41 protein-coding genes and 1 pseudogene are annotated in these 50,671 nt (G+C 44.5%); 24 read left to right on the top strand and 18 right to left on the bottom strand.

Annotation, left to right across the window (positions count from 1 at the left end; all coding sequences use genetic code 11):
• The 3 genes and pseudogenes from QT998_RS18300 to QT998_RS18290 form a co-directional block, all read left to right on the top strand.
• Nucleotides 1–458, top strand: a pseudogene (locus tag QT998_RS18300) (chromosome partitioning protein ParA); the annotation flags it as partial.
• Nucleotides 459–630: 172 nt separating this feature from the next.
• A complete protein-coding gene (locus QT998_RS18295) occupies nucleotides 631–1,044 on the top strand; it encodes a hypothetical protein (protein WP_333116776.1) in 414 nt (137 codons plus the stop codon).
• A gap of 93 nt (nucleotides 1,045–1,137) precedes the next feature.
• Nucleotides 1,138–2,418, top strand: a complete 1,281-nt coding sequence (locus tag QT998_RS18290) for a glycosyltransferase (protein WP_333116774.1) — start codon at nucleotides 1,138–1,140, stop codon at nucleotides 2,416–2,418.
• A 438-nt stretch (nucleotides 2,419–2,856) separates the two neighbouring features.
• Here QT998_RS18290 and QT998_RS18285 read toward each other — a convergent pair whose 3' ends face one another.
• From QT998_RS18285 to QT998_RS18275, 3 genes are all read right to left on the bottom strand, one after another.
• On the bottom strand, nucleotides 2,857–5,250 hold the full coding sequence (locus QT998_RS18285) for a glycosyltransferase family 4 protein (RefSeq protein WP_333116772.1): 2,394 nt from the start codon (nucleotides 5,248–5,250) through the stop codon (nucleotides 2,857–2,859).
• 21 nt (nucleotides 5,251–5,271) lie between these two features.
• A complete protein-coding gene (locus QT998_RS18280; RefSeq protein WP_333116770.1) occupies nucleotides 5,272–7,041 on the bottom strand; it encodes a DUF4214 domain-containing protein in 1,770 nt (589 codons plus the stop codon).
• 132 nt (nucleotides 7,042–7,173) lie between these two features.
• Nucleotides 7,174–9,957 carry a tetratricopeptide repeat protein gene (locus tag QT998_RS18275; RefSeq protein WP_333116768.1) on the bottom strand — a complete coding sequence of 928 codons (2,784 nt, stop codon included), beginning with the start codon at nucleotides 9,955–9,957 and terminating at the stop codon, nucleotides 7,174–7,176.
• 220 nt (nucleotides 9,958–10,177) lie between these two features.
• Here QT998_RS18275 and QT998_RS18270 point away from each other — a divergent pair, with 220 nt between their 5' ends.
• Nucleotides 10,178–11,014 carry a Uma2 family endonuclease gene (locus QT998_RS18270; protein ID WP_333116765.1) on the top strand — a complete coding sequence of 279 codons (837 nt, stop codon included), beginning with the start codon at nucleotides 10,178–10,180 and terminating at the stop codon, nucleotides 11,012–11,014.
• 219 nt (nucleotides 11,015–11,233) lie between these two features.
• On the opposite strand, the gene QT998_RS18265 is transcribed toward QT998_RS18270, so the two are convergent.
• Complete coding sequence (locus QT998_RS18265; protein WP_333091663.1) at nucleotides 11,234–11,845, bottom strand: 50S ribosomal protein L25/general stress protein Ctc; 612 nt, start codon at nucleotides 11,843–11,845, stop codon at nucleotides 11,234–11,236.
• 502 nt (nucleotides 11,846–12,347) lie between these two features.
• A complete protein-coding gene (locus QT998_RS18260; protein WP_333116762.1) occupies nucleotides 12,348–13,688 on the bottom strand; it encodes an adenylosuccinate synthase in 1,341 nt (446 codons plus the stop codon).
• Nucleotides 13,689–14,141: 453 nt separating this feature from the next.
• On the opposite strand from QT998_RS18260, the gene QT998_RS18255 reads away from it, so the two are divergent.
• The 5 genes from QT998_RS18255 (at nucleotide 14,142) to QT998_RS18235 (ending at nucleotide 20,413) form a co-directional block, all read left to right on the top strand.
• Nucleotides 14,142–15,155, top strand: a complete 1,014-nt coding sequence (locus tag QT998_RS18255; RefSeq protein WP_333116759.1) for an adenosine deaminase — start codon at nucleotides 14,142–14,144, stop codon at nucleotides 15,153–15,155.
• A 274-nt stretch (nucleotides 15,156–15,429) separates the two neighbouring features.
• Nucleotides 15,430–16,734: an aspartate aminotransferase family protein gene (locus QT998_RS18250; protein WP_333116757.1), complete on the top strand. Its 1,305-nt coding sequence runs from the start codon at nucleotides 15,430–15,432 to the stop codon at nucleotides 16,732–16,734.
• 167 nt (nucleotides 16,735–16,901) lie between these two features.
• On the top strand, nucleotides 16,902–18,389 hold the full coding sequence (locus QT998_RS18245) for a TldD/PmbA family protein (protein WP_333116754.1): 1,488 nt from the start codon (nucleotides 16,902–16,904) through the stop codon (nucleotides 18,387–18,389).
• 95 nt (nucleotides 18,390–18,484) lie between these two features.
• A complete protein-coding gene (locus QT998_RS18240; RefSeq protein ID WP_333116752.1) occupies nucleotides 18,485–19,831 on the top strand; it encodes a TldD/PmbA family protein in 1,347 nt (448 codons plus the stop codon).
• A gap of 147 nt (nucleotides 19,832–19,978) precedes the next feature.
• A complete protein-coding gene (locus QT998_RS18235; RefSeq protein ID WP_333116749.1) occupies nucleotides 19,979–20,413 on the top strand; it encodes a GNAT family N-acetyltransferase in 435 nt (144 codons plus the stop codon).
• Here the strand turns inward: QT998_RS18235 and QT998_RS18230 are convergent, their stop codons facing one another.
• The 3 genes from QT998_RS18230 to QT998_RS18220 all read right to left on the bottom strand — a co-directional run bounded on the left by QT998_RS18230 (nucleotide 20,414) and on the right by QT998_RS18220 (nucleotide 23,137).
• Complete coding sequence (locus tag QT998_RS18230) at nucleotides 20,414–21,487, bottom strand: sucrase ferredoxin (RefSeq protein WP_333116747.1); 1,074 nt, start codon at nucleotides 21,485–21,487, stop codon at nucleotides 20,414–20,416.
• 152 nt (nucleotides 21,488–21,639) lie between these two features.
• Nucleotides 21,640–22,788 carry a cupin domain-containing protein gene (locus QT998_RS18225; RefSeq protein WP_333116744.1) on the bottom strand — a complete coding sequence of 383 codons (1,149 nt, stop codon included), beginning with the start codon at nucleotides 22,786–22,788 and terminating at the stop codon, nucleotides 21,640–21,642.
• Between the two features lie 166 nt (nucleotides 22,789–22,954).
• A complete protein-coding gene (locus tag QT998_RS18220; protein WP_194010158.1) occupies nucleotides 22,955–23,137 on the bottom strand; it encodes a hypothetical protein in 183 nt (60 codons plus the stop codon).
• Between the two features lie 421 nt (nucleotides 23,138–23,558).
• Between QT998_RS18220 and QT998_RS18215 the strand changes: the two genes are divergently transcribed.
• Together QT998_RS18215 and yhdJ are read left to right on the top strand one after the other, a co-directional pair.
• The gene (locus QT998_RS18215; protein ID WP_333116738.1) at nucleotides 23,559–24,683 is read left to right on the top strand and encodes a THUMP domain-containing class I SAM-dependent RNA methyltransferase; all 1,125 of its coding nucleotides are present in this window, start codon (nucleotides 23,559–23,561) and stop codon (nucleotides 24,681–24,683) included.
• A gap of 66 nt (nucleotides 24,684–24,749) precedes the next feature.
• Nucleotides 24,750–25,601, top strand: a complete 852-nt coding sequence (yhdJ, locus tag QT998_RS18210; protein ID WP_333116735.1) for an adenine-specific DNA-methyltransferase — start codon at nucleotides 24,750–24,752, stop codon at nucleotides 25,599–25,601.
• 433 nt (nucleotides 25,602–26,034) lie between these two features.
• On the opposite strand, the gene QT998_RS18205 is transcribed toward yhdJ, so the two are convergent.
• Nucleotides 26,035–26,454, bottom strand: coding sequence for a peptidylprolyl isomerase (locus QT998_RS18205; protein WP_333091684.1), 420 nt, complete (start codon nucleotides 26,452–26,454; stop codon nucleotides 26,035–26,037).
• Nucleotides 26,455–26,639: 185 nt separating this feature from the next.
• Nucleotides 26,640–27,509 carry a prohibitin family protein gene (locus tag QT998_RS18200; RefSeq protein ID WP_333091685.1) on the bottom strand — a complete coding sequence of 290 codons (870 nt, stop codon included), beginning with the start codon at nucleotides 27,507–27,509 and terminating at the stop codon, nucleotides 26,640–26,642.
• A 144-nt stretch (nucleotides 27,510–27,653) separates the two neighbouring features.
• Here QT998_RS18200 and QT998_RS18195 point away from each other — a divergent pair, with 144 nt between their 5' ends.
• Together QT998_RS18195 and QT998_RS18190 are read left to right on the top strand one after the other, a co-directional pair.
• Complete coding sequence (locus tag QT998_RS18195) at nucleotides 27,654–28,442, top strand: RNA ligase family protein (protein WP_333116733.1); 789 nt, start codon at nucleotides 27,654–27,656, stop codon at nucleotides 28,440–28,442.
• A gap of 15 nt (nucleotides 28,443–28,457) precedes the next feature.
• Nucleotides 28,458–29,618, top strand: a complete 1,161-nt coding sequence (locus QT998_RS18190) for an AAA family ATPase (RefSeq protein WP_333116730.1) — start codon at nucleotides 28,458–28,460, stop codon at nucleotides 29,616–29,618.
• Nucleotides 29,619–29,649: 31 nt separating this feature from the next.
• On the opposite strand, the gene QT998_RS18185 is transcribed toward QT998_RS18190, so the two are convergent.
• From QT998_RS18185 to QT998_RS18175, 3 genes are all read right to left on the bottom strand, one after another.
• Nucleotides 29,650–30,330 carry an HAD family hydrolase gene (locus QT998_RS18185; RefSeq protein ID WP_333116727.1) on the bottom strand — a complete coding sequence of 227 codons (681 nt, stop codon included), beginning with the start codon at nucleotides 30,328–30,330 and terminating at the stop codon, nucleotides 29,650–29,652.
• Nucleotides 30,331–30,540: 210 nt separating this feature from the next.
• Nucleotides 30,541–30,756, bottom strand: coding sequence for an acetyltransferase (locus tag QT998_RS18180; RefSeq protein WP_333116725.1), 216 nt, complete (start codon nucleotides 30,754–30,756; stop codon nucleotides 30,541–30,543).
• Between the two features lie 27 nt (nucleotides 30,757–30,783).
• Entirely contained in the window at nucleotides 30,784–31,950 is a 1,167-nt protein-coding gene (locus QT998_RS18175; RefSeq protein WP_333116723.1) for a zinc-dependent alcohol dehydrogenase, read from the bottom strand.
• Nucleotides 31,951–32,444: 494 nt separating this feature from the next.
• On the opposite strand from QT998_RS18175, the gene mutS reads away from it, so the two are divergent.
• Nucleotides 32,445–35,072, top strand: a complete 2,628-nt coding sequence (gene mutS / locus QT998_RS18170; RefSeq protein ID WP_333116852.1) for a DNA mismatch repair protein MutS — start codon at nucleotides 32,445–32,447, stop codon at nucleotides 35,070–35,072.
• A 238-nt stretch (nucleotides 35,073–35,310) separates the two neighbouring features.
• Here mutS and QT998_RS18165 read toward each other — a convergent pair whose 3' ends face one another.
• Nucleotides 35,311–35,607, bottom strand: coding sequence for a hypothetical protein (locus QT998_RS18165; protein ID WP_333218109.1), 297 nt, complete (start codon nucleotides 35,605–35,607; stop codon nucleotides 35,311–35,313).
• A gap of 82 nt (nucleotides 35,608–35,689) precedes the next feature.
• Here QT998_RS18165 and QT998_RS18160 point away from each other — a divergent pair, with 82 nt between their 5' ends.
• The 7 genes from QT998_RS18160 (at nucleotide 35,690) to QT998_RS18130 (ending at nucleotide 43,669) form a co-directional block, all read left to right on the top strand.
• The gene (locus tag QT998_RS18160) at nucleotides 35,690–36,250 is read left to right on the top strand and encodes a Uma2 family endonuclease (protein WP_333116719.1); all 561 of its coding nucleotides are present in this window, start codon (nucleotides 35,690–35,692) and stop codon (nucleotides 36,248–36,250) included.
• Between the two features lie 236 nt (nucleotides 36,251–36,486).
• Entirely contained in the window at nucleotides 36,487–37,509 is a 1,023-nt protein-coding gene (locus QT998_RS18155) for a hypothetical protein (protein ID WP_333116715.1), read from the top strand.
• A gap of 184 nt (nucleotides 37,510–37,693) precedes the next feature.
• Nucleotides 37,694–39,646 carry a hypothetical protein gene (locus QT998_RS18150; protein WP_333116713.1) on the top strand — a complete coding sequence of 651 codons (1,953 nt, stop codon included), beginning with the start codon at nucleotides 37,694–37,696 and terminating at the stop codon, nucleotides 39,644–39,646.
• 129 nt (nucleotides 39,647–39,775) lie between these two features.
• Nucleotides 39,776–40,879, top strand: coding sequence for a CHAT domain-containing protein (locus tag QT998_RS18145; RefSeq protein ID WP_333116711.1), 1,104 nt, complete (start codon nucleotides 39,776–39,778; stop codon nucleotides 40,877–40,879).
• Between the two features lie 25 nt (nucleotides 40,880–40,904).
• The gene (locus QT998_RS18140) at nucleotides 40,905–41,741 is read left to right on the top strand and encodes an Rpn family recombination-promoting nuclease/putative transposase (RefSeq protein ID WP_333116708.1); all 837 of its coding nucleotides are present in this window, start codon (nucleotides 40,905–40,907) and stop codon (nucleotides 41,739–41,741) included.
• A gap of 148 nt (nucleotides 41,742–41,889) precedes the next feature.
• Nucleotides 41,890–42,225 (top strand): hypothetical protein, encoded by a 336-nt coding sequence (locus tag QT998_RS18135; RefSeq protein WP_333116705.1) that lies wholly within the window; start codon nucleotides 41,890–41,892, stop codon nucleotides 42,223–42,225.
• A complete protein-coding gene (locus QT998_RS18130; RefSeq protein WP_333116702.1) occupies nucleotides 42,212–43,669 on the top strand; it encodes a hypothetical protein in 1,458 nt (485 codons plus the stop codon). The genes QT998_RS18135 and QT998_RS18130 overlap by 14 nt, the downstream gene beginning before the upstream one ends.
• 125 nt (nucleotides 43,670–43,794) lie before the next feature.
• On the opposite strand, the gene thiL is transcribed toward QT998_RS18130, so the two are convergent.
• The 3 genes from thiL to QT998_RS18115 form a co-directional block, all read right to left on the bottom strand.
• Nucleotides 43,795–44,790, bottom strand: a complete 996-nt coding sequence (gene thiL / locus QT998_RS18125) for a thiamine-phosphate kinase (protein ID WP_333116700.1) — start codon at nucleotides 44,788–44,790, stop codon at nucleotides 43,795–43,797.
• 177 nt (nucleotides 44,791–44,967) lie between these two features.
• Nucleotides 44,968–45,282 (bottom strand): hypothetical protein, encoded by a 315-nt coding sequence (locus QT998_RS18120; protein WP_333091710.1) that lies wholly within the window; start codon nucleotides 45,280–45,282, stop codon nucleotides 44,968–44,970.
• Between the two features lie 234 nt (nucleotides 45,283–45,516).
• Nucleotides 45,517–46,638, bottom strand: coding sequence for a peptidylprolyl isomerase (locus QT998_RS18115; protein WP_333091712.1), 1,122 nt, complete (start codon nucleotides 46,636–46,638; stop codon nucleotides 45,517–45,519).
• A gap of 381 nt (nucleotides 46,639–47,019) precedes the next feature.
• Here QT998_RS18115 and efp point away from each other — a divergent pair, with 381 nt between their 5' ends.
• The 3 genes from efp to QT998_RS18100 all read left to right on the top strand — a co-directional run bounded on the left by efp (nucleotide 47,020) and on the right by QT998_RS18100 (nucleotide 48,730).
• Nucleotides 47,020–47,577, top strand: a complete 558-nt coding sequence (gene efp, locus QT998_RS18110; RefSeq protein ID WP_333091714.1) for an elongation factor P — start codon at nucleotides 47,020–47,022, stop codon at nucleotides 47,575–47,577.
• Nucleotides 47,578–47,762: 185 nt separating this feature from the next.
• Nucleotides 47,763–48,305 carry an acetyl-CoA carboxylase biotin carboxyl carrier protein gene (gene accB / locus QT998_RS18105; RefSeq protein ID WP_333091715.1) on the top strand — a complete coding sequence of 181 codons (543 nt, stop codon included), beginning with the start codon at nucleotides 47,763–47,765 and terminating at the stop codon, nucleotides 48,303–48,305.
• 65 nt (nucleotides 48,306–48,370) lie between these two features.
• Nucleotides 48,371–48,730 (top strand): ArsR/SmtB family transcription factor, encoded by a 360-nt coding sequence (locus QT998_RS18100; protein WP_194011574.1) that lies wholly within the window; start codon nucleotides 48,371–48,373, stop codon nucleotides 48,728–48,730.
• A gap of 447 nt (nucleotides 48,731–49,177) precedes the next feature.
• Here QT998_RS18100 and QT998_RS18095 read toward each other — a convergent pair whose 3' ends face one another.
• Entirely contained in the window at nucleotides 49,178–49,918 is a 741-nt protein-coding gene (locus QT998_RS18095) for a GerMN domain-containing protein (RefSeq protein ID WP_194069054.1), read from the bottom strand.
• Nucleotides 49,919–50,671 lie beyond the last annotated feature (753 nt).

Below are 50,671 nucleotides of genomic sequence, written 5' to 3'. Positions count from 1 at the left end.
AAACTCAGGGGGAATTGGAACAGTCTCAGACTCAACTGCACCAAACTCAGGGGGAATTGGAACAGTCTCAGACTCAACTGCACCAAACTCAGGGGGAATTGGAACAGTCTCAGACTCAAGGAGAGCGGGTTCACTGGGAATTGCAGCGAGCAGAATATCAACAAGCTGTTGCTAATCAGGTAAATGGAAACGGTCAAATGCATTACAGACTATTAGTGTGGGAGGGATGGTATGCATATCGCAGCGGCGATTTGAAAAAAATGCGGGAGTGCTTGCAGGAATCTTTGAAATTTACGTCTTTATCGCGAACTGAAACAGTAAGTAATTGGTTAGAGGGTTTTAGCACTTTTTCCTCGGAGAAAGGTGGGCAGCTTGACAGCCATGCCTTGACGAATTCAGAAGAGTGGAAACAATTAATGCGCCGCCTTATTACCAAGGTAAACTTATTTAAAATTTGAATGTTGTGCAAGCCTCTGGGAAGTTTGATTCTAAGTCAATCGCTTTGTCGCTCTGGTATGAAGATAAATTTGATTGGCAGGTTCTAGTATCCGGTTCACACATTGCTGAAATCTTTTTGATAAGTTGAGGCAAAAATTAAAATATCTATTTGGCGCAAGCGAGAAACTAAAAATGACAGAGTGGAAGAATACGTTCGATTTTCAATTAAACTTAAATGCAGAGCCTATCCCTCTGTTTGCAGGAGAATTAGAGACATCTCAGCCAAAACTCCAAACAGGAGAAGAATTAGAACAGTCCCCTGACTTTATTTTCCTGGTATCAACGGTTGCTGCTCAACTTCACACTTCTGAGGAAGAGTTAGAGGAATCTCACGCTTTTGTACAATTGATGCAAGGGAAAATTGAGCAATTGCAGGGAGTGCAAGAGCAACTAAGCCAAACTCAGGAGGAATTGAAGCGGATTCAAACTTTGATGCAGGAAGTTCAGGCAGAAAAAGATTGGCTGCAATCCAAATATCTGGCTGTGAGACAGATGGCACACCAGCTTCAAAAGGAGCTGGAGCAAGCTCTGGCTCGGCAAAGATAGAATTGTAAGCAACCGCTGCGGCTGTTGACTTGCATACCGCAAGACCGCACTTGATCGTGAGTGAGTTAAATTATGAATAACGGGAGATGTGCTATGAACAAGGAAACATTAAACTCTAATTTTGGAGTTAATATAGGCGGTTTTGTCAAAGGTGAGTTTGGGCTTGGGGAAGGTGTCAGAGCGAATATTAGATCCATCAAAGCTGCGGGCATTCCCTACACAGTTAATAGCCTGAATGTCCAGTGGCACCGGAACTTAGATACCAGCCACAAAGAGGAAGATTTTGCGGCTGAAAACCCCTATGCAATTAATTTGGTCAACGTGAATGCCGAGTCCCTGGGTACATTTATTGATGCTTTTGGTAAAAGTTATTTTCAAAATCACTACAATATTGGATGTTGGGCTTGGGAACTGCCGACATTTCCTCCAGAGTGGCGGTTTGCTTTCGATTTCTTTGACGAGATATGGACTTACAGCAATCACTCAGCAGAAGCGATCGCAGCGGTGTCGCCTATCCCCGTGATTAAGATCATGCCTAGCCTCGATCTGCCCCAGCCTTCTTTGGGAAAAGAAGCTTTAGGTTTGCCTACAGATAAGTTTATTTTTCTTTTTATGTTTGACTCTCTGAGCACCTTTGAAAGAAAAAATCCCGAAGGAGTAGTTCAGGCATTTATCCAAGCTTTCGGCGAGTCAAATAACGATGTTTTGCTGGTCATAAAGTTTTCTAACTCGGAGCACTATCCTCACCAGCGAGATAAATTTAAGGAGTTAGTGGCAAACTATCCGTCAGTTCACCTGATAGAGGGGCATTTGATGAAGGAAGAGGTGAATGCCTTAATTTACAATTCTGACTGCTATGTATCGCTGCATCGGGCTGAAGGTTTCGGGCTGACAATGGCTGAAGCTATGTTTTACGGCAAGCCAGTAATCGCCACGGCTTACTCGTCTAATATGGAATTTATGAATGTCGGCAATAGTTTTTTAGTTAAATACGATTTGGTGACGCTTGTAGAAGAGCAGGGGCCTTACAAAAAAGGGAACACTTGGGCGGAAGCTGATATCGAACACGCTGCTGCTCTCATGTATTACGTCTTTCACAATTATCCGCAAGCCCAGGAAGTAGGTGCAAGAGCAGCTAGCGAGTTGAAGTCTTTATTGAGTCCGCAGACGATCGGCAAAAAAGTTAGAAGCCGCCTAGAACATATTATGAATATGTGGACAACAAACAACTTTTATAGCTCCAAAGATTACTTTAAAGCTCAAGCAAATTACTTTGAATCCCAAGCTCAAGCTTGGAAGAATACAGCACATCAAGTGCAGATGGAACTAGATCGCTACCAGAAACTTGCTTCCCCCCAGTCCAAGATCAAATAATTAACATCAATCTTGCTTGAGTTTTCAAGAAGTAGATAACTGCCTCTCCCCCTTTTTTCGTAACTGTTTTAGGATTTTCATGGCTTCCTGACCAGCGACTTTCCAACCACAATGATAGTTGCGATTAGGTGCATGAGAGGTACTCGTCTCATCATCAACAATATACTCCAAAGACATGAAGAATGGCGGCACAATAGACCTCTTGCAAAAATAATTAGGACAGGCAAGATGCCCATCTCACAAGATTTATTTTTTCTTGTGGAATGGGCATCCTGCCCGTCCCATGAATTGATGAAAAAATTTTTGCAAGAGGTCTAATGTTTTATCGACTCTCTCTCCAATATCTTTGAGCATTGCTAACATCAGCCTCCCTATTTCCATGTATCACCCCAGGTTTGTTAGCAATCCATGATGTAAAGGTAAGCCCCGATCCTCGATTTAATTTCCTATCCGCAGGTGTTTGAGGTATTCGAGAAAATTATTAGCTATCACTGCCCAGTCAAACTTTTGTTCAACATATTGTCTAGCATTCTCAATTCTGCTGCTTGTGGCGGAAATATCTTCCTCTTTTAGACTGGAGATCGCCTCATAAAAATGATCGATTCCGGCTATGATGCAGTGCTTTTCATGCTCAAGATCTAAACCCCTCGCTCCGAAAGGAGTAGTAATAATCGGAATCCCGGCTGCCAAGTAATCCAGCATCTTCAAGTTAGTCCCCGACCCGGACATCACTGGATTCAATGCCGCGTCAGCTACTCCCAAAACAACATTTTTGATCTCATCATTCACCAATCCCATAAAGCTAACATTCAAGGGAAGCTGTTCTCCAGAAAAAGCCCAACAAACATTCCCAACAATTAAGAAATTAACCTCCGGCATTCTCGCGGCGGCATTTAATATATAGCGGACAGCCTCTACATTCGGAGCGTGCCAACTGCCAATAAATAATGCTGTAAAACTCCCCTGCAAGCCGAGCTGTTTTTTATGAAAAATCCGCTGGGCTGGCGAAACATAGCTAACCGCATCTAAGTCTACTCCGTTAGGAACTTCAACAAACTTATTTAAGTCAGTGCCGTAGATTTCTTTCAGCCGCACAGCATCATTGTAGCAACATACCACAATTAAATCGCTGACTTGGCAGCATTCACTTTCAACTTTGCGAGCGGCTTCTAAAAGTTCACCTCCTTTTTCATAAGCTGCAAAAATATTTTTCTTGACATCCACTTGCACGTCATGGGCTTCATACCAAATAGGGCGATCGCATACTTCTTGAATTGCAGGCAAAAGATAGGAATTGCAAGCCACAATCAAATCTGAATCACTTGCTGCTTTCCTGAGAGCTTCCACATAAGCAGGTGTCAAACGGTATAGCTGAGGCATAACTACATCTGTAATTTGCAGTACCCCTGTCCTCGACCTGATAGATGCTTCTGCTTCTAAATGCTGCGGTGATTGGGGGATTCTGGTTTCCCAAACTCCGGGAGCAATTTCGCCTTGAAATGCCTCTCCACTATCAGTAAATGTGACTAATTCAACGTCAAATTTCTTAGCCAAATGCCGATAAAGGTGAAATACTCGACTTTGACCACCACCGCTTGGAGGGAAAATTGGATAAGTCAAAGCTACAGTAATTTTCTTGCGTTTTTGTACTGCTGTATTCGCGGTGTAGCGAACAGTTTCGCCCAGCAAGCGGGCAACAGCATTTTCCCAGGTAATGTCCCCAACCAATTTTTTGCCGACCGTTCCCATCCGCTGTGCTTCATCGGGATATTCGCACAGATAATCAATACGTTCAGCAATTATTTTGGGATCTAGCGGCACGGAATATCCCGTTTCTCCATTGCGAACAAACTCGTTCGGTCCACCTGAATCTGTAGCAGTAATCACAGGCTTTCCACTCATCATTGCCTCTACAGTAATTAATCCGTAATCTTCATCATAGGGAATATAAAGTACAGCAAAAGCATCAGCATATAGTTCTTCAAGTTCGCGATCGTTAACAAAACCCAGAAAAATAATTCTTCGATCGTCTCCTGCCATTTCTTTAAGATAATTCAGTTCATCGCCAGTGCCTGCAATTTTAAATTTAATATCGGTTTTGACATATTTCATTGCTTCTATTAATACACCGATTCGCTTGCTGCCGTACTCCAAGCGACTCGCTGTAAATAAATAATCAGTTTTGCCGGAACGCAGATTTTTAAGGATGGGAGGCGGGTAAATAGTTTCAACTCGACAGCCTGGGGGGAAATAATCTTTGCGATTGGCAACGTTGTGAGCGATCGCAGCATATTTCTTGACAGCACTCGGTGCCAATCCGATACTATCTAAGTAATGAACTATCTCGCGGATTAGCGGGCCTGGAAACTGGAAAGCATCGGCTGGCAAATACTCCCGACAAGAACGAAGCTGATTAATTTTTTGATAAAACTCGCTCAGCGAATCCCTGGAACCAGTGTTTTTTTGCATAAATTTCTGCAAGCCAGAAATTTCCCGATTATCTGTCGCGTATGTTTCTGGCCAGCTTGCTGGATAAGTGTCGTACAAGCCCCGCAACTTGTGCAGCATATAGCAGATATGGTTGGGATGCTGAACCATCCAAGACGGGTATTTACCAGAAATAACTAAATCAAAGTGGCTCAGATCCAACTGCGAAAAATGCCAGTAATTATCGATAAGTTCATCGAAATTACTCTCAGGGCTGGGCAATTTGATTAGATCAGCTTGGTGTGCAGTGTGCTGGTTTATGTGGTGCAGAAGTCCCCACCAGAGGTTTTCAGCACCTCCAATCCGAAACGGAACAGCACTAGGAGCAAGGATAGCAATCTTCATAATTATTAACTTATTTGTACTTCAACCGACTTTTTCAGCAGTAACGTCAAACAACCAACCATCTTTCAGCTTAAACTCTATATTTGCAAAACCCGCCACTTCTAAATAGTTAGTCAATAAAATTTTTGTAAACCCAGTAAAATGCCAATCTCCATCATAGGCTTGGGTTCCAAATAAACATTGAACTAATTTTTCTTGAAGCTCCACTGTTTGATATACTTCTTCTTTGAATAGTTCAAGTAAATCGATGAGGCTCGGAACCCTAAGTTGCAATATACCTCCGATTTTCAACAAGCGCGCCCATTCTTTAATCGTTAATTGTGTCTCGGCCCTGGGAAGATGTTCTAAGCAATCCTGAGCTATTATTTCTTCATAAAAACCTGAAGGTAGCATATTTAGACATCGGATGTCTGCTACTAAGTCTGGATTGTGACCGGAGTGAAGGTCTACATTTAAGTAACCAAGTTTGATATCGAATCCACAGCCGAGATTTAAACGCTGGGGATATTTAGAATAGTCAAATTCCTTCAATAATTTAAATTCTGATGATTGCCGGAATGCGTCAATAATATGCTGGCGTTTATTTTGGTCACCACCTAGATACTGACAATATGACTGTTTGCCCAACTCATCTGGTTCGCGGTTCAAATAGGTGCGGTAAGCTGCTTGCAAAAAAGCTTCGTCGCTGAGGCTGTTAGTTGATTGCAAAAAAGTTTCGTCGCTAAGTTGAATAGTCATCGAATTGTCTCCATCGACTTCATAAGGTTTAAAATCCATTTCTTCTTGCTCGGCTATTTTAACTATAGCTGCTACAACTTCTGGCGAAGTATTGTCGATTCCTGAAGCTACTACTTTATATCCGCTTTTTTTGATGTCTTCCACGTTCTCAGGAAAACTTTTATCAGCAACACCTGGTTGGTATAAATACTGTTCTTGTTCCTCTTGCGTCCTTACATTTTTTTTTGTTTCTAACTCTACTTCCTGAGTTTTTAATGTCTCTTTTTGAGGAGCGATTCCTGACAAAGTAAGGGCTAGTTTAAATTGGTCTGTATTCGCTGTTAACTTCGCAGGTTGAATTGTTCCTTTGTTTGATGGTGTCGGTTCAAGGGTAGTTATGTTCTGGCTAACTATTTCCTCAATGTCGGTATTATCTACTGCATCAATTGCTTGATTGTGATTTGGTAGGTGAGAAGAGAACTCATAATTTACGGGTTGTTGTATAGCCGAAACTAACTGTTGACGTTGACTTGATTTCCTGATTTTACTGCAAACTAATTTTACTGTAGCGCTGCCGAGTAATTCCGCTTCTGAAATTCCTGTAACTTTTCCTCTACTGTTCATTGTCGTGATCGAAAAACCGCTTTTAAAAAGCTCATAAATAAAGTTTTTTGAATAACTTCCGCTGCGGTCGAAATCCGTAGAGTTAAAAACTATGTACATAGTTATTTGAGGATTTTGTTTGAGAATATTTTGCATCTCATGGAAAATTAAAGGTGCAGCACCTTTCGCGTCTAAGTTAATCGCATCGATTTTGGGAATCCCTACCAGTACAGACTCTAAAGCAGAAGTTTCTACTTCAAAAAAAGTCTCATCTACTGTGGGAGGAAATAAACTGTTGGGTTCATGCGCCTCCTTGATTGCTATTTTTACCGTTCCTTCGGCGTCAGAAAGAACAACATTTAAAGTTGTTAATTTATGTTGCTGAGGACTGTCTGTTTTCAACTCATGTTTGAGGGAAGCGTATTGAAGAATGCGGGATTGAATGGTTCCAGCAGTAAGATCGTTAGGCATATTTTTTCACTTGCTCCGGCTCAACAATTCAAATATTTTCGTCATAACAAGGTACAAAGCAGTGTTTCTCCTTCAAGCTACATTTAGAGGTGTTTGTTCTCAAAGGAACTAAATTTTTGAACCTCAGAAAATTTAGGTTTCAAGCTCAACAGCTCGACGGTAAGCAGCACTAGCTTCATCTACTTTACCCTGTTTAGCCAAAGCATCGCCTAAATTATTGTAGGTCGCAGGGCAGTTTGGGTTCAATTCAATGGCTCGCCGGAACATCTCGATCGCCTCATCCAGAAAACCTTGTACTATTAGGCTTTCCCCTATACAATGAGAAGACCAACTGTAGTTTGGATTCAATTCAATAGCGCGGCGGTAAAGAGCGATCGCTTCTTCCCGCTGACCCTGCCTTGCCAGAACATCGCCCAATAGGTGATAAGCCTCATACTTCTCAGGATTGCCCTCTATAGCGCGGCGGTAACAAGCGATCGCCCGATTTGTGTCATTCTTCTGCGCGAAGATCAGCCCCAACTGCAAATGTGCCTTACCGCATTGGGGATTTACCTGCAACGCCATCTGATAAAAGACGATCGCCCCATCCGGCCAACTCTGCCGCACCAAAGCATTCGCCAACTCAACATAAAGGTCAGCATCATTCGGCGCAATCTCCAGCGCCTTGTGATACAACTGCACATCCTCGGGATTCTCCAGAATCGCCTTTCGGTACAAACCCATTGACTGCTGCAAATCCCACTGCGATCGCATCCTCAAAGCATCAGCCAGCTTTTGCGAAATCCACGGCAAATCTGGCTGAATTTCCACAGCACGGCGGTAAGAAGCGATCGCCTCATCCCACCGTTCCAGCTTCTCCAGAGCCGTCCCCATGTTGTAATAAGTCCACGGAAAATCAGGATTTAACTCGGCCGCGCGACGGTAAACTGCGATCGCCTCCTCCCACCTTTCCATTTCTAGCAGCGCGTCGCCCAACTTGCTCTGCGACCAGAAGAAATTCGGATTAACTTCGTTAGCCCGCCGGTACGCAACAACCGCCTCATCCCAGCGTTCCAAATTCACCAGCGTTTCTGCTAGATTGTTGTGCGCCCAAAAATGGTCGGGATTCAGTTCGATCGACCTTTGGTAAGCCGAAATTGCCTCTTCCCACCGTTCCAATTTAATCAGCGCATCTGCTAAATAGTTGTGCGACCAACTGAAATCTGGATTTAATTCTGTTGCTTTGCGGTAAGCATTTACAGCTTCTTCCCACCGTTCCAACTTCAGCAAAACATCAGCTAAATTGTTGTGAGACCAGCTAAAATCAGGATTTAATTCGATCGCCTTGCGGTAAGCATTTACAGCTTCCTCCCACCGTTCCAACTTAACCAGCGACTCAGCTAAATTGTTGTGCGACCAAGAAAGTTCGGGATTATTTCTAATAGCGTTGCTGTAAGCATCTACCGCCGCTTCCCACTGTTCTTGACTTCTGAGAATTTCGCCCAATTCATGATAAGCTGCACCAGCATTTGGGTTCAACTCAACCGCGCGCCGGTAACAGTCAATACCTTGATTTACCTTACCTTGCTCGATCAAAGTTTTGGCTAAATTCTCGTGTTCCTCGGCGGTGCCAGACTTGGGGTCGATCGCATAGGCCCGGTACAAAGCCTCAGCAGCCGCCTCAGACTTCCCTAATTGAGTTAAAAGTTTTGCAAAATTGCGGAAAGCGCCGGCGAAATCCGGCTTCAGGGCGATCGCCTTTTCGTAAGCAGAAACCGCTTGCTGCCACTGTTCCTGCTGCGCGCAAATGCTGCCGTAATTAGCATAAGCTTCAGCAAAATTCGGATTAATTTCTATTGCTTTGACATAGCAACTTTTAGCTTCATCAATTTTTCCAACCGCTTGCAGGGCGTTGCCGAGCATTTTGTAAAGCGGCGCTTCCGGCTTAATTTGTAGAGCTTTCTTGCAAGCAGAAATTGCCTGTTCCCATTTACCCTGAGCAAAATAACCTTCTGCGAGTATTTTGTATGCTTCTGGATCTTCTGTAGTAATTCCAGCATTAACAGGTTGCTGAACTTGTTGACGCCCAAGCTGTTGTTGAAGTTGTTGCGGTATTTGTTTCAGTATTTCTTGCGGTATTTTCCGCAATATTTGCTCAGGTATTTGTTGTTGAACTTGTGGTGGTTGAACCTGTTGCGGTATTTGTTGTTGAACTTGTGGCGGCTTAGCAGCACCATTTGTCGCGGTTGCACCAGCCAAAGTTTGCTCTCCATCGCTGCCATTTCTAGCATTAGCTGCGTTCAGTTCAATAGCTTTGCGATAATATACTGTGGCTTCTTCTAACTTGCCTTGTTTTTTGAGGGCTTCGCCGATATTTTGGTAGGCTTGCGCCAGATTAGGATTTAATTTTATGGCGCGATCGTAACAAGAAATAGCTTCGGGCAACCTTTCCTGGCGGAAAAAAGCATCGCCCATACTCAAATGTTCCGAGGGCTTGGCTGTTTCCGGTTCCAAAGAAAATGCGCGATACCAGCATTCCTGAGATTCTGCCCCTTTGCCAATTTGTCCGAATACTTTTGCTAAATTGCGGTATACTCCGGCGAAATTCGGTTTCAGGGCGATCGCCTTTTGATAAAATCCGATCGCCTCCTGCCATTTTTCCTGCTGCGCGCTAAGGCTGCCCAAATTCGCGTATACTTCCGCAAAATTCGGTTCTATTTCCACAGCTTTAGCGTACCAGTGCCGCGCCTCTTCCATCCTGCCTTGAGCTTGCAGCGCCTTACCCAAAGTCTTGTAAGCGGGTGCAAAATTGGGGTGCATTTTCAAAGCTTGCTCGCAGGAGGCGATCGCTTCTTCTAATTTTCCTTGGGATAAATATATTTCTCCCTGTTGGTTAAATTGAACCGCTGTTGATTCTGTATTTACTGTTGATGGCATAGGGGCGGTGGCGACTGAGGCAGCAATTAAATAGGGTAGTTAAAGCGTTTCACAATTATACTCGCGTTTGACACTAACAGTAGCAGGGTTGTTCCCCTAATTATTAATTTTTTTGACTTCGGGTGCTGGGGAGAAACCGGGTTGCTGGGATGTTTTGTGGATTTGGCTGCTAAATATAGGTATTGTCCTTATTTCTAAAATGTAGGGAAACGGCATTGCCGTGTCCTTATTTCTTGGGAAAGAGGATACGGCAGTGCCGTTTCCTACGGAAATCCCGGATAAGGCAGTGCCGTTTCCAGAACGAAATCCCGGACACGGCAGTATTGAAGAAAGATATTACAATAAGTCAACAGTAAATGTTCTGTCAACTTTTCCTCAAATTGCGGTGATTTTGATGTTATTAGAGCCACCACCTCAACTTGTCGGTGAAAAGCGCCTGATATTTCGCGATCTCGATTGGCGCGCCTTCAAGCAAATTCAAAGTTTGCTGGCGGATCGCACCCGCGCCCGCTTCACCTACGATAACGGAGCGTTAGAAATTACTATGCCCCTGGAAGAACACGAACGCTCTGCTCGCTTGATAGAACTCTTTATCAGAATCCTTGTGGTTGAAATGGGGATGAAAATTAAGACGATGGGATCGACTACACTCGATCGCGAAGACCTACTCAAGAGCGCCGAGCCAGACAATGGGTATTACATCCAGAATTATGCCTTAGTTGCCGATCGCCCGGTTAATTTAAATGTCGATCCAGCGCCCGATTTAGTCGTGGAAGTGGATATTACTAATACCGATATCAATAAAAATACACTCTATGCAAGTATGGGAGTGCCTGAGTTTTGGCGGTTTAACGGGCGGGTATGGCGGATTCTGCAATTAGTTGATGGGGGCTATGTCGAGTGCGATCGATCTCCGACTTTTGGCATCATTGAAAAAACGGATTTATTCCGGTTTCTAGAAGTGGCTTTCATTGATGAAGTTGCCGCAGAGATTGATTTTCGTCAATGGGTGCGAGGGCAGATTCAATGCCCAGTTGAGAAAGTGCGATCGGCATAATTCGCAGTAATATCGTGTCCGGTAGGCGATCGTAATAAAAACATTGCTGTCAATTGACCGGACACAATATAATACCAATTATCAACAATCATTTGACATTAGCCGTGCGATCGCACCCAAAGGAGAAGAGTCTTTTTAGCAAAAAACGATCGCCATTTTCCCAAGTCGTGCGATCGCCTTTTTGTCAACAATTAGTTAACAACTATTAGTAATTACTAATCAAGCTCCTGCCGCGGCTGCTGCTTCTTCTTCTACGTCTTCGGCTTCAGAACCTGCTTGAATTCCCAGCACGCTAACAACCACCTGAGTTGGTTCGCCGAGAGCTACCACTCCCGCAGGCAAAACTAATTCCTCAATGTGCAGCGCATCCCCTACTTTTAAATTAGAAATATCTACTTCTATTGATTCAGGAATGCTGTCAGGTTTGCACTTAACTGCTAGTTGGGTCAGCACGGTATCCAAGATGCCGCCTTCTAACTTGACACCGACAGATTCGCCGACAAAACTCAGCGACACTTCAACTTCCAGGCTGTCTTGACTCGCGACGGAGAAAAAGCTCAGGTGGTAAGGATAGCCCTTCCAAGGATGAACTTGAACTTCTCGGAGCAAGGTTTTTCCGCTCCAAGAGAGGTCGGGAATACTGAGGTCAATTAGGGCGTTGTTGACTACGTGCTTTTTGAGCAGGCTTTCAACTGTTTTGGCTTTGACGGTAAGGGCTATGGATTCAGAGCCTTTGTGGCCGTAGAGGACGGCGGGAATCAATCCTGAGCGGCGAAGGGCGTTAGGCTTGCTGCCTTCTGCCCGCTTTTGACATTCTACTGCGAGTTCCATTTTATTACTTTCTGTTGATTGTTTTTACATTTTATCAAATTTGTGCAAAGCGCGATCGAACTTAATTAAAGTCGCTGAAGATTTGACAGTTGACCGTTGACCGTTGACAGTTGACAGTTGTTATATCAGTTCCGTCAGCATCGGAATCATTCATCTCTCTCTTCTCTCCCTCCGCGTCCTCTGCGTTCTCTGCGGTTAAATCATTCCGATACAACCGGAATTGATATTATTGGTCAGTTGACAGTTGTTATTGGTCATTGGGCATTCTTCCCAAGGCGTGTCAACAATGGCCTAAAAACCTTTGTATCTGTAGTTTATATCGGAGCCTCGATCCCCCTAAATCCCCCTTAAAAAGGGGGACTTTGAGGACTCTGGTTCCCCCCTTCTTAAGGGGGGCTAGGGGGGATCGGCGGGCTAATTCTCAGACTGTTGACACCTACGATTCTTCCCCTCTCCCGCTATCTTCTCGGTCTTCTTCAATCTAAAATCCCAAATCGGCAATCTAAAATGCTTTGGCTGCGGGATGGCCGTCAGCAGACAGCAAAGCGCGCTTGGGCCCATGAATTGGGTCTTCGACAATGATAGTTTGGTCGCGGCTGGCTCCGAGAGATACAATTGCGATCGGCACTTCCATTAAGTCCGCCAAAAACTTGAGATAATCCAATGCTTGTGACGGCAAATCTTCCAACTTGCGGCAATCTTCCGTAGACTGTTTCCAACCGGGAAGGGTTTCGTAAATGGGCTTGCACTGAGCAAATATCCGGGAACTTTTCGGGAAATCTATACAGCGTTCGCCGTTAATTTCGTAAGCAACACAAACTTTTATTTCTTCTAATTCATCCAAAACATCGAGTTTGGTAATTGCCAGACAGTCAAGGCCGTTGATGCGGACTGCGTAGCGGCCGATTACTGCGTCGAACCAGCCGCAGCGACGTTTCCGGCCGGTTGTGGTGCCGAATTCTGCACCTCTTTCGCCTAAAACTGCGCCTATCCCATCGACCATTTCGGTAGGGAAGGGGCCTTCTCCGACGCGGGTTGTGTAGGCTTTTGCTACGCCAATGACGCGATCGATCGCTGTGGGGCCGACTCCTGTTCCCACGCAAGCGCCGCCCGCGATGGGATTGCTAGAAGTAACGTAAGGATACGTGCCGTGGTCTAAGTCTAATAAAGTGCCTTGCGCGCCTTCAAACAGAATATTTTTGCGCGTGTGAAGTCCCTCATAAATTTTCAGGGAACTGTCTACTACGTGCGGCCGCAAACGTTCTGCATAAACTTGATATTCATCAAAAACATCTTGCGGATTGAGAGGCGGCAAATTGTAGAGTTTTTCCAGAATGACATTCTTATGATGAATCGTCCATTCCAGTTGTTCTCGGAAGCCTTCCAAGTCCATCAAGTCGAGCATCCGAATGCCTGTGCGTTCCGACTTGTCGGCGTAAGTAGGGCCGATGCCGCGTCCCGTCGTCCCGATTTTATAATTTCCCCGCTGTTGTTCCGATGCCACATCGATTAATCGGTGATAGGGCATGGTGATGTGAGCCGTCTCTGAAATCATCAGGGAGGCAGTCGAAATATTCAGTTTTTCTAGCTGATCTAACTCTGCAATTAAAACTTTAGGGTCAATTACCGTGCCGCAGCCGATGATACACTGTGTATCGGGATAGAGAATCCCGGACGGAATTAAGTGCAATTTGAAAGTTTGACCGTTGACTACCACGGTGTGACCGGCGTTGACGCCCCCTTGGTACCGTACAACGATATCTGCGGATTTGCTGAGCAAATCGGTAATTTTGCCTTTTCCTTCATCGCCCCACTGGGCGCCGATCACAACTACGTTAGCCAAGGGTTTCTCGCGTTCAGTTCAGGTTGACACAAACTCCGATTATGTACGAATGTGTCGCGGATGTCAAATATATTTTTGTTACAATTGAGAAAGTTGAGGCTCTATGGCGCTTTCAACCCACTTCCAGCACGATCGGGGGAGAGGGGGAGAATGGGAGAGGGGGAGAATGGGAATAGTCCATTGCCAATATGCAGCTTAAATGTGGGGCCGCTTACCTGCTTGCAGGAATTAAGATTAAGAGGAGATTACTTTTCTAAATAGATACAACTATAGGGAAGATCCAAGTAATTAGATAAGATTCATAAATCTTTGATTGAGAGGGAAACTGCAGATGTGCTTCGACTTCCCGAAGGGTACGGAGATAAACGCAGATGAATGCAATCTTGTTGAGTGTCGAGTAATTTATTCCCCAATTATTCAATCCAAAATCCAAAATCTAAAATCTAAAATCCCATGACTTTACACGCTGAGTTGCACCGACATTTAGGCGGTTCTGTGGTTCCTCGGATTCTGTGGCGGTATTTCGATCGCCATAACGCCACAATGGTTGAGAGATTTCAACAATATTCGGAGTTTGAGGATTTTTACACTCGTCCGCGCAATACTCTAGATGAGTATTTGGAACTGCACACGCTGGTAGAAAGCGTGCAAACTGTGGAAACTTTGCCTTATTTTATCTATCGGTTGATGCGCGGCGCTTACGTATTTGAAAATCTGGCTTATTTGGAGTTGCGCTATACGCCTTATTTGCGGACTCCAGAGCATTTGGAACAGTCAAAACGCATTGATTTGATGGCAGAAATTGTACGGGTTGTGGGTAAGGCCAGTCAAATTGGCGATTGTCCGATTGTGACTAGCCAAATTTTGTGTATGCACTCGCGTTTACCCTATGAGGTGAATCGGGCGATCGTCGATTTGGCGGCCGAGATGGGAGAATATGTTTGTGCGATCGATCTTGCGGGTGGCGATGCGGCTATTGGCGATCGCCTGGATGAGTTTGTCGGATTGTATCAGTACGCAAGGTCGATCGGCATTAAGACAACCGGCCATCTCTACGAAACCACCTCTGGCTGTTATCCCGAACTTTTGCCCTATTTGATGCGTATCGGCCACGGGATTCAAATTCCGCTAAAATATCCCGAACTGCTGCCAGAAGTCGCGCGCAGAGGTCAATGCTTGGAGGTTTGCCCGACTACCTATCTCAAAACGGGGACATTGGAGGATATGGGGGAATTGAAGGTAGTGTTCGATCGATGTTTTGAGGCTGGTGTCGATATTGCTATTTGTACCGACAATGCGGGATTGCACAACGTGCGGCTGCCTTTTGAGTATGAGAATTTGTTGACTCGGGATATCATTGATTTTCGGCAGTTACAAGCCTGTCAAGATGCTGCTTTTCGCCATGCTTTCGCGTGGCCCTACGGGGAGAGGCCTGTAAAAATGCTGACTGGTTTGTTGCAACATTAGTCGGTGGAGTAAAATTTAACGAACCGCGAAGGCGCAAAGGAAACGAAGGGTAGGACATGAAGGAAGAGAAAGAGGGAGATAGGTAGATGTCTTCAGCAAAAGACTATGCTTGGAAATAAGAAAAGCTCTTTCTTCTCTTCCTTCGCGCTCTTTGCGTCTTCGCGGTTCGTTTAAAAGAGATATTTGTAAACTTATAATATGTGTCGGGCGATCGCCAATCGGTAACAAGTTATAGTTTGGACACAAAAGTATCAAAATAAAAGGATAAAAAAATATGACAAATATGGACGCTTATTGGATGCCTTTCACGGCTAACCGACAGTTTAAAGCAAATCCGCGCATCTTGGTTTCGGCAAAAGATATGCACTTTACCACCGATGATAACCGCTCAATTCTCGACGGGATTGCGGGGCTTTGGTGCGTGAATGCAGGGCACTGTCGCCCGAAAATTGTTGAGGCAATTCACAAGCAAGTATCGACTCTAGATTATGCCCCACCTTTTCAGATGGGACACCCCGGCGCTTTTGAATTAGCGGAACGTTTGGTGAAGATGATTCCGGGCAATTTCGATCGCGTTTTCTTCACTAATTCTGGTTCCGAGTCTGTAGACACTGCTTTGAAAATTGCGATTGCTTATCACCGGGCGAAAGGTGAAGGAACTCGTCAAAGATTAATCGGTAGGGAACGCGGTTATCACGGCGTTGGTTTTGGGGGAATTTCTGTCGGCGGTATTGGCCCTAATCGTAAGTTTTTTGGCAGTTTGCTGACAGGAGTGGATCATTTACCTCACACTCATAATTTAGAACACAATGCTTTCAGCCGCAAACAACCGAAATGGGGCGCGCATTTGGCGGATGAATTGGAACGGATTGTGGCTTTGCATGATGCGTCTAATATTGCGGCGGTAATTGTCGAACCGGTGGCGGGTTCTACGGGGGTTTTGATTCCGCCGCAAGGTTATTTGCAGCGGCTGCGGGAGATTTGTGACAAGTACGGAATTCTGCTGATTTTTGATGAGGTAATTACGGGTTTCGGGCGGCTGGGTTCGAGTTTTGCTACTGAATATTTTGGGGTGGTTCCCGATATTGTGGCGGTGGCGAAGGGGATAACTAACGGTACTGTGCCGATGGGGGCGGTGTTTGTGAAGGAGGGAATTTATGATGCTTTTATGAATGCTCCTGAAAATGCGATCGAGCTTTTTCACGGTTATACTTATTCCGGCCATCCCCTAGCCTGCGCTGCTGCTTTGGCGACGCTCGATATTTATGAGGAAGAAAGGCTGTTTGAACGGGCTAATAAGTTGGCTGATTATTGGGAAAATGCGGTTCATTCTTTGAAGGGCGTGCGCCACGTCATTGATGTGCGAAATCTCGGACTTGTGGCGGGGATTGAGTTGGAATCTATCCCTGGGAAGCCGGGGAAACGGGCTTTTGATTGTTTCTTGCAGTGCTTTGAAAAAGGGTTGTTGATCCGCACGACTGGTGATATTATTGCTTTGTCGCCTCCGTTGATTATTGAGCAGGAACATATCGATCGCATTGTGGAAATTTTGACTGGGGTTTTGCAGGGATTGGAGTGAGATTTAATAAACCGCGAAGGCGCTAAGGACACGAAGGAAGAGAGAAGAAGATCGGGAAAATCTCTCTCTCTCTTGTCTTCCTTTGCGCTCTTTGCGTCTTCGCGGTTCGTTCAAATCCTTAAACAGCGCTATAATCATTCATAACGAACGACGAACGACGAATAACTATGGTACTGTTAACTGCAAAAATCTCTGCTAGCGAGTTGGCAAATTTAGCTGTAGAGTTAATTCGGAAAGCTGGGTGCGAATACGGTGATGTGCGCTTTTGCAGTTACCGGAGGCAAGGTTTGTATGCGCGCGATCGATCTTTAAGCAATATCTCCGATAATGTAAGTTCCGGTTTTGGCGTGCGAGTTCTGCTAGACGGCGCTTGGGGCTTTGCCGCCAGTCACAACAAAACACCTGCAGAAGTTGCCAGAATCGTCGCTTTGGCTGTAGAAATCGCTAAAGGCAGCCGCTTGACTCAAAAGGAACCGGTGCGCTTAGTACCAGTCGAAAAATATGTCGATACTTACATTAGTTCGATCGCAATTGACCCCTTTTCTGTCCCCGTTGCTGACAAAGCCGAACTTTTATTAACCATCAACGAACGCCTGCTAGCGCACGAATCACGAGGCATCAAAAAAGCTTATTCTTTTTTGACATTCAACCGCGAAGACAAGGTTTTTGCATCCACAGAAGGCTCGCTAATCGAACAAACAATCTACCGCAGCTATCCGGGTTTTGGCTGTACGGCAATTGCGGGCGGCGATGCCCAAAGTCGCAGTTACGAACGCCCGCCGCTAAACATCGGTTACGAACATATTAATCCAGACGATTTGCTTAGTCAAGTCGAACGAGTTGCAGCCGAAGCAATTGAAAAAGTCGCTGCGCCGAAAGTCCCGGCTGGTATTTGCAAATCCCTGATTCTCAAGCCGACAAATTTGTTTCTGACTATCCACGAATCCGTCGGACATCCAACAGAATTAGACCGGGTTTACGGCTACGAATCGAATTTTGCTGGCACGAGTTTTGCTACTACTGATAAGTTAAATAAGCTGCAATACGCTGCACCTTGGGTAAACTTCAAGTGCGATCGCACTCAACCCCACGGTCGCGGTACAATGGGTTACGACGATGAGGGAGTAAAATCGCAAGATTGGTACGTTGTCAAGGATGGAATTTTAGTTGATTATCTCACTGACAGAGAAACAGCTTATCGCCTCGGACGCGCCAGCAGCAACGGTTCTGCCTGCGCTGACAGTTGGTCTAGCGTCCCGATGGTGAGAATTCCTAATTTGGGACTGGAACCGGGCCCGGATGGCGGCAGTCATACTGCTACTTTGGATCAGATGATTGCTGATACGGAAGATGGGATTTTAATTGATGGTACAGGCAGTTTTTCCATTGACCAGCAGCGGCGCAATTTTCAATTCGGCGGTGATGCTTTTTGGAAGGTGGAAAAAGGTAAAGTTGTCGGTATGTTGAAGGATGTAACTTATCATTCAATGAGCACGGATTTCTGGAATCAAGTAGATGCAATCGGGCCGGCTTCCGAACGGGTTCAATGCGGTACTAATATGTGCGGCAAAGGTGAACCGATACAGGTTGCTCAAATGACTCATGCTTGTGTGCCGGTGCGAGTTAGAGATATTCAAATTGGGGGAAGGGCTTAATTCGGAATGATTTAACCACAGAGGGCGCAGAGAACACAGAGAGAGAGCTCTGAGATAAATAATAAAGCCAACAAATTTTCCTAGCATTATAGCTTATGACCGTAACAACATCGCCAGCAATTTTAAGTGAAGACCAAGCGTTATCTTTATTAGAAAAGGTAGTCAAACAATCGGAAGCAGAGGAGGTATTTGTCAGTCTTTCTACTGGCGAAGAATCTCTTTCCCGATTCTCGGAAAATCAAATCACCCAAAATATTAGTAAGACTGTATTTAGCCTCAACATTACTAGCTATTTTGGCAACAAAAGCGCTTCTGCTGCTGTTACCGAATTTGATGAAGATGCGATCGCCCAAACCGTCAAACGATCGGAAGAACTCGCCCGAATTGCCCCCGCAGACCCCGAATGGATGCCGCTGTTGCCCCCTCAAACCTACGATTTGCCCCCGGCGGCGTTTGATGAAGCAACGGCTGCTGTATCGCCTTTAGAGCGGGCAAAAATGGTACAGCAGGCTTGCGCGATCGCATCTGGCGAAGGTGCGGAAGCTTCCGGTACATTGAGCGCTGAGGCTTCGCTATACGCGATCGCCTCGTCAACCGGACTCCGCGCCTGCAACCAATCTACAGAGGCAAATTTCGGCTTTACAGCCCGCATTGGAGACGGTTCTAGCTGGACTGAAAGCACGGCTTGGGGCATCCACGAACTACAAGTCGCCGAATTAGCCGCACAAGTTGTCTCGCGCGCGAAAGCCTCCCGCAACCCCCGCGAAATTACTCCTGGTGTTTATCCTGTAATTTTTGAGGGCGCTGCGTTTGCAGATTTGCTACCGTGGGTAATTTGGGCTATGGATGCGCGGGCGGCGGATGAGGGGCGATCGTTTATGTCGATCGCCGATGAGTCGGGAAAACCCGCTGGAAACCGCGCGGGAGAACAACTTTTCAGCCCGTTAGTGCAGGTACTGCGCGATCCAAGTCATCCTTTGTTGCGATCGGGTAATTTTTTCGGCAACGGATTCAACAATAACTATTTGGAAATCATCAAAAATGGTATCCCTCAAAGTTTGTCTTATTCTCGTTACTGGGCCGCCCAAAAAGGCAAAGAGTCAAAAGGTGGTTATTACCCGATCGTGATGACAGGTTCCGATCAAAGTTTAGCAGATTTAATCGCTCAAACCGAGCGGGGAATTTTTGTCAGTCGAGCTTGGTATGTAAATTACGTGAATCCGAAAACATCGGAAGTAACCGGCATGACTCGCGACGGTACTTTCTGGATTGAAAACGGTAAGATTGCTTACCCGATTAAAAATTTCCGTTTCAATCAAGTTTTACCTGATATGTTGCGGGATGTGGATGCAGTTAGCGAAGTGAAACGTTACGGCGGTATTGTCGTACCGGGAGTGCGCGTGAAAGCTTTTAATTTCACGAGTATTACTGACAGTTTGTAACTCGCGCAATATATATTGCAATCCTAAATCATTTGTGAATTTCTTACTCCCTCCCCTTGTTAAGGGGAGGGTTGGGGGGGGGTAAAAAAAATTATGACCCCTGCAAGGACAGCTATAGTATTTTTATAAATTTAATTTAATCAAAAAATGCCTCAAATAGATATACGTCCGGTTGAAAACGCACAAGAATTAGAAGAGATGTTTTACCAGCGGTGGTTGGTTTTGCGATCGCCCCTAGGCATGGAAAAGGGCCGCGAAAGGGACGATCGCGAAGATGGCGCTGTGCATTTAATTGGAATATGCGATCGCCAAATTATCGCATCGGGCAGACTTCGAGAATTATCCCCAGAATTGGGAACCATCTCTTATATTGCCGTACTTCCTGAATTTCAAAATCAAGGAATTGGCACTAAACTCATGGAAAAATTGCTCGCACAAGCCAAGGAAAATAATTTCAAAACTGTAAGACTGATGTCTCGCATTAACGCCATTAAATTTTACAAAAAACTCGGATTTTCCGAACAAGAAAAGCCTTTTGATTACCTGGGAATTCCGCACGTATTCATGCAGTTAGAAATTTAATCACCGGCACATCCTACCTGATTCTTCAGTTCCCCTCTGCTGGGACTTTGTTTGACAAGAAGCGATTTCAATCGCCGAATGATAAAGGGGGTAGCTTACAAACTTTAACTCCTCCTTTGTTGAGTAAAAATGAAGATTTTCTACCGAATATTTGAGAAATTCCGACTCTTTGTGAGCACCACAAGAACCTTTGAGTCGAACAGTTTTGGTTTCATCTTTCACCAAATCAGCGCGATAACTATAAGTACCGTCCGCTTTCTCAAAAGTTAATTCAGCAACAAAACCATCATTTTCTAGATATTTTTCAACAATGCGGCCCGCAACTTTGTAGCTGAACCAATCCCAACCGTAGCGGATGATTAACTCTCGTTCCAAAACCTGAATTTCGTTCGGCAAAACTCCCGAACCCCGATAAACCTTATTCAAACATTCAATATCACCAGTTCGCGTTAGAATAGATTTGAACGAAGTGCGATCGAGATTTCCGTAATATCTACCATCAGGCAAATCAATCGCAGTCGGTGCCATGCGGTGTCCGCCAAAATGACTAGATTTCCAAATACGAACATCACTCAATTCTAACTCGGAAACCACAGCTTTTGCTTGGGAATAAAAAGGATTGCCGTATCTGGCGCAACATCTATCGTGACTCCCGTGAGTGCAAACCAAAATATCTCTACGTGGGTTATTTTCAACTTCGCAATCCGGGACTTCTCCAGCTAAATAGCTTTTGACTGTTCCCGCCACTTCTTTAATATTATTCACATTAAATTCGTGTTTTTCGTAACCGCCAAAAACATCTTGGCTTTGATTGTCGTAAATCAAAATTTTGCGCCTATCAGCAAATTTAGTTGATTCACTATTGATTAACAAAAATCTAATTTTTTGCTGTGAATGCTCTACTTCCTTTACCAAATCCCTGAGATTATGGGGAATTTGCTGAGAATTAAAAGCTTCTGATTCCCAAGGCAAACAGCATTCAATTAATACATAGGTTTGGTAATTAGTACCGCTACCAATAATATCCTCTTCAACGCATTTAGAAGTATCGGCGCAAAAAAAACTATTCGTCATGTTATACCTCATTGTGTCTCATAAATTACTATTTTAATAACAAAATTATCGCAGTTATAGCGGTTCTCAAGCGTGGTGAGGATAGCCCTATGCCCTATGCCGAATAGTACCTCATATGAGAGCTTGAAAGGCTATATTACTCTTCTATAGTTTTAACTAACAAAAATAATTGCTTCAACAACTAGCCTCGACAAAAGCGGCATTACATCTATTTCCCAATCACAATCCGGCAACCAATCCATCACATCTTCTCCTGTAAAAAATTCTGTACTGAATAGATTCTCCGTAAATTTATCAGTTACTCCTTTGAGAGATACTTCTTTGCCTCCCACAACGATTTTGTATCCGTCCCCGTCAGGCAATTCGCGAATTCTCACCCGCTGAAATTTGGGAATTCTATATTTAGTTTGAATGCCGTAGGGAAAAATGTTGAACCCTGCTTGAGAAGGGAGAGAATATTTCGCCACAGGTTTTGCTAAACTGTCGAGGTAGCTGCTGTACTCTTCTCCCAGATTTTTACTGTTTGCGTAGCCCTGCAATTGGGCAATTAAATTATTTACACTTGTATCGATTGAATCTTGATTTATTCGCAGCGGTAAACTTTGCCGCCACTCTGATTGTTGTCGCAATTCGCCCACCAACCATTCTAACAAGTCAATTCCTGTTTTGCCGTGAATTCCTAATGTTAAATGCAGCGATGGTTCGTCGGAAGCAATTGCATAATGCCAATGTCCGCGCGGTATGTAAAGCACGTCGCCGGGGTGCAAGGTGCAGGTTAAATAGGGTGGGGTTTCTGGCGGCGAAAAAGTCGAGGATTTTTGGTCTGTCAGCGGGTATTTAATTGTGTCAGCAAAAACGTACCACTGTTTGATTCCGTCTGTCTGCAAGATAAAAACTTCGTGGGTGTCGTAGTGGGAGGAAAAACCCTGTTTTTCCGGCCAAGAACAGTAGGCATTTACTTGGTTTCCATAACCCAAGTCTGCTTTAAATTCTGCTGCAAATTCAGCTATTTCTGGTATTAGTTTGTGGACTTGATTGATAATTAAAGTTGCTCCCGATTGGCACAATTTGATGAGATTGGCGTTTTCGCTTTCGTCGAGAACTTTTCCTTCTACTGCTAAGCGAATGTCGGGATATTTTAATTGGTAAAAGTTGAGCAGGTGGTTGAGTTTTTCCCAGGAAAATAGGTGTGCAAAGTCTTTTTTGCCTTCGCTTTTAATCGCAACTGCTTTGTTTGTCCAGTTGTTATTGAGAAAATCTTCGAGATTGTATGGTTTGAGGAGATGGGCGAGCGATCGCATAAACTTTAAAAATAAACGATAAATATTATCAATAAGCTTTTAGCAATTAAATAATTGAGGACAACACTTTGCGCTTGTCCTCAATTATTCCAGACTTCCCGATATCAAAAAATAAAATCTATTACTTCTTGTTTGGGGAGGCGAAGTCTAACGGAAAAACCTGCAATTACTCGTTGGTAACATCGCTACCATCGGCATCAACATTGAGGGTAGAAGAGATGTTTTTAGCTGTGGCGTGCTTGGCAATTTCCTTGACTTCTACTTGGATTTTGCTAGCGCGGGACAGTTTGAGAGCCGATCCGTTGATTTGCTTTGACATAATGGCCTCTAATTGTTGTATTACACCCATTTAGCTGAAATTTTCCCTGACTGTGACGTTAGGGTTTGAATTCTCAACTTTGACTAAAAGCGTAACATGAAGTTAATAAACTGTGCAAGTAGTTAAGAATTTTTTTCAATAAATAGAATACTTGGCTAATTCGCAGCAGTTGCTCGCGCTGGTAAAAATTAAGCGTGAATCCGCTCTGCTGCTAGATTCTGGAGTTTGAGCGAAAAGGCCGATCGCCCTTTTCGCCCTTTTGACTACAGGACTAGGCGGGCGATCGCCTGTTGAGAAATTATCCTGTAGAATAGCAGTTTTTTGATTTCCAGCATCTACCTTAAGGTAGAGTATTGTTTGTGAGAGTTAGGATGAAAACGAGCTACTATCTAAATGAAGGGCGATCAGAACAACCAATTCCCAATTCTCCATTCCCAATTACCAATTATCAATGAATCAATATTTTGCTACAGTTGCGCGCGGTTTAGAAACAATTGCCGCCCAAGAATTAGAACGCCTAGGCGCGCAGGATGTCAAGCCCGATTTTACAGGAGTTTACTTTGCGGGCGATCGCGCTTTATTGTACCGCGTCAATCTGTGGTCGAGAACAATTTTTCGAGTGCTTGTTCCCATAGCCGAATTCCGGTGTTACGACTCAGATATGCTCTACCGCGAAGTGCAGAAAATCCCTTGGGACGAATATCTAAATCCTGATAATACCTTAGCAGTCAACTGTACAGGTGGCAACGATAAGTTGAACCACACACACTTTACAGCTTTGCAGGTCAAAAATGCGATCGCCGACCAACAGCGCCACCAATTTAACAAACGTTCCAGTGTTGATGTCGAAAGTCCCGACTTACTAATTAACCTTCACATCCATCGAGACCGCGCTATTTTGAGTTTAGACAGCTCTGGTGGCAGTTTGCACCGGCGGGGATACCGGCCGGCAATGGGGCTTGCTCCTCTCAAAGAAACCCTCGCTGCGGCGTTGTTAGAAATGGCAGAATGGACACCAGATTTGCCGTTTTTAGACCCGATGTGTGGTTCGGGAACTTTGCCTTTGGAAGCGAGTTTAAAAGCCTTGAATATTGCACCGGGATTGTTTCGAGAAAAGTTTGGATTTATGACGTGGCGGGACTTTGACGAGCCTTTGTGGGATAAATTGTGGGCCGAAGCAGAGAGCAGCGAATTGCCAGAGCTTCCAGAAATGATTGCAGGGTGCGATCGCGATTCTGATATGTTAGATCAAGCTCGCACTAACGCGCAGCAAGCAGGTATTGCCGGTAAAATTAAGTTTGCTCGTACCGAGTTATCCGAGTTGGAAGCACCCACAGACAGAGGCGTTTTGATTTGCAACCCTCCCTACGGAGAGCGGCTGGGAGATGCCAGCGAATTGGGAGATTTGTACAAGATGTTGGGCGATATTTTCAAGCAGCGTTTCAAAGGTTGGAATGCGTTTATTTTGACTGGAAATAAGGAGTTGGGGAAACAAGTTGGACTCAGGACATCAAAGCGGATTCAGGTTTTCAATGGCTCGATTCCCTGTACTTTGCTCAAGTATGAACTGTATTGAATATGTGTAAAATATCTTTTTTTGCCCTTGGCACAAGCTAATAGTAATTGGAACAGGTTAGGATGAATGAAATTTTTTGAAATTGACGGACACAAGCTCTTTTTAGGAGATGTCTTAGAAGTGCTGGAAAGTCAAGTAAAAGACAACTCTATTGATTTAATTTTTGCCGATCCTCCCTATAATATCGGCAAAAATTTTAATGGTTTTAAAGACAAATGGGAATTAGAAAGCGATTATTTAGAATGGAGTTATAAATGGTTGAATTTATGTATTAATAAACTCAAGCATAACGGCAGTTTGTATCTGATGGCATCTACTCAAAGTATGCCATACTTTGATTTGTATTTGCGCGATCGCTTAACAGTTCTTGCTAGAATAGTGTGGTATTATGACAGTTCGGGCGTACAAGCAAAAAAATATTATGGTTCTCTGTACGAACCGATTTTATATTGCGTCAAAGACAAAAGAAATTATACATTTAATTCCTCAGATATTCTGGTAGAGGCAAAAACCGGAGCTGTGAGAAAACTAATTGACTATCGCAAGTCTACACCATCAGTATATAATTCTCAAAAAGTTCCAGGTAACGTCTGGGAGTTTTCGAGAGTTAGATATCGTATGCCTGAGTATGAGGAGCAGCCTACTCAAAAACCAACATTGTTGTTAGAAAGAATTATCAAAGCAAGTAGTAATGAGGGCGACGTTGTACTAGATATATTTTCAGGGACTTTTACAACATCATTTGTTGCCAAACAGCTTAAGAGAAAGTCAATTGGCATAGAATTCCAAGAAAAGTACCTAGAAATAGGATTGCGGAGGCTGGGAATTACCGCAGATAATAGTGAAGAGGATGTGATGTCTGAAGTCAACTCCGGTGAAAATTCGCCAAAGCAGCTAACATTAAACTTACAACTCTGAGCAAAATGGAATATGAATTCACAAAAATAATTAATAAATTTTTATAGGATAATTTTGGCGAAGTTGGAAAAAAATATTTTACGAAAGCCAGCTAATTGTATATTTGAGTATCAAGACTAAACTAAATCTGCAAATAGAGGTTAAAAATCCAGAGGAAGTTTTGCCAACTTATACGCTATCTATATTTTAATTGAAGACTATTGTGTGAAAAACTTTCATCAGACAGGAATGTATTCTGATTGTGAAGGTGCAGTTTATACGAATCTTTCTAAGATACAGCGTGAATTACCATTCGAGCAAAAGCTTCAAAATCATGGCTTTAACCATAAGATGAATGAAGAATTTAAAAAATATTTTCCCACTTGTGAGTTTATCCTAATTGTTTGCAATAAGGACGAAAGTCCTTACTACAAACGCCACTAATTAGTGAAAATTAATGCTCGATTTTGAGTGAAATAATCTTGTCGCCTTGGCGGATTGCATTCACGACAGACATATCATCTGTTTGGCCAAAAGTTGTGTGAACTCCATCCAAATGAGACTGGGGAGAATGGCAAATAAAGAATTGGCTGCCACCTGTATCGCGGCCTGCGTGAGCCATCGATAAAGTTCCTGCCAAATGTTTATGCGAGTTGATTTCACACTTAATTTTGTAGCCTGGGCCGGCAGTTCCATTACCTTTGGGACAACCACCTTGAATCATAAAGTTAGGAATGACTCGATGAAACAATAGTCCGTCATAAAAACCTTTTTCCGCCAAGTCAACAAAATTCTTCACTGTATTCGGCGCATCTGCATCGAACAGTTCCAAGTTGATAGTACCTTTGTCGGTTTCCATAATAGCGCGGGTCATGATTTCTCCTTGCTTCCTAAAATGACTGTACTGCCCGCTTTTTAATTGCGGACTTCGCTTTTATAGCGACAGGTTTTAAGCTGTCGCTATATTTTGACTTTCAGAAGTGTAGCATACTCGAACAACTCTCGTAGGACTTCTGCGCGCTTTTTGAGGCAACCGGGTTTGTTACCGTCAGTCATATTTTAATTGTTGGTAACATTTGGGCGATTGGTTTCTTCCTCAAAATCATTCATATTGAAAATGAAAGGAACCCGACTCGAACCGCCGCCCATAACCAGCACTTTAGGCATCTGAGCGCCACCGTTTCTCCAAGCTTCGATAGCCTCTTTTTGCAGCACCAAATCGCCGCCCTGAGCCTTCAAAGTTTCAGCCAAAAGTCTTTGAGCTTCTGCCCTACCTTGAGCGCGGTTAATGTCAGCTTGAGCTTGTTGTTCGGCTTCTTGAGCAACATACACAGCCCTTTGCGCCCGCTGTTCGGCAACCTGTTTCTCTTCAACTGCTTTGGCAAAATCTGTGGAGAATCGAATGTTGACAACGCTGGTGTCAAGCACGATTACATCATATTTTGACAGCCGTTCCTTCAGTGCAGCATCAAAGTCTTTTTTCAGTTCGCTTCTTTGAGTAATAGATTGTTCGGCGGTTCTCAAAGCTGCTGCTGTTTTAAATGCTTCTTGGGTCTGCGGAGCAATAATTTTTGATACTATATTTTCCAAGGTTCCCTGAGTTCTTCTAACATCAACTATTCTCGTAGGATCGAGGCGAAAGTTGATGGCAAAACTCGCATTTAAATCCTGAAGGTCTTTAGTCGCACTCTGGGCGGGCACTTCAAATTTTTGCACGGTTACGTCGTACACATCTACCTTAGATATCAGCGGTGGTCTGAAGTGAAATCCCTCTAACAAGGCTCCATCTGTGGCTTTTCCTAAAATGCTAACTACTCCTGCTTCACCTGGATTGATGACAACAAAAGAGTTGAAGCCGAGGAGCAGCGCGACTACTAATAGAATGCCAGCGAGTGCTGATGATAGGCTCTGGAAATTTTGATTTTTCAATTTAACACGCTCCTTTGTGATAAATCTATTATAATGCTTAATTGAATGAATGCGCCTCTAAAAATATAAAATATAAAATATAAAATATAAAATGGATGGTTTCGCCTTAAAAATCCAAAATCTAAAATCTAAAATCGGTTGATTATGGCAATTATTAAATATCCCAGAACTTATCATATCGAAGGTTCGCGTTTCGGGCCTGGTGACGAAGACCTTGACAGCGTGCCGTTTAGCGCTATTGCCGATCGCCCTTTAATCATCGAAGAAAAGGTAGACGGCGCAAATACGGGCATCAGCTTCGCACCAGACGGGCAAATGCTGCTGCAAAGCCGCGGCCACTATCTCACCGGCGGGCCGAGAGAAAAACATTTTAATTTGTTCAAACAGTGGGGTTTCAGTCTCAGCGGAACTCTGGGAAAAGTGCTGGGAAATCGTTATATTTTGTACGGCGAATGGCTTTATGCCAAACACACTGTTTTTTATGATTTTTTGCCGCACTATTTTATGGAATACGACGTGCTGGACTTAGAAAAAAATCAATTTTTGAGCACGGAAGCCCGCCGCCAGTTGTTAAGCGGATTGCCGTTAGTATCAGTTCCCGTGCTGTTTTCAGGAGTTTTGAAATCGCCGAAGCAAATGATGCAGTTGATGGATAAATCTAATTTTATTTTGCCGGGACATTTGGAACGGTTAGTTTTGCAGTGTCGGGAATTGGGATGGGATGAGGATCGGTGTTTGAAAGAAACTGATAAGAGCGATCGCATGGAGGGTCTATACATTAAAATCGAAGAAGATGGCATAGTAAAGGCGCGTTACAAATACGTGCGTGCCAGCTTTTTGACCGCGATTAAAAATGCGGAGGGACATTGGCTCAACCGGCCGATTGTACCCAATATTTTGCGTCCCGGCACAGATTTATTTAATTTTAGTTAACCTGCAGGTGAATTTATGAATACACTATTATCGCCCTCGCCAACTTGGACTTTTCCCTTTTGTCCAGAACCGCCCGATTGGTTCCTGGATTGGGACAGCATTCAAAATCATTTTGATTGGATTCAAAACTTAGAAGGATGTCAGCAAGACCCGATTTATCACGCTGAGGGAGATGTTTTAATTCACACCAAAATGGTCTGCGAAGCCTTAATCTCTTCTCCAAATTGGCGGCAACTTCCCGATGAAGAACGATCGATACTTTTTGCGGCTGCTTTGCTGCACGATGTCGCAAAACCGGCTTTTACAAAAATAGAAGCCGACGGCAGAATTAGCTCAAAAGGTCACGCCCGCCAAGGTGCGAGAATGGTGAGAAAAATTTTATCTCAATTCGAGCCACCAGTGCAGTTTGAGATTCGCGAGACTGTTTGTGCGATCGTCCAATTCGGCAGTTTACCCATCTGGCTGATCGACAAACCCAACCCCCAGCAGTCTGTAATTAAAGTTAGTCAAGTTGTTCGCTGCGATTTCCTCGCACTTTTGGCCGAAGCAGACGTGCGCGGGCGAGAGTGCGGCGACAAACAGGAATTGCTCGATAAAATACAACTATTTCGGGAGTTTTGTCAAGAAAATAATTGCTTGAATTCTCCGCGACAATTCCCCTCCGCCCACAGCCGATTTATCTACTTCCGCAAAGAGAACGGCAACCCAGATGCTGAAATGTTTGATGATACCAAATGCGAAGTTGTTTTGATGTCGGGATTGCCAGGAAGTGGCAAAGATTATTGGATTGAAGAAAACCTCCCCCATTGGCCTGTGATTTCCTTAGATGCGCTGAGATTGGAGATGGATGTACCGCCACATAAAAATCAAAGTGTTGTTGTAGATACAGCAAAACAAAGAGCTAAGGAATATTTGCGATCGGGAACTTCTTTTGTGTGGAATGCCACTAATACAACTAAACAAATGCGGCAGCAATTGATTGATTTGTTTGCTGCTTACAAAGCGCGCATTCGGATTGTTTACCTCGAAGTTCCCTTGGAGGAAATATGGCGGCGGAATCGATCGCGCACAGCAGCAGTACCAGAAGCGATCATTCACAAATTAGCCGATCGCCTGGATATTCCCGATCGCACCGAAGCGCATCAGGTAGAATGGATTGTGGGCGGCGCTTCATAGAAGCAATCCACCCGCCCTCGCCTCTATTCCATCAACTGGCTGACAAAGGCTTTTCCCCTAAAATAGAATCCTGATAATGCGCCAACAAATCAGCAGGGCTATCGTAAATTTCCGCAGCACCAGCAAGCGAAGCATCATCGAAACCTCCGCAGCGAAAAGCAATTAGCGGCACCCCGCACTTGCCCGCAGCTTCGATATCGTAAGGAGTATCAGCTAACATCACAGTCTGACTCGCTTCCATCTGCAATTTGCTCAAAGCAGCTTCCACAATATCCGGTTCCGGTTTAGAAGCTTCTGCATCACTCGATGTCGTGGCTTGATCCAATAAATCGTCAACTTGTGCAGCTTTCAGCAAACCGGAAAGTTCTTCGGTGGTAGATGAAGTAGCAATAATTAGCCGCAATCCTTCTTGCTGCATTTTTAACAGCAAATCCCGCGAACCGGGGGTTGGAGAAAGATCGGGAGAAAAGCGGTTAATAATCAGTTCTTTGCGCCGCTGTGCAATCTTTTTCCCGTCGCCTGCTTCGTCGGAAAGTCCTGATACCATTTTGGGTATAACTTTGTCGCCTCCCATGCCAATTAGCGGGCGAACTTTCTCGAACGGCACCTCGTAGCCGTAAGCGGCAAATGCCTCTACCCAAGCTTGAGCGTGGGCGTCATTGCTGAGCACGAGAGTGCCGTCAACATCGAGAATTACTGCTTGCAATTTCATAAGTTATTTGCTGTTATTGACGATAATTTTTGTAAAAAAAATGGTTGCTAGTAAGGACTTCATTTCTTAATTACTTAATGAGTCAATCGAGAACTAAAGTCCCCACTACGAACCTGAGTTTGTAGTAAGGACTTCAGTTTGTGCTTAAATTTGTCGTAAGGACTTCAGTCCTTAATTAATTAATGAGTCAATCGAGGACTGAAGTTGCTACTACAAACCTTTAGTTTTATAATTTTCCTCAACCCAACAGCGCGGCAGGACTTCGCCGGAGGGAAAAACTAATTTATCCTTCTCAAAATTTGCCGGATCTTGCTCTTCTTCACCTGCTTGAATTCGTCCAGATACTTGATTCTTGCTAGGGCTGACTAAAGACTCGATATCGAGAATTTCTACTAAGTCGCCGGATTTTTTTTCTTGTAAAAGCATGGTCGATCCTTGTGAATAAATTGTGAGTTAGGGTTTGAGGACAACTTTGATGCAGTTGTCTTTTTTCTGTTTGAAAATCTCGTAGGCGTGGGGCGCTTCATCCAATTTCATGCGGTGCGTAATCACGAAGGTTGGATCAATTTCGCCTTTTTGAACGCGATCGAGCAAAGGGCGCAAATAGCGGTGAACGTGCGTCTGTCCCATTTTTATGGTCAAGCCTTTGTTGAAAGCTGCACCGAGGGGCACTTTGTCAACAAAACCGCCGTAAACGCCGGGAATTGAGACTGTGCCGCCTTTGCGACAGGCGAGGATTACTTGTCGCAGGGCGGTAGGCCGATCGCTCTCCAAGCGCACAGCTTGCTTGGCTTTGTCGTACAAAGCATCGAAACCGGTACCGTGGGCTTCCATTCCCACCGCGTCGATACAAGCGTCTGGCCCGCGTCCCCCCGTCATTTCGGTGACGGCTTCCCCCGCGTCTATTTCTTCGTAGTTGATGATTTCAGCCCCAGCCGCGGCCGCCATTTGCAAGCGTTCCGGTATTCTGTCGATCGCAATTACTCGATCGGCCCCCAGCATAAACGCGCTTCTGATCGCAAATTGTCCGACTGGCCCGCATCCCCAAACTGCTACCGTATCCCCCGGCTGAATGTCGCAGTTTTCGGCCGCCATATAACCGGTAGGAAAGATATCAGTGAGGAACAATACTTGTTCGTCAGAAAGTCCGTCGGGAATTTTCAAAGGGCCGACATCTGCAAACGGAACCCGCGCGTATTCTGCTTGACCTCCTGCATAGCCACCCGTTAAATGCGAGTAGCCAAACAGTCCGGCCGGCGAATGACCGTAGATTTTTTCAGCCAGCCCAGCATTGGGGTTGGAATTGTCGCACAACGACCACAAATCGCGGTTGCAAAAGAAGCAACTGCCGCAAGAAATAGTAAAAGGAATGACGACGCGATCGCCCTTTTTTAAGTTCTTGACTTCGCTGCCGAGTTCGACTACTTCCCCCATGAATTCGTGACCCATGATGTCGCCGGATTGCATGGTCGGGATGAAGCCGTCGTAGAGGTGCAAATCTGAGCCGCAGATTGCTGTTGACGTGATTTTAACTATCGCATCGCGCGGATTGATAATTGTTGGATCTGGTACGTTATCAACTCGCACGTCATTTGCTTTGTGCCAGCAAAGAGCTTTCATTATTTGGTTTCCCTCTAGTTAACTACTAGCTACTTTTTGTTTTTAAATCTTAAATTTACTCCGCAGCTAAATCACTGGGGAGATGCTGTAATTTTAATCATCTTAAATAAAAAGTTTCTCTATCCGAGGTATAATTTATAAATCTATCTTTGGGCTGTTTAAAATCACAAAAAAGGTAACTCAGTTCCCAAATAAATTGCAGAAGCTTTCGCATTCTTCTGTTAAGAGTTAACAGCTCAAGGCGGCATGGCTGAGGTTGTTTTTGGCGATCGTCAGTTGCTGCTCTCTGATATCGCGTCCGCTCGATTAACCGCACGCGCAGTTCGTAGTGCGTCCTGGAGTCCGCACTACAAAACATATAACTGCGATCGCATCTTGAGAGTCACGCACCCTGCTTGAGAATGATTAATCGTCAAAAATTGTATCATTAGCCATAGCTAAAAGCCGAGCTTGCGCTAAAGTTGTTAAAGATTAAAATTTATCGATCGCCTTTTATGCCTTACACTGCATCTACCCCAACAGACCCCAATCAATCCAACATCCGCAATGCCGACTACCGCCTACTAGAATTCACTAAGCTGACACCGATGATGCAGCGGTATGTTGAAGTGAAAGAACAGTATCCCCACGCACTTTTATTCTTTCGAGTCGGAGATTTCTTTGAGTGTTTTTTCCAAGATGCCGTGACGATTTCGAGGGAATTAGAACTTGTTTGTACTAGCAAAGAAAGCGGCAAAGAAATCGGCAAAGTGCCGATGACAGGAGTGCCGCACCACGCCCTCGATCGCTACAGTTCTCAGTTAGTAGAAAAAGGCTATGCTGTGGTAATTTGCGACCAGGTTGAAGATGCCTCAATCGCCGCCCGTGAAGGCCGCCAAGTCAAGCGAGAAATTACGCGCATTCTCACTCCCGGAACTTTGACTGATGATGGAATGCTCAAACCGAGACAAAATAATTTTTTAGCAGCAGTTGTCATCGCTGGGGAACATTGGGGATTAGCTTATACTGATATTTCGACGGGAGAATTTGTCACTACCCAAGCGGACAGTTTAGAACAATTAACCCTAGAATTGCTGCGATTGCAGCCTTCAGAGGTGCTAGTTCCGACTAATGCGCCGGATTTGGTGACGATGTTGAGACCCGGAGAGAAATCCGACCATTTACCCGATTGTTTGCCGAATTCGTTTTGCTATTCTTTGCGATCGCAAATTCCGTTTACTTTTTCCGAAGCAAAACAGAGAATCCTGCAAAAGTTCAAAGTGCGATCGCTTGAAGGTATGGGATGCGGACACCTTTCCCTCGCAGTGCGCGCCGCCGGCGGTTTGCTGCAATATCTCGAAGAAACTCAAAAAGAAAAAGCAGTTGCTTTGCAAAGATTGCACACTTACACCCTCACCGATTTTCTCACCCTGGACTACCAAACCAGGCGCAATTTAGAAATTACTCAAACCGTCAGAGATGGGATTTTTCACGGTTCGTTGCTGTGGGCGATCGACAAAACCAGCACCGCAATGGGAGGCCGCGCTTTGCGCCGCTGGGTGTTGCAACCTTTGCTCAACATTAAAGGTATTTGCGCCCGCCACGACACGATTCAAGAATTAGTAGAAAATAATCCCCTGCGCCAAGATTTGCAGCAGTTGCTGCGCCAAATTTACGACATCGAAAGACTGACAGGGCGCGCCGGTTCTGGAACAGCTAGCGCCAGAGATTTGGTAGCTTTAGCCGATTCTCTCTCGAAACTGCCGGAATTGGCCGCGATCGCCACCCAAGGAATCTCGCCCTATTTGAAAGCGCTGCAAAATGTCCCGCCAATTCTCGAAGAATTAGCAGCTACAATTCACGCTCATTTAGTTGACGAACCGCCGATTCATTTAAAAGAAGGAGGTTTGATTCGATCGGGAATTAATGCAATGCTTGATGAGATGCGCCAGAGTGCATCAGGAGACCAAGAATGGATTGCTAATTTAGAAGCTAACGAACGGCAACGCACCGGAATTACTAATTTAAAAGTAGGCTACAATAAAGCTTTCGGCTATTACATCAGTATTACAAAATCTAAAATTGACCAAGTACCGGACGATTACACTCGCAAGCAAACTCTTACCAATGAAGAACGCTACAGTACAGAAGAATTAAAAGAAAGGGAAGTGCGGATTCTGACGGCGCGGGAAGATTTAAATCAGTTGGAATACGATATTTTTGCAAAAGTGCGATCGGAGGTAGGAGAACAGGCGGAAATTATTCGCAACGTTTCCCGCGCGGTGGCGGCGGCCGATGTTTTGTGCGGTTTGGCGGAAGTAGCGGTTTATCAAGATTACTGTCGCCCGACTATGGTTGAAAGTCGGGAAATTAAAATTATTGAGGGTTGTCATCCGGTGGTAGAAAAGTCTTTACCGCCGGGATTTTTTGTCCCAAACTCGGCTTTTTTGGGTCGGGAAGCATCGCTAAATCGCCCAGATTTAATAATTTTAACCGGGCCGAATGCTAGCGGGAAAAGTTGTTATTTGCGGCAGGTGGGTTTGATTCAGTTAATGGCGCAGATGGGCAGTTTTGTGCCGGCGAAAGCTGCAACATTGGGAATTTGCGATCGCATTTTTACCCGTGTCGGCGCGGTGGATGATTTGGCAACGGGTCAATCTACGTTTATGGTGGAGATGAACGAAACTGCCAATATTCTCAATCACGCCACGCCACAATCGTTAGTTTTGCTGGATGAAATTGGCAGGGGAACGGCGACGTTTGACGGACTTTCGATTGCTTGGTCTGTGGCCGAATATTTAGCAAGCGAGATTCGGGCGCGGACAATTTTTGCTACTCACTATCACGAATTAAATGAGTTAGCTTCTATTTTAGATAATGTCGCCAATTATCAGGTGACGGTGAAGGAATTGCCGGATCAAATTGTATTTTTGCACCAAGTTCAGCCAGGGGGCGCTGATAAATCTTACGGAATTGAAGCGGGGAGGTTGGCTGGTTTGCCGCCGTCGGTGATTGAGAGGGCGAGACAGGTGATGAAGCAGATTGAGAAACATAGCAAAATTGCGATCGGACTGCGGAAGGGTGTTAAAAAAGAAGGGGAAAAAGAGTCTGAAGGCCAACAGTTAGATATCTTTGATGATTGAAACTTTAAGTCTAGCTAAAAGCATCTGCCTTAAAAACTCAGAATGATTCGGCGGTTGAAACCGCATCAACACAAACGATGTCGGCCTGCGCCGACGGGTTCATAAAGTAACATACCCCCTTGACGATTCGGCGGTTGAAACCGCATCTACACAAACGATGTCGGCCTGCGCCGACTGGTTCATAAAGGGGAACCCAAACTCAGATTTAAGGACTAAAATCCTTACTACGAACTAATAACTAGCGTTCATTCTTCAACTTTATTAATTCTTTGTGTACGCTCATTCCAATTTCCAGAGCCTCATTTAGCAACCGCCCGTATTCAGTCGCCCGCTCATATCGATCGCGAAGTGCAGCAGGTAGGTCAAAATCCGCTGCAAAACGGTCGTTCAAAGCTATTCCACTCAGAAACTGGGTTTTTTCCAATATCTTCGCATCTAATCGAATATCTTCGCAAAAACCCGGTTTTTTGCTACGACGCACAATCTCAGAAAAACCCGATTTCTCGCCGCCAACCCCTGATTTATCTTCGTCCATCCGCGTAAATCCGCCAACATCTGCGGCCAAATTATGAAAAGATTGGTATATAATTAAAATAGAACAGAGTGGAGTCAAAACTATGTCAACCACAGAAAAAGTTCGCTGGACAAGCGCTGATTTAGAATTATTACCCGATAACGGCAACCGTTACGAAATAATCGAAGGAGAATTAGTTGTGACAAGAGCACCTCACTGGAAACATCAAAATATTGTTGATAATGTTTGCAGAACCTTGGGTAATTGGTCAATAGAGGCAGGTTTAGGTAAGGCTGCAACAACTACGGGTCTTGTTTTTACGGATAGTGATAATGTTATTCCTGATGTAGTTTGGGTAAGCTATGAACGTTTAGCACAGATATTAGATGAAGCCGGACATTTGGCGGGTGCACCGGAGTTGGTGGTAGAGGTGATGTCTCCCGGTGAAGAGAATGAAAAGCGCGATCGCCAATCCAAGCTAAAATTATATTCAGTTCAAGGCGTGCGCGAATATTGGATATTTGACCGCATACAGCAAAAAGTAGAAATTTACCGTCGGGAAAGCGGAATTTTGAAATTAGCGATGACTTTATTTAAAGAAGATAATTTAACCAGTCCTTTGTTACCCGGTTTTAGCGTGTCGGTAGCCACATTATTTGTCTAGAGATTTTGAATAATTACTACCCCTGCACAATCTCAGAAACCGGGTTTTTTCCAATATCTTCCCCACTAATCGAATATCTTTGCAAAAACCCGGTTTCTCGCCACACGCAGAATCTCAGAAACCGGGTTTTTTCAGATATCTTCGCATCTAATCGAATATCTTCGCAAAAACCCGGTTTCTCGCCACACGCACAACCATGATAAAATAAATCCCGATATTATTCACAACTCCCCACAATGGAAGAAAACCGCGCCCAAGCCTACCTAGAACTAATTCACACCCTGCTGAATTGCCCCAGCGGATCGGAACCGCAGATATTGCAAGATAATATAGAATTGTTGGATGTCGAATTTCTGGAAACTTGCGAGTTGGTAGCAGAAAAAATGGCACAGCAAGGAGGAGAAAACGGTGCTAGCTTCCTGCGAAATCTGATTAGTCAGCTATTACAATTAATCGATATCAACGATGGCGATAACTCCGAAGGTGAAAATCCCCAAGAGTATGCAAACTTTATCCTAGAATTATTGCAAGCAGAAGATGCTAGCACTAGCAATGCAGCAGTAATTCACCCCATGCTAGCTGAACGACAACATCTCCTCAATGACAGTTTTCCTGGGATTTTAGAGCAAGTATTGCAGAGGTTAATTGCTGGCGAAAATGCCCAAACCATTGAGTCAATGGTCAGCCTGGTGGAAGACTTGACCATTAATATTAGCAATTTTTCGGGTGGGAATAGAGCGAATAATATTGAAATTGCCATTGCTGCTTATCAGATTGTTTTGAATAATCGGCAACCGGGAAGCCAAAAATTTGCTCAAACTCAAAACAATTTAGCTGCTGCCTATATTAGCAGAATAAAGGGTTCGCGGGCCGAAAATGTGGAAATGGCGATCGCCCTTTATGGCGCTGCTTTAACAGTCTACACCCTTGAGGCTTTCCCGGAAGATTGGGGAATGGCTCAAAATAACCTAGCTGCTGCTTACGCCAACAGAATCAACGGTTCGCGGGCCGAAAATATTGATCGCGCGATCGCATTTTTTGAGGCTGCTTTAACTGTTCGTAACCCCGAACAGTTTCCTGAAGATTGGGCAATGATTCAATATAACCTAGGTAATGCCCATCATGACAGAATCAACGGTTCGCGGGATGAAAATCTTTCCAAAGCGCGATCGTTTTATGAGGCAGCTTTAACAGTATATACCCGTGAGGATTTCCCTGAATATTGGGCAATGATTCAAAAGAAGCTGGCTAATGCCTAATGTGAGGTAGCCTTAACAATCTCAGAAACCGGGTTTTTTCCGATATCTTCGCGCACCATCTCAGAAACCGGGTTTTTTCCCATCTCTTCGCCTGTAACCAAATATTCTCGAAAAAATCCGGTTTCTGGCAACCCATCGACGAATCATGGTAAATAAACATCCGTGTTATTGACAACTCCCCATAATGCAAGAAAACCGCGATCGAGCTTATCTCCAATTAATTCACACCCTGCTGAATTGCCCCAACGGACACGAACCCCAGATATTACAGGATAACTCAGAATTATTGGATCGCGGATTTCTGGAAACTTGCGAGTCAGTAGCGGCAAAGTTGGCAGCACAAGGAGGCGAAAATGGCGCGAATTTTCTCCGAAATCTGGTCAGTCACCTAGGGCAATTCATCGATATGAACGATGACGGAGATAGCAATAACTCTCAAGGTGAAAATCCCCAAGAGTATGCCAAGTTTATCCTAGAATTATTGCAAGCACAACAAGCTAGTAAGGGCGATATTAAAGTAATTTACCCCATGCTGGACGGGCGGCAACATCTCCTCAATGCCCGTTTTGCCGAGACTTTACAGCAAGTAGCTCAGAGGTTACTTGATGGCGAAAATGCAGAAACAATTAGCTCAATTGTCAGCCTCCTTGAAAATTTGAGTATTCGTATTAGTAACTTTCCTCGTGGGAATAGAGCGAATAATATTGAAATTGCCATCGCTGGTTATCAAATAGTTTCAAATAATCGGGAACCGGGGAAGGAAGATTGGGCAAGGACTCAAAATAACCTAGGTAGTTCCTACGGTAAGAGAATCAGGGGAAAGAAAGCAGAGAATATCGAACAGGAGATAGGCTTTTATGAGAGGGCTTTAACAGTCTATACCCTTGAGGATTTCCCTGAAGATTGGGCATGGACTCAAAATAACCTAGCTGCTGCCTATACTGACAGAATCAACGGTTTGCGAGCGGAAAATCTGGAACGGGCGATCGGTTTTTGTGAGGCTACTTTAACAGTTTATACCCTTGAGGATTTTCCTGAAAAATGGGCAATGATTCAATATAACCTAGCTAATGCCTACAATAAAAGAATCAACGGTTCGCGGGCGGAAAATCTGGAACGGGCGATCGGCTTTTGTGAGGCAGCTTTAACCGTTCGTACCCTTGATGATTTCCCTGAAGATTGGGCAGAGACTCAAAATAACCTAGCTGTTGCTTACAGAAACAGAATCAACGGTTCGCGGGTGGAAAATCTGGAACGGGCGATCGGCTTCCATGAGGCGACTTTAAGAGTTCGTACCCTTGAGAATTTCCCTCAAGATTGGGCTTTGATTCAACATAACCTAGCTCTTACTTACTTTCATAGAATCAAGGGTTCGCAGGACCAAAATCTGGGACGGGCGATCGGCTTTTATGAGGCTGCTTTAACAGTTTATACTCTTCAGGATTTCCCAGAACAATGGGCAATGACTCAAAATAGCCTAGCTAATGCCTACAGTAACAGAAATACAGTTTATATCTTTAAGGATTTAGAAGATTGGGTGGCAGAGACTCAAAATAACCTAGCTAATGCCTATAATCAAATAATCAACGGTTCGCGGGCGAATAATCTGGAACAGGCGATCGGCTTTTATGAGGCTGCTTTAACAGTTTATACTCTTCAGGATTTCCCAAAAGAATGGGCAGATACTCAACATAACTTAGCTATTACCTACAGTAACAGAATCAACGGTTCGCGGGCAGAAAATCTGGAACGGGCGATCGCATTTTTTGACGCTGCTTTAACAGTTCGTACCCTTAAGGATTTCCCGATTGATAATGTACAAACCTTAAATAATCTGGGCTTGACTTATCTAGTAAAACTAGACTACATCAACCAAGAAAAACCAGAAGACACAAACCAAAAAGCAGCAACTCTCCAAAGTGCCTACGATACCTTTAAAAATGCCATACTCAGAGCCTCCAAATTACGAGAGTTAGAATCGGGAGATGAAACCAAGCAAAAACACGATTTGCAGTGGGATAGGCTCTATCAAGGCATGGTGCAAGTATGCCTCGATCGCAAAAGCAACCAAGAAGCACTCTTATATGCCGAAGCCAACAAAGCCCGCAACCTTGCCGAAGTCATCGCCCAAAAATAGGAAACCCCCCAAGTCCTAAAACCCATTACCTTCACCGAAATTACCCAACTCCTCACCCCAGACACCGCCCTAATTGAGTGGTACATCACCGACACAGAAATCATCACCTTTGTCATCACTTACCCCGACGTGCTGACAGTGCATCGCAACCGTCAATGCGCTGAATTAATCGACTTAGTTAATGACTACCGCGCCGACTACAAACAAAGCAAAACCCACTGGCAAACCCGACTCGCCGACTATCTCCAGCGTCTTGCCGAAATCCTCCAAATCACCACAATTCTGCCCTCAGAAAGTACGCGATTAATCCTAATTCCCCACTGGTTGCTGCACCTGTTCCCCCTCCACGCCCTACCCCTAAGTGACGGCGAATTCTTATTAGATAAATACCTCGAAGGCATTCAATACAGCCCCAGTTGCCAACTCCTGCAACAGATTACCATCCACCCAAATTTTGACCAACTCCTCGCCCTGCAAAACCCCACCTCCGATCTGCGCTACACCGATTTAGAAGTCGCCAGCATCGCCCCCAAATTCGCCATTAGTCAAATTCTCCCCGGCGATGAAGCGAGTAAAACAAATCTCCTAGAAAAGTATCTAGAACAGTTAGAAAACGCCCACTGCGCGCACTTTTCCTGTCACGGCTCCTTCAATCCCGACGATCCGCTAAAATCGTTTTTAATCTTGTCTGGCGGCATCGTAGGCGGAGATTCCCAGTCAAGGGCGGGATCGGATTTAGATGAATCGAATCGTTACGTGGAATGGCGCGACGGCAAAACAGCCGACATTAACAAATGCCTAACATTAGCAGACATCTTGTTACTGCAATTCAAACATTGCCGCCTAGTCGTGCTTTCCGCCTGCGAAACCGCGCTAATTGACACCAACAATCGCTCCGATTATATTGGATTACCGACAGGATTTATCCACGCCGGTGCAATGGGAACCCTAGCCAGTCTTTGGGCTGTCAACGACCTCTCCACCGCCTTAATGATGGTAAAATTCTATGAATTGCTCAAACCAGGAGTGAGCATCGGTAAAGCCCTCCACGATACCCAGCGCTGGTTTAAGGCTGCCACGACTTCCGATTTGCTATCATGGGTGCAGGAATCGGACAGTTTCGAGGCCGATAGAAAAAAACCGATCCTCAAGGAATTAAAAGGCTACAATGATGACGAACAACCCTATGGCGATGTTTATCATTGGGGAGCGTTTTGTGCGATAGGATTATAATCCAAGGAAAGATTTAATTTAATTGATGAAAACCGATAGCATATTTTACAACATCTTCCAAGAATTCCCCTTTGTGTTTTTTGCCCTTTTGGGCATACCCGCCGAGAGTGCCAACCAATACAAATTTACATCCCAAGAAGTCAAACAATTAGCTTTTCGCCTAGACGGTTTATTTCTACCAATTATTCCCGATTCTCAACTACCATTCTACGTTGTAGAAGTCCAATTTCAACCAGATCCAACACTCTACTACCGTCTTTTTGCCGAACTATTCATCTATCTCAAACAATACCAACCGCCGCACCCTTGGCAATTGGTAGTCATCTACCCAAATCGGCAAACCGAAAGAGAAAATAGCATCCACTTTCAGGAAATGCTCGCCCTCCCACAAATCACCCGTGTTTACATCAATGAACTAAGTGCATCAGAAACAGCATCTCTACCCATAAAATTGATTAAACTGGTAATCGAACCAGACAACACCGCCGAAAACTTTGCCATAGATTTAGCCAGACAAGCCGAAACCGAAATATCGGATTCCACAGCCAGAAAAAACTTCATCAACTTACTAGAAACCATCATTGTTTACAAATTACCCCAAAAAACCAGAGAGGAAGTTGCCGCCATGTTTAACCTAACCGACTTAAAACAAACCCGATTTTATCAAGATGTTTTTGCAGAAGGACAAGCGGAAGAACAAGCTAAAGCTAAACAACGAGACAAAGCTCTTATTTTCAAAATGTTTAGTCTGGGATTGGCTACAGAACAAATTGCTACAATCTTTAACTTACCCCTAGCTGAAGTAACAGCGACAATCGCCGAAGCTCAAAAAGAACAAGCTGAACAAGCCGAGCAAAATTAATCAACCCACGCTAAAATTAGTAGGGTGCGTCAGTTACGAAAACCCTGATTTTTCGACCAACCTAAGACTGACGCACCTTACAAGTCGATCAAAGTGTGACACTTGCCTAATTGCTCATTCAAACAACATCCATTTGTGAGGTAAAATTATGAACGAAGTCGATATTTTGTCCCAAATCTATAACGCCATTACCACCGCCCCGGCAATTTTGACTCCCCCTTTCATCGAAAAATTGCTCGCAGAAGTCCTCCCTTTAGCAGAATCTGGTGCTGATAATGATACTGTAGAAGATGCTATAAATACACTCTACAAACAATTTAAAGATATTAGAGATGCAATCAAAAATCTGGTCAGAAAAAATCTCGATGATGTAGAAGCAGAAGCCACGCCCGGTTATGAAACAATCGTCAATACCTATCCCGACATCAAAAAGCTAGAAGCAAGCTTGAAAAAACGCATTGACAAAGCCGATGCTAAAAATTGACCATCCCCAAATCTACATCTACAGCTACCAACTCAGCCAGGAAAGCAAAACCAAAGCTAACTCAATCTGGACTTGGGCTAATAGTATCTGGCAACATTTTAGCCTAGAAAAAGAGATAATTTTTTCCCAAGCCAACCTCGGTTATCCCCTAACTAAAGTCAAAAAATTCTCGCATTCCAATAAAATTGATGGTTCTTTTAAGTTTTGCCTTCTGGAGGATAGCGAAGGCATTTTAGCGAGAATTGGTAGCCCAGAAACCGATGAAAATAAAGGCCTCGAAATCACAGGATTACAACAATTAAATGAAAATAATCTCCTAATTCCTGATAATTATCAAGATTGGCTAGGACAGACTATTTTTATCACCTACAAATTACAAAGTTATTCACATCCAACCAAAGATTCCATCCGCGAAGTTGCAGATAAATGTTTAAATAATCTGTTCCCCGAAGCATCTGTCCGTCCACCTTTTTACCGCGATACTGAGTTACTGGGTTCTCCAATTTTTGAGTATAGTTCGATAAAAAGTCAACTGCAAGTCTTTGTTTATCTGGTTGATGATGATATTGAGGGCAAATTAGGGCAAATTATTCAACCTTTGTTTGAACTGTTTTATTACCGCCATAAAATCACTAAAGCTTTTCTGGATAGTCGCAGCAATTATGATTTACTTAAGAAACTCTACGCAGAAATTGAGGTGACAATCGCTAGCTTACAAACAAAAATCGCTGACTTTGAATCGAACAATGATGTTGATTCCCAGGAAAATGTTAATCTAGATAAGTCTTTAACCTATCTCAAAATCAAACTAAAAGAGTTACTGGGAGAAAGTTTGAATTATGAAAGAGCCTTAGAATATCTCGAAGATTTTAATAATACGATTAATATTCACGTTTACAATTATCAGGAAAAGCTGTCTGAGATTTCTTATAAATGGCAATTTTCAACGGATAAATTGACAACATTTAATTTTTTCATTGAGAGAAGTTGTCCGTATTTTCAACGACAAATTCAGGGCGATTTAGGCTATTTTAAACATGGTACTGATTTGATTAAGATTGCGGTGGATTTGGTAGCGGGGATTGTGGATATCGAACAAGCAGAAATCGATCGCTCTTTAGAAAGAACTATTCAAATATGGGGTACTGGATTAGGGGCTGGAGGCCTTGTGGTGTCTGCGGTTTTAAATTATATCCAGACACCCCTAGTGTTCAGAATACCTCAAAAAGGGGATGTGCTTCATCCGGCTGTAGCTAGTCTGTTGTTGAGTCTTTTGGTTGTAATTCTGGTTTCTGGATTGATGGGCTGGATTAATGGTGCGTGGAAGATTAATCAGTTGAGATGGTTTCGGCGCAAGTCTGAACCTCGGAGATTGCACGATTCCCAAAGTCCACCAGTTAATGATATGTTACAGGAAGCGGCAGAAGAAAGACTCGGCGGTTGAAACCGCGTCTATACAAAGAAAAACTCGGCGGTTGAAACCGCGTCTATACAAAGAAAAACTCGGCGGTTGAAACCGCGTCTACACAAACGATGTCCGCCTCCGCGGACTAAGAAATAAGAGAGAATTTAGAAGTGTTGAAATCCTCGATCGATCTTTAAGCCCACATCAGGACAAATACCGCTGCTATCACTCAACAAAATATCCTTGCTTTCGGTAGTGATTCCCACGATCGCAGCACCATCACCAATTTGATCGACCAATAGCTTAGCATGGGCGATCGGCAAAAACAACACTAACTCAAAATCTTCGCCGCCGTACAACGCCCAATCTAAAGCTGTTTCGGTTGATACGATTTCCCTTAAAATAGGAGGAATTGGTATTGTGGCGCGATCGACTTTTGCACCCACACCGCTAGCCCGACAAACTTGCACAATCGCATCTGCTAAACCGTCGCTGCTATCCATTCCGGCGATGGAAAATTCACCCGCAGCATCTAAAATTTCCCAAACAACCGGCAAAACATCCAGTCGCGGTTTAGGCCGCTGATGAGCGAGAATTAGAGAAGTTCGATCGCCCTTTTCCAGATTGAGCCCAAATTCTGGATTCAACAACAATTCTAATCCCGCGCGGGAGGCTCCGTGCACGCCAGTCGCCACAATCGCCCAATTCGAGATCGCATTTGACCTGCGAATGGTACGATTTTCCTCAACTTGTCCAAAAGCAGTAATCGCAACTGTCACCACGGGCGATCGCACCACATCCCCACCCACGATCGGCGTATGATAAACTTCCAAACAAGCCGTCATCCCCCGATAAAACTCTTCCACCCAATCCACAGCCGTATCCGCAGCCACAGCCAGGGCTACCGTCACCGCCAGAGGGGTTGCTCCCATTGCCGCGAGATCCGACAAATTTGCCGCTGCGGCGCGCCAGCCTGCATAATAAGGGCCTGTGGTGCGATCGCTAAAATGCACTCGATCTACCAGCATATCAGTAGTAATAACTAAAGAGCGATCGGCTGGAACGGCAATGACTGCTGCATCATCTCCCACAATTTCCGCAGGGCAAAATCTCTGCAAAATTGTTAAAAGTCCCTGTTCTCCGATGTCCTTAATTTTCATACCTTCTTTCTCCTGCCTTCTTCCTAATAACCAATAACTAATAACCAATAACTAATAACTAATTACAATAACTAATAACCAATCACTCACAACCAATCACTAACAACCAATCAATAATAACTACTGACTAATGACTAATGACTAATGACTACTGACTAATGACTACTGACTTCCCAATTACCATTCCTTACCCGAACTAGGCGGCAAGCGCAACCTAGGAAATCGATAAAAAGTATCTCCTTCATCATCCACTTCTAAAATAGCCGAAAAAACTTTAACTTGCCGGTTTAAATACTCCTGAGCAACTTCAGCCTCCACCCTAGCGCTGGCGGCCAACTGAATCAGCGACATCTGACTGTTTTGATTTTCCAACAACTGATAAAAAGCCTCATCCAACTGTCGCTTTTGCTTGCTTTCATTCAGATTATTGACAATCAACAAGCCTGCGAATCCGCCCAAACCAATTACCAATAAAAATTCTAAAATTGCCATAAAATCGATTGTATTGCGAGTTTGAATAACGCTGAATAAAACTAAATGAAATAATGATGTTAATTCAACTTCTACTTATCTAATAAATTTTTGCAGCCTGCCTCTGCAGGCTTTGTTTTTGTAGAAATGATTTAAATCACCGTTTTAATTGATTCTTGCAGCCCGCAGAAGCGGGCTTTGTTTGTGCGATCGTGTTGCTAGCGATTTAAATCGCCGTCTTTGTTTGCGTACCGATCAAACTTGAGGTTGAACTAAATTTTCCTTACCTTTAATCACCTTAGCAGATACAATCTTGTCTCCCTGCTTCAGTTGCTCCAAAACCTCTTTTCCTTCAGTCACGTAACCAAAAACAGCATATCTACCGTCCAACAGATTCAAACCAGCGGGCGTAAGTTCAGGTTCAAACAAGAAAAAGAAAAATTGAGAAGAACCGCTGTCGGGCTCGGCTTCTTCCCTAGCCATCGCCACAGTACCGAAAGCCGAAAAAGGCAAAACAGGTTCGTCGCGATAGCGCCCCGCATCTTCTAGAGTAATCCCGTAAACAGGTTCTTTTTCGTCCCTAACGAGCACTTCTAGCGGAATATTCCGATATTTGCCAGTAGCTGGGTCAATAAAACCCACTTCCTTGCCTTCGGGGTCTCCCGTTTGCAAAACATAGGATTCTTCCGATCGAATAAACGATAAACCGTCATAAAAACCTCGATCGACCAAATCCACAAAATTACCAGCAGTCACCGGCGCGCTGTAACCGTCAACCACAAGAGTCATTTTTCCCTTTTGAGTTTCCACAGCCACAGTAGCGCGCCCTTTCAGTTGAGGCAGATTAGCATACTTTGCCGGTACTTCAAACGGAAACTCTGTCACCATCAACTCTTGGATTTCGCCTACCGAACCGAGGATTGTGGCTTTCAAATCAATCACTTTTTCCCTGTCTTTAGCCTCAACAGCCTTTTCCAGTTGGGCAACTCCCTCCTTGACTCGCACGACTAGCGCCTCAGCTTCCGGCTTTTGCGCCTCGGGAATACTCGCTAAAATATCTGACTCCCGCAGGTTGAGAATCCTTGAAGCCTTGCTGACATCGCTGCTAATGGGCCCCCAACGCTTAGAACGTATGTGGTTGCCAATATCTTCGAGACTGATTTGCAATTCTCGCACAGTCTGATTGTCAATCGGTAAAGCTAAGCGCAGCAGCGCCCGGCCGTCGGTAATCGCATTCCCCGCAGGCATACTGCTGGGGCGTTTGGCATGGGATACTTCACTGAAACTCAGGGAGAGTGAGAACAGCAGGAGTGCTAAAGCGACGGTTTTGACCAAGCGCTTGCACCTATCGATCGAGAAATTCTGCAAATGCAACATAACTTTAACTTTTATTGCCTCTTTTATCTTCCCACAGCGCTGCCCGCCTTCTAACCGTTACATCCGTTCCCAAACTTCATTCCTGAGAGAGCTTTTTAGCTTTCGGTACAGAAGTTGCTCCCTTTCAACGGTAAAATAAAATGCCAATTGCTTTTTGATGCGGTCGGCTAGACTGCGGCTTTAAGCTGACACTGCTCAAAAACTGATACAATCCCCAGACTCCTGTCGTGGAGAGATCGAACATTTTAGACCGAGGTTCCTGCTTTGGTGACTCACTCAGCCACCAGTAAATCTCAAATCGAAAAATGGCAAATCTAAAATCGACTGACTGTAGTTCCCCCGTGCCCTCCGGCGACGGGATTGCCCGCAAAAATTTTTTATATGATTTCCAGTAACGACTTCCGAACAGGTGTTTCAATTGAATGGAATAACGGCGTGTGGCGGGTTATCGAATTCCTCCACGTTAAGCCAGGAAAAGGCTCAGCTTTTGTGCGGACAAAATTAAAAAACGTCCAAACAGGAAGCGTAGTAGAACAAACTTTCCGGGCTGGGGAGAATATGCCTCAAGCCAATCTCGAAAAGAGCTCGATGCAGCATACCTATAAAGAAGGCGACCAGTTTGTCTTTATGGATATGGAAACTTACGAGGAAAGTCGCCTCAGTGCTAAGGAAATAGGCGATCGTGTCAAATATCTCACTGAAGGAATGGAAGTTAGCATCCTTCGCTGGAATGACCAAATCATGGAAGTGGATCTGCCCAACTCTGTCGTCTTGGAAGTGACGCAAACCGATCCCGGAGTCAAAGGAGATACTGCCACCGGTGGCAGCAAACCCGCCATCCTCTCCACCGGCGCTCAGATTATGGTGCCTCTATTTATTTCGATTGGAGAACGGATTCGGATTGATACTCGTGAAGACAAGTACCTCGGTCGAGAGTAGAAACGACGGAGGAAAAGGGAGTTTTGAGTTCGGGTTTTAGAGTTTTAAGTTAAATAGCTAAAAATTCCACACTTATCGCTCAAAGCTTAAAAACTATCCCTTTTATCTCCAAACTCGGTGAGTTTCCTAGCTGCGCCGGATTCCTAATTTTCAATTATCAATTCTCAATTACCCTTTAATTTGCTGTGGAATTAGACTTAAACCAGCTTTGCGAATTGCTAACTGTTTTAGACAAAACAGGCATTTCGGAACTGACGTTAAAAAGTGGGGAGCTTGAACTGACAGTACGCAAAGGCATTCTAGCCAGCGAACCAAGCACCGCTGCAGCGCTCCCTGCTGCTGCGACAATCGCTCCGATCGCCTTGGGTGCTGCTAGTAGCTCCACTGTCGCATCACCGGATGCTGTTGGCGAAAATTCAGGAGCGGCTCAGGCTCATCCCCCTGCTGCCTTTTCTGCTGCCGTTTCTCCTCCTGTCGATACCAAATGGGTGCCAATTATCTCGCCGATGGTAGGAACCTTTTATCGCGCGGCAGGCCCCGATGAGCCACCTTTTGTCAATGTGGGCGATCGGATCAAAGTCAGCCAGACAGTTTGTATTATCGAAGCGATGAAGCTGATGAACGAAATTGATGCTGATGAAGTGTCCGGTCAAGTGATGGAAATTTTAGTTCAAAATGCGGAACCTGTCGAATACGGTCAAGTTTTGATGCGAATTAATCCGGATTGAAAGATTACTTTATTGTTATGGAATAAATCCTAATATTTCCAAATCGCTTCTCTCCGGTGAGTTTGATGAAGTCATCCCAGCCTGTCCCGCAAGAGGTTGTGCAACAAGTTGCTGAGTATTTCAGCATCCTGAGCGAACCAATGCGTTTACGAATTTTGAACTTGCTTCGCGACGGCGAAAAATGCGTGCAAGAGTTAGTGGAAGCTACTCAAACGAGTCAAGCCAATGTTTCTAAGCACCTCAAACTTATGGTGCAAGCTGGTATCCTCACTCGCCGGAGCGAAGGGACTTCAGCTTATTATAAGGTGCAGGACGAGTTAATTTTTGAGCTGTGCAATATGGTGTGCGATCGGCTTGCTACCAGGATCGAAGAGCAAGCCCTGCACTTTAGAGCATTTAGCCTGACATCAAATACTAAAAATTAGTTTTTAGTTGTTAGTTGTTAGTCCTTAGTCCTTAGTTGTTAGTCATTACAGTAATCCTTGCAGGATTTGCAGGACTATTCCTTACCATGCTCTTCGAGAGCATGGCAGATGGTTCGGCTCTGGCTCGCTTACATGGGTTTCCAGGCTCTGGGAAAGCCACCAGTTAACGTCATTAGTCACAAGTGCGATCGCCCCCCAATAGCAAACCTCATTAGTCCCCAGCCATCAGTTATCTCAAATCCGGTAACTGCGGAATTATACCTGACAAACGAGCGGGACACTTAGCTGCACGATCGCACTGCACTCAGAAAATATTATTTTTTGTAAAATATAAAAATATCATCAGTTATCAGTTATCAGTTATCAATCCCTACTTTTTTCATTCCGATCGATGATCTTCGCAAGCGGGGACAGCACTAATGACTAATAACTAATGACTCCTAATTTTTAAAGAGGAAAATTTTTGTCAAAACTTTGGCGGGTACTCGGCTGAGCAACCTCCAAACCTTCGCCACCCAAAAGTTCTAAAGGCTTGCCATCCACCGAAATCCAAACCTTAGCATTCGGTTTTAAACTCGTAGCCGTATAGATAACTTGCCCTAACCGGCCGGTCATCGAAGTGCTGCCTCCGCCCGAAGTAAATTCGGCCGACAAATCGACATAAACTCCGTCATTCTTGACACTCAAACTGCGGAGTTTTGTCCCTTGGGGAATTTCGCTATAAACAGTTGCATCCTTGGGCCCAGCCAACAAACTGTTAAAAGCAGCTTCTAAAGCTGTATCAGGCTCGTCAGCAGGTTTGACAGCTACTTTCGTAGGAACTGCTTCAAATTTACCACCGGCCCCTTTAACCCAGTAAACTTGGACTGTTGGAGCACCAGCCTCCGGCAAAGGCTTTGGCTGTGGCGACTTGGAAACCAGAGCCTGCTGTGGCAGAGTCTGTGGAGTCTGAGCCTGCGGCACCTCAACAGGATTGGGAGGAGGTACGGGAATAATTACAGCAGGGGATTCTGCAGGAGTTGGGGACAGCGCCGGAGCGGTAGTCGGAGCGGAGGAGTGCGTCTCTGCGGAGTTTGGCGAACGGTTCGCCGTCCACAAGGCAATACCCCCTCCCGCTGCTAAAGCGAACCCGCAAACACCGGCAATGACTGCTGTGGAGATGCGGCTTACTTCTGGTCCATCTTTCATAATACAAATCCTCCTTACAGATAGAGTGCTTCGCACGGTGAGGAGCGACTCCCGATCGGCTACATTTGTCTGTGGTTAGATTCTGGAATTGACACAATTGCATTGCTGCTAGCGAACTCTTTACGGCAAGTCTCACATATCCTGAATCCGACTATTGGAACCCTAGACCATTATATGAGGTTTCGCGCGTGGAGTATGTCACAGTATGTCGATCGGCCTAGTCGCCGCTATATTCTATAGTAGTCTTGACATACTCCCACCACGCTCGCGGAGTACCGCACCAGCGTGGGGGATTCTTATTCATGGTTCATCGAAGTCCACTTACCGCATCAAATTGCTGATCAACAGCAGTGGTGGTCTTCTCCCCATGCTTTCGCTCGTCCGAGCCAGATTCGTCATGCCCTGGCGTACTGTGTTTATTCCACTCAACTCCAAGAATATTCAGTCCTTTATACAGAATGTTCAGAGCTGCATTTGTATATGGATTTATTGTTTTACTTAACAACGGAAAAAAGCCGTCTTCAAAAGACGGGGTTTTCAACCCAATTTTCTGATAAATAGTTCGATCTGTTAACCGCAGAGTTCAACCAAAAGACAAAGATAAACGCAAATAATTCACTAATTGAAAGCGAATGAGTGCAAAACGTCTAAGCAAGAATGAGGTCAAAAAAAATATTTTTCCCCAAACAAAAAGCGCCCCTATTTCTAGGAGCGCTTTTTGTAATCTCAGACTAAAACTTAGCCGTTGATAGA

Source organism: Microcoleus sp. S1D4, from assembly GCF_036700765.1.
Classification (GTDB): domain Bacteria; phylum Cyanobacteriota; class Cyanobacteriia; order Cyanobacteriales; family Microcoleaceae; genus Microcoleus.
Note: the sequence above shows the minus strand (reverse complement) of the source record. Positions and strands in the feature narration are given on the sequence as shown.

Excerpts from the sequence above, each read along its gene's own strand:
- QT998_RS18295 (WP_333116776.1), top strand. The coding sequence starts at position 631 with ATGACAGAGTGGAAGAATACGTTCGATTTTCAATTAAACTTAAATGCA.
- QT998_RS18290 (WP_333116774.1), top strand. The coding sequence starts at position 1,138 with ATGAACAAGGAAACATTAAACTCTAATTTTGGAGTTAATATAGGCGGT.
- QT998_RS18285 (WP_333116772.1), bottom strand. The coding sequence starts at position 5,250 with ATGAAGATTGCTATCCTTGCTCCTAGTGCTGTTCCGTTTCGGATTGGA.
- QT998_RS18280 (WP_333116770.1), bottom strand. The coding sequence starts at position 7,041 with ATGCCTAACGATCTTACTGCTGGAACCATTCAATCCCGCATTCTTCAA.
- QT998_RS18275 (WP_333116768.1), bottom strand. The coding sequence starts at position 9,957 with ATGCCATCAACAGTAAATACAGAATCAACAGCGGTTCAATTTAACCAA.
- QT998_RS18265 (WP_333091663.1), bottom strand. The coding sequence starts at position 11,845 with ATGGAACTCGCAGTAGAATGTCAAAAGCGGGCAGAAGGCAGCAAGCCT.
- QT998_RS18255 (WP_333116759.1), top strand. The coding sequence starts at position 14,142 with ATGACTTTACACGCTGAGTTGCACCGACATTTAGGCGGTTCTGTGGTT.
- QT998_RS18250 (WP_333116757.1), top strand. The coding sequence starts at position 15,430 with ATGACAAATATGGACGCTTATTGGATGCCTTTCACGGCTAACCGACAG.
- QT998_RS18245 (WP_333116754.1), top strand. The coding sequence starts at position 16,902 with ATGGTACTGTTAACTGCAAAAATCTCTGCTAGCGAGTTGGCAAATTTA.
- QT998_RS18240 (WP_333116752.1), top strand. The coding sequence starts at position 18,485 with ATGACCGTAACAACATCGCCAGCAATTTTAAGTGAAGACCAAGCGTTA.
- QT998_RS18235 (WP_333116749.1), top strand. The coding sequence starts at position 19,979 with ATGCCTCAAATAGATATACGTCCGGTTGAAAACGCACAAGAATTAGAA.
- QT998_RS18230 (WP_333116747.1), bottom strand. The coding sequence starts at position 21,487 with ATGACGAATAGTTTTTTTTGCGCCGATACTTCTAAATGCGTTGAAGAG.
- QT998_RS18225 (WP_333116744.1), bottom strand. The coding sequence starts at position 22,788 with ATGCGATCGCTCGCCCATCTCCTCAAACCATACAATCTCGAAGATTTT.
- QT998_RS18220 (WP_194010158.1), bottom strand. The coding sequence starts at position 23,137 with ATGGGTGTAATACAACAATTAGAGGCCATTATGTCAAAGCAAATCAAC.
- QT998_RS18215 (WP_333116738.1), top strand. The coding sequence starts at position 23,559 with ATGAATCAATATTTTGCTACAGTTGCGCGCGGTTTAGAAACAATTGCC.
- yhdJ (WP_333116735.1), top strand. The coding sequence starts at position 24,750 with ATGAAATTTTTTGAAATTGACGGACACAAGCTCTTTTTAGGAGATGTC.
- QT998_RS18205 (WP_333091684.1), bottom strand. The coding sequence starts at position 26,454 with ATGACCCGCGCTATTATGGAAACCGACAAAGGTACTATCAACTTGGAA.
- QT998_RS18195 (WP_333116733.1), top strand. The coding sequence starts at position 27,654 with ATGGCAATTATTAAATATCCCAGAACTTATCATATCGAAGGTTCGCGT.
- QT998_RS18190 (WP_333116730.1), top strand. The coding sequence starts at position 28,458 with ATGAATACACTATTATCGCCCTCGCCAACTTGGACTTTTCCCTTTTGT.
- QT998_RS18185 (WP_333116727.1), bottom strand. The coding sequence starts at position 30,330 with ATGAAATTGCAAGCAGTAATTCTCGATGTTGACGGCACTCTCGTGCTC.
- QT998_RS18180 (WP_333116725.1), bottom strand. The coding sequence starts at position 30,756 with ATGCTTTTACAAGAAAAAAAATCCGGCGACTTAGTAGAAATTCTCGAT.
- QT998_RS18175 (WP_333116723.1), bottom strand. The coding sequence starts at position 31,950 with ATGAAAGCTCTTTGCTGGCACAAAGCAAATGACGTGCGAGTTGATAAC.
- mutS (WP_333116852.1), top strand. The coding sequence starts at position 32,445 with ATGCCTTACACTGCATCTACCCCAACAGACCCCAATCAATCCAACATC.
- QT998_RS18165 (WP_333218109.1), bottom strand. The coding sequence starts at position 35,607 with ATGGACGAAGATAAATCAGGGGTTGGCGGCGAGAAATCGGGTTTTTCT.
- QT998_RS18160 (WP_333116719.1), top strand. The coding sequence starts at position 35,690 with ATGTCAACCACAGAAAAAGTTCGCTGGACAAGCGCTGATTTAGAATTA.
- QT998_RS18155 (WP_333116715.1), top strand. The coding sequence starts at position 36,487 with ATGGAAGAAAACCGCGCCCAAGCCTACCTAGAACTAATTCACACCCTG.
- QT998_RS18150 (WP_333116713.1), top strand. The coding sequence starts at position 37,694 with ATGCAAGAAAACCGCGATCGAGCTTATCTCCAATTAATTCACACCCTG.
- QT998_RS18140 (WP_333116708.1), top strand. The coding sequence starts at position 40,905 with ATGAAAACCGATAGCATATTTTACAACATCTTCCAAGAATTCCCCTTT.
- QT998_RS18135 (WP_333116705.1), top strand. The coding sequence starts at position 41,890 with ATGAACGAAGTCGATATTTTGTCCCAAATCTATAACGCCATTACCACC.
- QT998_RS18130 (WP_333116702.1), top strand. The coding sequence starts at position 42,212 with ATGCTAAAAATTGACCATCCCCAAATCTACATCTACAGCTACCAACTC.
- thiL (WP_333116700.1), bottom strand. The coding sequence starts at position 44,790 with ATGAAAATTAAGGACATCGGAGAACAGGGACTTTTAACAATTTTGCAG.
- QT998_RS18120 (WP_333091710.1), bottom strand. The coding sequence starts at position 45,282 with ATGGCAATTTTAGAATTTTTATTGGTAATTGGTTTGGGCGGATTCGCA.
- QT998_RS18115 (WP_333091712.1), bottom strand. The coding sequence starts at position 46,638 with ATGTTGCATTTGCAGAATTTCTCGATCGATAGGTGCAAGCGCTTGGTC.
- efp (WP_333091714.1), top strand. The coding sequence starts at position 47,020 with ATGATTTCCAGTAACGACTTCCGAACAGGTGTTTCAATTGAATGGAAT.
- QT998_RS18100 (WP_194011574.1), top strand. The coding sequence starts at position 48,371 with ATGAAGTCATCCCAGCCTGTCCCGCAAGAGGTTGTGCAACAAGTTGCT.
- QT998_RS18095 (WP_194069054.1), bottom strand. The coding sequence starts at position 49,918 with ATGAAAGATGGACCAGAAGTAAGCCGCATCTCCACAGCAGTCATTGCC.